General features: G+C 63.9%; 50 protein-coding genes (2 of these 50 only partly in view). 29 read left to right on the top strand and 21 right to left on the bottom strand.

The genetic code is table 11. From position 1 onward, the window contains the following. Positions 1-373 carry the 3' portion of an efflux RND transporter periplasmic adaptor subunit gene (locus O6P39_RS20465; RefSeq protein WP_275608262.1) on the top strand. Its footprint begins 731 nt before the window's first position, so only the last 373 of its 1104 coding nucleotides appear in the window; the start codon falls outside the window, past its left edge; its stop codon occupies positions 371-373. A gap of 6 nt (positions 374-379) precedes the next feature. Beyond that, entirely contained in the window at positions 380-3448 is a 3069-nt protein-coding gene (locus O6P39_RS20460) for an efflux RND transporter permease subunit (protein ID WP_275608261.1), read from the top strand. Between the two features lie 85 nt (positions 3449-3533). Here O6P39_RS20460 and O6P39_RS20455 read toward each other — a convergent pair whose 3' ends face one another. The 5 genes from O6P39_RS20455 to plsB form a co-directional block, all read right to left on the bottom strand. Then, a complete protein-coding gene (locus O6P39_RS20455; protein ID WP_275608260.1) occupies positions 3534-4211 on the bottom strand; it encodes a DUF4197 domain-containing protein in 678 nt (225 codons plus the stop codon). Positions 4212-4374: 163 nt separating this feature from the next. Next, a complete protein-coding gene (locus tag O6P39_RS20450; protein ID WP_275608259.1) occupies positions 4375-5394 on the bottom strand; it encodes an NAD(P)-dependent oxidoreductase in 1020 nt (339 codons plus the stop codon). A gap of 86 nt (positions 5395-5480) precedes the next feature. Beyond that, entirely contained in the window at positions 5481-6644 is a 1164-nt protein-coding gene (locus O6P39_RS20445) for a glycosyltransferase (RefSeq protein ID WP_275608258.1), read from the bottom strand. Positions 6645-7003: 359 nt separating this feature from the next. Next, on the bottom strand, positions 7004-7450 hold the full coding sequence (locus O6P39_RS20440) for a low molecular weight protein-tyrosine-phosphatase (protein WP_275608257.1): 447 nt from the start codon (positions 7448-7450) through the stop codon (positions 7004-7006). Between the two features lie 99 nt (positions 7451-7549). Continuing rightward, positions 7550-10060, bottom strand: coding sequence for a glycerol-3-phosphate 1-O-acyltransferase PlsB (gene plsB, locus O6P39_RS20435; protein ID WP_275608256.1), 2511 nt, complete (start codon positions 10058-10060; stop codon positions 7550-7552). A gap of 168 nt (positions 10061-10228) precedes the next feature. On the opposite strand from plsB, the gene O6P39_RS20430 reads away from it, so the two are divergent. Together O6P39_RS20430 and O6P39_RS20425 are read left to right on the top strand one after the other, a co-directional pair. Continuing rightward, complete coding sequence (locus O6P39_RS20430; RefSeq protein ID WP_275608255.1) at positions 10229-10678, top strand: YMGG-like glycine zipper-containing protein; 450 nt, start codon at positions 10229-10231, stop codon at positions 10676-10678. A gap of 463 nt (positions 10679-11141) precedes the next feature. Beyond that, on the top strand, positions 11142-11351 hold the full coding sequence (locus O6P39_RS20425) for a cold-shock protein (RefSeq protein WP_015476243.1): 210 nt from the start codon (positions 11142-11144) through the stop codon (positions 11349-11351). 66 nt (positions 11352-11417) lie between these two features. On the opposite strand, the gene O6P39_RS20420 is transcribed toward O6P39_RS20425, so the two are convergent. From O6P39_RS20420 to O6P39_RS20400, 5 genes are all read right to left on the bottom strand, one after another. Next, positions 11418-11789: a hypothetical protein gene (locus O6P39_RS20420; RefSeq protein WP_275608254.1), complete on the bottom strand. Its 372-nt coding sequence runs from the start codon at positions 11787-11789 to the stop codon at positions 11418-11420. A 31-nt stretch (positions 11790-11820) separates the two neighbouring features. Then, positions 11821-12630, bottom strand: a complete 810-nt coding sequence (locus O6P39_RS20415; RefSeq protein ID WP_275608253.1) for a putative RNA methyltransferase — start codon at positions 12628-12630, stop codon at positions 11821-11823. Next, positions 12630-12815 carry a hypothetical protein gene (locus O6P39_RS20410; protein ID WP_275608252.1) on the bottom strand — a complete coding sequence of 62 codons (186 nt, stop codon included), beginning with the start codon at positions 12813-12815 and terminating at the stop codon, positions 12630-12632. Before O6P39_RS20410 ends, O6P39_RS20415 begins: the two co-directional genes overlap by 1 nt. Then, complete coding sequence (dapE, locus tag O6P39_RS20405; RefSeq protein ID WP_275608251.1) at positions 12812-13969, bottom strand: succinyl-diaminopimelate desuccinylase; 1158 nt, start codon at positions 13967-13969, stop codon at positions 12812-12814. The genes O6P39_RS20410 and dapE overlap by 4 nt, the downstream gene beginning before the upstream one ends. Before the next feature lie 87 nt (positions 13970-14056). Next, positions 14057-16654 carry a glycosyltransferase gene (locus tag O6P39_RS20400; RefSeq protein ID WP_275608250.1) on the bottom strand — a complete coding sequence of 866 codons (2598 nt, stop codon included), beginning with the start codon at positions 16652-16654 and terminating at the stop codon, positions 14057-14059. 270 nt (positions 16655-16924) lie between these two features. Between O6P39_RS20400 and tcdA the strand changes: the two genes are divergently transcribed. Then, positions 16925-17731 (top strand): tRNA cyclic N6-threonylcarbamoyladenosine(37) synthase TcdA, encoded by an 807-nt coding sequence (gene tcdA / locus O6P39_RS20395; RefSeq protein WP_275608249.1) that lies wholly within the window; start codon positions 16925-16927, stop codon positions 17729-17731. Between the two features lie 257 nt (positions 17732-17988). Here the strand turns inward: tcdA and O6P39_RS20390 are convergent, their stop codons facing one another. The 5 genes from O6P39_RS20390 to O6P39_RS20370 all read right to left on the bottom strand — a co-directional run bounded on the left by O6P39_RS20390 (position 17989) and on the right by O6P39_RS20370 (position 21777). Beyond that, on the bottom strand, positions 17989-18405 hold the full coding sequence (locus tag O6P39_RS20390) for a SufE family protein (RefSeq protein WP_275608248.1): 417 nt from the start codon (positions 18403-18405) through the stop codon (positions 17989-17991). Then, the gene (locus tag O6P39_RS20385) at positions 18402-19607 is read right to left on the bottom strand and encodes a cysteine desulfurase (protein WP_275608247.1); all 1206 of its coding nucleotides are present in this window, start codon (positions 19605-19607) and stop codon (positions 18402-18404) included. Before O6P39_RS20385 ends, O6P39_RS20390 begins: the two co-directional genes overlap by 4 nt. Positions 19608-19701: 94 nt before the next feature. Continuing rightward, positions 19702-20736: a 2,3,4,5-tetrahydropyridine-2,6-dicarboxylate N-succinyltransferase gene (dapD, locus tag O6P39_RS20380; protein ID WP_275608246.1), complete on the bottom strand. Its 1035-nt coding sequence runs from the start codon at positions 20734-20736 to the stop codon at positions 19702-19704. A 43-nt stretch (positions 20737-20779) separates the two neighbouring features. Beyond that, positions 20780-21406 carry a LysE family translocator gene (locus O6P39_RS20375; RefSeq protein WP_275608245.1) on the bottom strand — a complete coding sequence of 209 codons (627 nt, stop codon included), beginning with the start codon at positions 21404-21406 and terminating at the stop codon, positions 20780-20782. 11 nt (positions 21407-21417) lie between these two features. Further along, a complete protein-coding gene (locus O6P39_RS20370; protein ID WP_275608244.1) occupies positions 21418-21777 on the bottom strand; it encodes an ArsC family reductase in 360 nt (119 codons plus the stop codon). 162 nt (positions 21778-21939) lie between these two features. Here O6P39_RS20370 and O6P39_RS20365 point away from each other — a divergent pair, with 162 nt between their 5' ends. Next, positions 21940-23601 carry a Na+/H+ antiporter gene (locus O6P39_RS20365; RefSeq protein ID WP_275608243.1) on the top strand — a complete coding sequence of 554 codons (1662 nt, stop codon included), beginning with the start codon at positions 21940-21942 and terminating at the stop codon, positions 23599-23601. 126 nt (positions 23602-23727) lie between these two features. Here the strand turns inward: O6P39_RS20365 and dapC are convergent, their stop codons facing one another. The 3 genes from dapC to map form a co-directional block, all read right to left on the bottom strand. Beyond that, positions 23728-24924: a succinyldiaminopimelate transaminase gene (gene dapC, locus O6P39_RS20360; protein ID WP_275608242.1), complete on the bottom strand. Its 1197-nt coding sequence runs from the start codon at positions 24922-24924 to the stop codon at positions 23728-23730. A 29-nt stretch (positions 24925-24953) separates the two neighbouring features. After that, positions 24954-27653, bottom strand: coding sequence for a [protein-PII] uridylyltransferase (locus O6P39_RS20355; RefSeq protein WP_275608241.1), 2700 nt, complete (start codon positions 27651-27653; stop codon positions 24954-24956). Positions 27654-27969: 316 nt separating this feature from the next. Then, complete coding sequence (gene map, locus O6P39_RS20350; RefSeq protein ID WP_275608240.1) at positions 27970-28752, bottom strand: type I methionyl aminopeptidase; 783 nt, start codon at positions 28750-28752, stop codon at positions 27970-27972. A gap of 285 nt (positions 28753-29037) precedes the next feature. On the opposite strand from map, the gene rpsB reads away from it, so the two are divergent. The 15 genes from rpsB (at position 29038) to rnhB (ending at position 43465) form a co-directional block, all read left to right on the top strand. Continuing rightward, positions 29038-29778, top strand: coding sequence for a 30S ribosomal protein S2 (gene rpsB / locus O6P39_RS20345; RefSeq protein ID WP_275608239.1), 741 nt, complete (start codon positions 29038-29040; stop codon positions 29776-29778). A 125-nt stretch (positions 29779-29903) separates the two neighbouring features. Further along, complete coding sequence (gene tsf / locus O6P39_RS20340; protein WP_275608238.1) at positions 29904-30773, top strand: translation elongation factor Ts; 870 nt, start codon at positions 29904-29906, stop codon at positions 30771-30773. Between the two features lie 205 nt (positions 30774-30978). Next, positions 30979-31716, top strand: a complete 738-nt coding sequence (gene pyrH / locus O6P39_RS20335) for a UMP kinase (RefSeq protein WP_207885442.1) — start codon at positions 30979-30981, stop codon at positions 31714-31716. A 1-nt stretch (position 31717) separates the two neighbouring features. Then, on the top strand, positions 31718-32275 hold the full coding sequence (frr, locus tag O6P39_RS20330) for a ribosome recycling factor (RefSeq protein WP_152225035.1): 558 nt from the start codon (positions 31718-31720) through the stop codon (positions 32273-32275). Between the two features lie 16 nt (positions 32276-32291). Then, the gene (gene uppS / locus O6P39_RS20325) at positions 32292-33047 is read left to right on the top strand and encodes a polyprenyl diphosphate synthase (RefSeq protein ID WP_275608237.1); all 756 of its coding nucleotides are present in this window, start codon (positions 32292-32294) and stop codon (positions 33045-33047) included. Next, the gene (locus O6P39_RS20320) at positions 33041-33856 is read left to right on the top strand and encodes a phosphatidate cytidylyltransferase (protein WP_275608236.1); all 816 of its coding nucleotides are present in this window, start codon (positions 33041-33043) and stop codon (positions 33854-33856) included. The genes uppS and O6P39_RS20320 overlap by 7 nt, the downstream gene beginning before the upstream one ends. Then, a complete protein-coding gene (gene ispC, locus O6P39_RS20315; RefSeq protein ID WP_275608235.1) occupies positions 33853-35043 on the top strand; it encodes a 1-deoxy-D-xylulose-5-phosphate reductoisomerase in 1191 nt (396 codons plus the stop codon). The genes O6P39_RS20320 and ispC overlap by 4 nt, the downstream gene beginning before the upstream one ends. Before the next feature lie 16 nt (positions 35044-35059). Then, positions 35060-36412 (top strand): sigma E protease regulator RseP, encoded by a 1353-nt coding sequence (rseP, locus tag O6P39_RS20310; RefSeq protein WP_275608234.1) that lies wholly within the window; start codon positions 35060-35062, stop codon positions 36410-36412. A 73-nt stretch (positions 36413-36485) separates the two neighbouring features. Beyond that, positions 36486-38840 (top strand): outer membrane protein assembly factor BamA, encoded by a 2355-nt coding sequence (bamA, locus tag O6P39_RS20305; protein WP_275608233.1) that lies wholly within the window; start codon positions 36486-36488, stop codon positions 38838-38840. A gap of 48 nt (positions 38841-38888) precedes the next feature. Next, positions 38889-39392 (top strand): OmpH family outer membrane protein, encoded by a 504-nt coding sequence (locus tag O6P39_RS20300; protein WP_207885435.1) that lies wholly within the window; start codon positions 38889-38891, stop codon positions 39390-39392. Next, on the top strand, positions 39392-40453 hold the full coding sequence (gene lpxD, locus O6P39_RS20295; RefSeq protein ID WP_275608232.1) for a UDP-3-O-(3-hydroxymyristoyl)glucosamine N-acyltransferase: 1062 nt from the start codon (positions 39392-39394) through the stop codon (positions 40451-40453). The genes O6P39_RS20300 and lpxD overlap by 1 nt, the downstream gene beginning before the upstream one ends. Before the next feature lie 48 nt (positions 40454-40501). Further along, on the top strand, positions 40502-40942 hold the full coding sequence (gene fabZ / locus O6P39_RS20290) for a 3-hydroxyacyl-ACP dehydratase FabZ (protein WP_152225019.1): 441 nt from the start codon (positions 40502-40504) through the stop codon (positions 40940-40942). Beyond that, on the top strand, positions 40939-41715 hold the full coding sequence (gene lpxA / locus O6P39_RS20285; RefSeq protein ID WP_275608231.1) for an acyl-ACP--UDP-N-acetylglucosamine O-acyltransferase: 777 nt from the start codon (positions 40939-40941) through the stop codon (positions 41713-41715). The genes fabZ and lpxA overlap by 4 nt, the downstream gene beginning before the upstream one ends. A gap of 2 nt (positions 41716-41717) precedes the next feature. Then, positions 41718-42860, top strand: coding sequence for a lipid-A-disaccharide synthase (gene lpxB, locus O6P39_RS20280; protein WP_275608230.1), 1143 nt, complete (start codon positions 41718-41720; stop codon positions 42858-42860). Beyond that, on the top strand, positions 42860-43465 hold the full coding sequence (rnhB, locus tag O6P39_RS20275; protein ID WP_275608229.1) for a ribonuclease HII: 606 nt from the start codon (positions 42860-42862) through the stop codon (positions 43463-43465). Before lpxB ends, rnhB begins: the two co-directional genes overlap by 1 nt. Here rnhB and O6P39_RS20270 read toward each other — a convergent pair. Then, complete coding sequence (locus O6P39_RS20270) at positions 43386-45461, bottom strand: hypothetical protein (RefSeq protein WP_275608228.1); 2076 nt, start codon at positions 45459-45461, stop codon at positions 43386-43388. The genes rnhB and O6P39_RS20270 overlap by 80 nt on opposite strands. Positions 45462-45681: 220 nt before the next feature. Here O6P39_RS20270 and dnaE point away from each other — a divergent pair, with 220 nt between their 5' ends. From dnaE to ispD, 8 genes are all read left to right on the top strand, one after another. Then, on the top strand, positions 45682-49212 hold the full coding sequence (dnaE, locus tag O6P39_RS20265; protein ID WP_275608227.1) for a DNA polymerase III subunit alpha: 3531 nt from the start codon (positions 45682-45684) through the stop codon (positions 49210-49212). Between the two features lie 115 nt (positions 49213-49327). Next, positions 49328-50278 (top strand): acetyl-CoA carboxylase carboxyl transferase subunit alpha, encoded by a 951-nt coding sequence (gene accA / locus O6P39_RS20260; protein ID WP_275608226.1) that lies wholly within the window; start codon positions 49328-49330, stop codon positions 50276-50278. Positions 50279-50347: 69 nt separating this feature from the next. After that, a complete protein-coding gene (gene tilS, locus O6P39_RS20255) occupies positions 50348-51676 on the top strand; it encodes a tRNA lysidine(34) synthetase TilS (RefSeq protein WP_275608225.1) in 1329 nt (442 codons plus the stop codon). A gap of 171 nt (positions 51677-51847) precedes the next feature. Further along, positions 51848-53476: a CTP synthase gene (locus O6P39_RS20250; RefSeq protein WP_275608224.1), complete on the top strand. Its 1629-nt coding sequence runs from the start codon at positions 51848-51850 to the stop codon at positions 53474-53476. A gap of 2 nt (positions 53477-53478) precedes the next feature. Further along, positions 53479-54324: a 3-deoxy-8-phosphooctulonate synthase gene (gene kdsA, locus O6P39_RS20245; RefSeq protein WP_275608223.1), complete on the top strand. Its 846-nt coding sequence runs from the start codon at positions 53479-53481 to the stop codon at positions 54322-54324. A 48-nt stretch (positions 54325-54372) separates the two neighbouring features. Beyond that, positions 54373-55662 (top strand): phosphopyruvate hydratase, encoded by a 1290-nt coding sequence (gene eno / locus O6P39_RS20240; RefSeq protein ID WP_275608222.1) that lies wholly within the window; start codon positions 54373-54375, stop codon positions 55660-55662. 61 nt (positions 55663-55723) lie between these two features. Next, positions 55724-56008 carry a cell division protein FtsB gene (gene ftsB / locus O6P39_RS20235; RefSeq protein WP_017521200.1) on the top strand — a complete coding sequence of 95 codons (285 nt, stop codon included), beginning with the start codon at positions 55724-55726 and terminating at the stop codon, positions 56006-56008. Further along, positions 56005-56703: a 2-C-methyl-D-erythritol 4-phosphate cytidylyltransferase gene (ispD, locus tag O6P39_RS20230; RefSeq protein WP_275608221.1), complete on the top strand. Its 699-nt coding sequence runs from the start codon at positions 56005-56007 to the stop codon at positions 56701-56703. Before ftsB ends, ispD begins: the two co-directional genes overlap by 4 nt. A 73-nt stretch (positions 56704-56776) precedes the next feature. On the opposite strand, the gene yedF is transcribed toward ispD, so the two are convergent. Beyond that, entirely contained in the window at positions 56777-57025 is a 249-nt protein-coding gene (gene yedF, locus O6P39_RS20225) for a sulfurtransferase-like selenium metabolism protein YedF (protein WP_275608220.1), read from the bottom strand. Next, positions 56991-57391, bottom strand: partial view of a selenium metabolism membrane protein YedE/FdhT gene (yedE, locus tag O6P39_RS20220; protein ID WP_275608219.1) — the 3' end only. It continues 826 nt past the right edge of the window; only the last 401 of its 1227 coding nucleotides appear in the window; the start codon falls outside the window, past its right edge; it ends in the stop codon at positions 56991-56993. The genes yedF and yedE overlap by 35 nt, the downstream gene beginning before the upstream one ends.

Below are 57391 nucleotides of genomic sequence, written 5' to 3'. Positions count from 1 at the left end.
GGCTGCCGATCCGCAGTCGCGCACATTTGCCGCGCGGGTCGCCTTCGATGACGCCAAGGTGCCCGCCGAGCTGGGCCAGAGCGCGCGGGTCTACATCCAGGCCGAAGGCACGGTGCCGCTGGCGGTACCGCTGGCGGCTGTGACCGCCGAGGGCGGCCAGCCGTTCGTCTGGGTGGTCGATCCGAAGAGTTCCACCCTGCACCGCCGCCCGGTGCGCATCGGCCCCTTCGCCGAGGACCGCGTGCCGGTGCTCGAAGGGCTGAACAGCGACGACTGGGTGGTGGCTGCAGGCGTGCAGGTATTGCGTGAAGGGCAGGAGGTACGGCCGGTCGATCGGGAAAACCGCTCGGTCAAGCTGGTGGCAAAGGAGTAACGCCCGATGCAATTCAACCTTTCCGCCTGGGCGCTGCAGAACCGTCAGATCGTCCTGTTCCTCATGTTGCTGCTGGGCATCGTCGGCGCGCTGTCGTACACCAAGCTGGGGCAGAGCGAGGACCCGCCGTTCACCTTCAAGGCCATGGTGGTGAAGACCAACTGGCCGGGGGCGACCGCCGAGGAAGTCTCGCGCCAGGTGACCGAGCGCATCGAGAAGAAGCTGATGGAAACCGGCGACTACGACCGCATCGTCTCCTTCTCCCGCCCCGGCGAATCCCAGGTGACCTTCATCGCCCGCGAGGATTTCCGTTCCCGCGACATCCCCGAGCTCTGGTACCAGATCCGCAAGAAGGTCAGCGACATCCGCTACACCCTGCCGCAGGGCATCCAGGGGCCGTTCTTCAACGATGAGTTCGGCACTACCTTCGGCAACATCTACGCGCTGTCGGGCAAGGGCTTCGACTACGCGGTACTCAAGGACTACGCCGACCGCCTGCAATTGCGCCTGCAGCGGATCAAGGACGTGGGCAAGGTCGAGCTGATCGGCCTGCAGGACGAGAAAATCTGGATCGACCTGTCCAACACCAAGCTCGCCACCCTGGGCCTGCCACTGGCGGCGGTACAGAAGGCACTGGAAGAACAGAACGCGGTGAGCGCCACGGGCTTCTTCGAGACCGCGAGTGATCGCGTGCAGCTGCGCGTTTCCGGCCGCTTCGATTCGGTGGAGGACATCCGCGCCTTCCCGATCCGCGTCGGCGACCGCACCTTCCGCATTGGCGACGTGGCCGAAGTGCATCGCGGCTTCAACGATCCGCCCGCGCCGCGCATGCGCTTCATGGGCGAGGACGCCATCGGCATCGCCGTGGCCATGAAGGACGGCGGCGACATCCTGGTGCTGGGCAAGAAGCTCGACGCCGAGTTCGAGCGCCTGCAGCAGACGCTGCCGGCGGGCATGGAGCTGCGCAAGGTTTCCGACCAGCCGGCGGCGGTACGCGAGGGCGTGGGCGAGTTCGTCCGCGTGCTGGCCGAGGCGCTGATCATCGTGCTGCTGGTGAGCTTCTTCTCCCTCGGCCTGCGCACTGGCCTGGTAGTGGCGCTGTCGATTCCGCTGGTGCTGGCGATGACCTTCGCCTGCATGTATTACTTCGGTATCGGCCTGCACAAGATTTCCCTCGGCGCGCTGGTGCTGGCGCTGGGGCTGCTGGTGGACGACGCGATCATCGCCGTGGAGATGATGGCGGTGAAGATGGAGCAGGGCTACGACCGCCTGAAGGCTGCCAGCTTCGCCTGGACCAGCACCGCCTTCCCGATGCTCACCGGCACCCTGGTGACTGCCGCCGGCTTCCTGCCGATTGCTACCGCGCAGTCGGGCACTGGCGAGTACACCCGTTCGCTGTTCCAGGTGGTGACCATCGCGCTGCTGGTGTCGTGGATCGCCGCCGTGGTCTTCGTGCCCTACCTGGGCGAGAAGCTGCTGCCGGACCTGGCCAAGCGCTATGCGGAAAAGCACGGCGGCACCGACAAGGGCCATGACCCGTATTCGACGGCCTTCTACCAGCGCTTCCGCCGCGTGGTGGAGTGGTGCGTGCGTTATCGCAAGACGGTGATCCTGCTCACCGTGTTGGCCTTCGTCGGCTCGATCATGCTGTTCCGCCTGGTGCCGCAGCAGTTCTTCCCGCCATCGGCGCGCCTGGAGCTGCTGGTGGACCTGAAGCTGGCCGAGGGCGACTCGCTGGCCGCCACCACCGAGCAGGTCAACCGCCTGGAGAAAATGCTCGCCGAGCATCCGGGCATCGACAACTATGTGGCCTACGTCGGTACCGGCTCGCCGCGCTTCTACTTGCCGCTGGACCAGCAATTGCCGGCGGCGAGTTTCGCCCAGTTCGTGGTGCTGGCGAAGAACCTGGAGGCCCGCGAGGAAATCCGCCAGTGGCTGATCAAGCACATGAACGAGGACTTCCCGACGCTGCGTACGCGCATCAGCCGCCTGGAGAACGGCCCGCCGGTGGGCTACCCGGTGCAGTTCCGCGTCTCCGGCGAGCACATCCCGGAAGTCCGCGCGCTGGCGCGCAAGGTCGCCGAGAAGATGCGCGAGAACCCTCACGTGGTGAACGTGCACCTGGACTGGGAGGAGCCGAGCAAGGCGGTGTTCCTCGACATCGACCAGGAGCGCGCCCGCGCCCTCGGGGTGAGCACGGCGGACATCTCGCAGTTCCTGCAGAGCTCGCTGACCGGCGCTACCGTCAGCTACTACCGCGAGGATAACGAGCTGATCGAAATCCTCCTGCGCGGCGACGAGCGCGAGCGGCATGACCTGTCGCAGTTGCCGAGCCTGTCGATGCAGACCAGCAGCGGCCGCAGCGTGGCGCTGTCGCAGGTGGCGACCCTGGAGTACGGCTTCGAGGAAGGCATCATCTGGCGGCGCAACCGCCTGCCCACCGTGACCGTGCGTGGCGACATCTACGACGACTCGCTGCCTGCCACCCTGGTGAAGCAGATCTCGCCGACCCTGGACCCGATCCGCGCCGAGCTGCCCGACGGCTACCTGCTGGACGTCGGCGGCACCGTGGAGGATTCCGCCAAGGGGCAGAACTCGGTGAACGCCGGCATCCCGCTGTTCATCGTGGTGGTGCTCAGCCTGCTGATGCTGCAGCTGCGCAGCTTCTCGCGGATGATCATGGTGTTCCTCACCGCGCCCCTGGGGCTGATCGGCGTGACCCTGTTCCTGCTGATCTTCCAGAAGCCCTTCGGCTTCGTGGCGATGCTCGGCACCATCGCGTTGGCCGGGATGATCATGCGCAACTCGGTGATCCTGGTGGACCAGATCGAGCAGGACCGCAGCCACGGCCTGGACACCTGGCACGCGATCATCGAGGCTACGGTGCGGCGCTTCCGCCCCATCGTGCTGACCGCGCTGGCGGCGGTGCTGGCGATGATCCCGCTGTCGCGCAGCGTGTTCTTCGGGCCGATGGCGGTGGCGATCATGGGCGGCCTGATCGTCGCCACGGCGCTGACCCTGTTGTTCCTGCCGGCGCTGTATGCGGCGTGGTTCAGGGTGAAGAAGGAAGCCTGAAATCCCCAGGCATGAAAAAGCCCGGCAGATGCCGGGCTTTTCTTTTTACCTCGCGAACGCTCTTTCGCTCGCGGCGCATTGTCACTCAGAGCACCCCGAACACCTTCTTCGCCATCCCGGTCGCTGCGGCGGTCGGGTTCTGGCGGATGGTCTTCTCCTGCTCGGCGATGATCTTGAACAGACCGTCCAGCGCTTCCTCGGTCACGTAGTTCTCGATGTTGGCGTTTTTCGCGTCGACCACGCCGAAGGCAGCGGCCTGGCTGGCGAAGGCGTTGTACTGCTTGGCCACGCCGACCTGGTCGGTGGCTTGCTTGATGATCGGCAGGAACTTGGCGCGCAGCTGCTCGCGGCTGCTGCGGTTCAGATAATCGGTGGCGGAGTGCTCGCCGCCCTGGAGAATGCCCTTGGCGTCGGTCACGGTCATCTTCTTCACCGCGTCCACTAGCAGCGCCTGGGCTTGCGGCATGGCAGCCTCGGCGGCCTTGTTCATGCTCGCTTCGAGCTGGTCGACCTGGGCGCCCATGCCGAACTGCTTCATGGTCTTGGCGGCCTTGCCCAGCTTGCCGGGTAGTTCGATCCGTACCTGCGGGTCATTGCTGAAACCACCGGGCTGGCTGAGCTGGCGCACGGCGACCTGGGAGCCCTGGGTCAGTGCATCCTTCAGGCCGGCGGAGGCGTCGCTCTGGCTGAGGTCGGAGAGGGACAGGGCGAAGGCATTGACCGAGAGCAGGGCGCCGGCCAGCAGAGCGGGAATTCGCAACATCGAGACTTCCTTGAACGGAGCTCGGCGGCCGGTGTGGCCGTCGAGGTGGAGAATGAGGCGGGGAGATTAACGGACTCGGGCCGTTGGGGAAAACCCGTGGGCGTGGTGAATCAGCGCACAGGATCGACGCATTGGAACGCGCCGGGAGGGGTGGGTTCCCTGGTCAGCGCCACTCTTCGGGTGCGCTGGACTTCCAGTCGCTGAAGGCTGACTTCAAGTCGAACTGATAGGGATATCCCAGCTCGACGAGGCGAGCGGGATGAATATTGTTGGAGCGTACGAGCTTGCGGATGCGTACCGGGCTGAAGGGGTGGCGAATGCGAAGCGGGCGGGCGACCAGGTCGATGCAATGGGCGGCGCCCAGCAGAAGAGGGAAGGGAATCTCCGGTACGCGCCGTTTCACGCCCGCTACCTGGCAAACGGTGTCGACATAGTCCTGGATCGATGGGCCGGGATTCATCGACATGTTGAACAGCGAGAAGTGCTCGCCCTGGGCCTTCTGCCGTTCCAGCATCCAGCAGATGGCGGAGCACAACTCCTTCACGTAGGTGCCGGCCTTTCGCGTATCACGGTTGCCCATGTAGAAGAAGTAATGGTGTATCACCGCCTTGACCAGGCGGGAGACATTGCCGCCTTCCCCGGGGCCGAACACCACACCGGGACGGACAATCACCAGATGCCGCCGCTCCTGGTCGGCCGCAAGCCAGGCCTGGTGCATCTTCTCGGCCACCAGTTTCGATCCGCCATAGGCCGTCATCGGTACCGGCAGCGAGCGCTCGTCCTTTTGTTCTTCGCTCGGCCCGTAGGGCGAGATCGAACTGGTGAAGACCATTTCATTGCAGCCCACGCGCTCGGCCCAGGCACATACGTGCTGGGCACCCTGCAGGTTGGTTTCGTAGTACTCGAAATCGTCATGTCCGGGTTCACGATGCACGGCGGCGAAGTTCGCAATGAGCGAAACCGATTCCGGAGGCACCCAGTCGATCGGCTGGCGGACATCGCCGGCAATCTCGATGATTTCGGCGGACTCCCGCACCAGTTGGGCGCGATAAGGGAAAGGCTTGTCGGAGACCTGTTCCTTGTCGAACAGATAGACTTTTTCAAAGGCTCCCGTTGAAAGCAGATGTTTGGCAAAGAAGACGCCAATGAAGCCGGAGCCCCCGAAGATGACGGCGCAGCGCATATCAGACCTGCAATAGGTGAGTGTTGAAATGGCCGATCACCCGACAGATCGCAGTCATGATGACGGGAAGAGTCATGTGTCGGTCCTCAAGTGCGCTGTCTGACTGCGTGAGAAGAATTCAAATCATGTTCTTCTTCAGAAGGCAGCGTGTTGGCGGTGGCCAGAGCTTTGTCGACGAAGGCTTTGATATTTCGCTGGAACACGGGCTTGGCGAAACCCTGTGCATGCAAGTGCATTTCCGATGGTGAGAAGTCGAACTCGCCGCGTTCAAGCCGGCCGACCGCCTCGATCAGCGCTTCGACACTCTGCTCATGGAACAGGATGCCGGTCTTGCCGTGAATGACGGTGTCCAGGGCGCCGCCCTTGCCGTAGGCCACCACGGGAGCACCCGCCGCCATGGCCTCGACCGGGACGATGCCGAAGTCCTCGATCCCTGGGAAAATCAGGCCGCGACAGCGTTGCAGAAGATCCTGGATGACGGAGAAAGGCTGGCGACCCATCAGCTTGACGTTCGGGCCCGCGATCTTTTTCAGCGGTTCGAGCAACTCGCCTTCGCCGACCACGACCAATGGCAGTCCGAGCCTGTTGAAGGCTTCGACGGCCATGTCGGCGCGCTTGTAGGCCACCAGTTGGCCCAGGCATAGGTAGAAATCGCTGCGTTCGAGCTTCGGGTTGAAGTCCGAGACGTTGACCGGGGGATAGATGATCTCCGATTCACGCCGGTAGAACTTCCGGATGCGTGAGGCAACGAAGGTCGAGTTCGCAATGAAGTAGTCGACGCGATCCGCCGAGAGCCTGTCCCAGACCCGGAGCCAATGGGCGATGAGCGGGAATAGCGTCCGAACGAAGCGTCCCGCGCCGGACAGGTACTCGTGGTACATGTCCCAGACGTAGCGCATAGGGGAATGGCAATAACAGATGTGAACGGAATCGGGACGGGTAATGACGCCCTTGGCGGGGCCTGACTCGCTACTGATGATCAGGTCGTAGTTGGTGAGGTCAAGTTGCTCGAGCGCAAGTGGCATGAGGGGCAGGTACTTCTGATAGTGCTTGCGCGCCTTCGGCAGTTTCGAGATGAACGTCCTGTATAGGTTTCCCTTGAAGTTTGCAGGTAATGCCTGACGCACGACCTGTTCATCGCAAACGTGAATGAAGATATCCGCATCGGGATAGAGCTCTGCGATTGCGGAGCAGACAGCCTCGCCGCCGCGATTGCTCATCCACCAATAGTGGATTATGGCTACCTTCATTGGGCGGGCCTCATGCGGGGTAATTAACAGTTGAAGAGGTTGTATTTGACGTACCGCGCGACAGGCTCTCAGGGAGCTCGCCCCGCGAGGTGCGCAAAGGCATCCGTGTCCAGGTGGGGTCTCCGCGCCGGGCTGCGACTTCGTCGCGCGCCTGCCGCCGCTGGTCCATGGCTACCGCAGCGTCGCCGAAGGACGTCGGTGATCCGAAGAGTCTTCATAAGCTGAGGCGGGCTCCGAGGCCGTTGAGCGACTACCTGGAGGGACCAGACTGCGGGAATAGGGTCACGCTGAAGTCAGCGTAGACTTTTTTACTCTACGCGCGAGTAAAAAATCTGACGATAGTTCTGTTATTCGTCAAATTATTGTCGATTTGGCAGCCGATTTGCCCAGCTTTCCACCGCGCGCTCGATCAGGCCATAGCTGTGCTCGAAGGCTTCCGGGCCTTGGCGATAGGGGTCGGGGATTTCCAGGTTGTGCAGCCATTTGCCGAGCAGGAATGTCTTGCCCCGCGCTTCGGGCGACAGGCGGATGACGTCCCGGATCTGGCTGTGTTCCATCACCAGCACCAGGTTGGCTTCATGGATCAGTTCGCGGTTCAGTTGGCGAGCGCGGTGGGGAGCCGGACGATGGCCGTGACCGCTGAGGATCGCCAGCGCCGTGCTGTCCATGGGGTGGCCGATCAAGGCGGAAAGCCCGGCCGAGGCTACGGCGATGCCGCTGCCTGGCAGGGACTCGCGAAGCAGGTGTTCGGCGGTGGGGCTGCGGCAGATGTTGCCGACGCAGACGAACAGAATCCTGTTGAACACGGAAGCGTCCCTGGCCGCGATCGATAGGTGATGTGTCAAAAAAACTATCGACCGCGGCAGGGGGCGTCAAGCTGGCGGCGTGGTGCGCCGACGGGCGCGCTAGGCCTGGGTGGCAGGTGGCTGCTCGTTCGCGGCGGGCTCTTCCTGGCTGGGTCGCTCCAGCGCGACCTGGCGGATCGACAGGCGGATTTCAGCCGGTAGCACCCGTTTGGCCGCGCCTTCGGCCAGCTCGCCGAGCAACTCGTGGAAGCTCAGCTTGCCGTGCTCGTCCTTGCGCAGCACGTCTTCGTCCAGCAGGGTCTGGATGAAGTGGCGGAACAGGCTCTTGTCGAAGAATTCCGGCGCGTTAAGGCCATGCAGGATCGACAGGCGCTGGGCCATGACGGTGCAGAGGTTTTCCAGTTCCTCGGCGGTGAGCTGCTTCTGCCCGGCGTTGAGCACCAGGGAGATGGCCATGTAGAAGCGCTGCAGGGTCTGGGTGATGGCGCGGGCCAGTAAGGTCAGCAGCACGTACTGGCGCGAGCTGGGCGCCGGGCGGATGAAGGTGTCGTTCTCCTGCTTGAGCAGTTCGCTGGCGACCAGCGCCTGCAGCCACTGGTCGACCACGGCGTCCAGTTCGTCCAGGTTCCAGCGGATGAACAGTTCGGCCTGCAGGTAGGGGTAGAGCGCGCGGGTGTAGCGCAGCAACTGCTCGCGGCTGATCCGTCCGCTGTTCTGGAAGAAGCTGGCGATCAGTGCGGGCAGGGCGAAGATGTGCAGCACGTTGTTGCGGTAGTAGGTCATCAGTACCGCGTTCTGCTCGTCGAGGTAGCAGATGCGGCCCAGGGCGTCCTTCTGCTCGCTGAGCAGGTTCATGCTCTTCACGTACTCGATCTGCTGCTGCCCGTCGCCCTCGGGCAAGGTTGCGCTCGGCGAGTAGGGCACCTTGCGCAGTAGTCCGAGATAGAGGTCGATCACCCGCGCCAGGGCGGTTTCGTCCAGCGCCAGGCGGGTGGTGGACAGCAGGGCCAGGGCGACCAGGTTCACCGGGTTGATCGCGGCGGCGTCGTTGAGGTGGCGGGCGACGTCGCGGGCCAGGTGGTGGGTGGTTTCCGACAGCCAGGCCGGGCGGAACTCCGGGCCCAGGTCCTGCTTGCGCCAGTCCGGCTGCTGCTGGTCGAGGAAGCGGTCAAGGTGGATCGGTTCGCCGAAGTTCACCCAGACCTGGCCGAAGCGCTGCTTCAGCGCGCCGATGACCTTGAAGATGTCGAAGATGGATTCCTTCTTCTTCGCCGCCCCGCGCAGCTCGCCCAGGTAGGTGCGGCCTTCGAGCACACGCTCGTAGCCGATGTACACGGGGACGAAGACGATCGGCCGGCGCGAGTCGCGCAGGAAGCTGCGCAGGGTGATCGCCAGCATGCCGGTACGCGGATGCAGCATGCGCCCAGTGCGCGAGCGGCCGCCTTCGACGAAGTACTCGGTGGAGAAACCGCGGCTGAACAGGGTATGCAGGTATTCGTTGAACACCGCGGTGTACAGCTGGTTGCCCTTGAAGCTGCGGCGCATGAAGAAGGCGCCGCCACGGCGCAGGATCGAGCCGACGATGGGCATGTTGAGGTTGATGCCGGCGGCGATGTGCGGCGGGGTCAGGCCGTTGCGGAACAGCAGGTAGGACAGCAGCAGGTAGTCGATGTGGCTGCGGTGGCAGGGCACGTAGACGATCTCATGGCCCTGGGCGACGTCCTGCACGCGCTCGATGTGATTGACCTTCACACCCTCGTAGAGCTTGTTCCAGAACCAGGTCAGGGTCACTTCGAGGAAGCGGATCACCGGGTAGGAGACGTCGGCGGCGATCTCGTTGGCGTAGCGCAGCGCGGTGGCCTCGGCCTTCTCCTGGGAAATCTTCTGGGTCTCGCACTCTTCCTGGATCGCCTGGCGCACCAGCGGCGCACGCAGCAGGCCCTTGACCAGGGTGCGGCGGTGGGAGAGGTCAGGGCCGATCACCGCGGTCTTCTGGTTGCGGAAGTGCACCCGCAGGATGCGCTGCACCATGCGCAGTGTACGGGCGTGGCCCTTGTCCTGCTCTACCAGTTCGCGCAGGTGGATGGGCGCGGAGAACTGCACACGGGTCTTGCGGCCGAGGATCAGGATGCGCGCCAGCTTGCGCAGGCGGCCGGTCACCGCCCAGTTGTCGGCGAAAAGCAACTTCCAGGCGCTCTTTTCGCTATCCGGCGATTGTCCCCAGAACACGCTGACGGGGACGATCTGCGCGTCGTCGATGCCGTTCTGGCCAATGGCGCCGAGCATGCGCACCAGCGCCGGCGGTGCGCCGCGCTTGTCCTGGCGGCCGAGCCAGTCGGGTTCCGGGGTCAGGTAGAAGAAGGCCGCGGGCTCGATGGACTCGCCCACCGCGACCGGCATCACCGGGCGCGGCAGGCCGGCCTTGCGGCACTCGGTGTCGACTACCGCCAGGTCGCTGACCGAGGGCTGCTGCAGGACGTAGAGGACCGGTTTGCTGCGGTCGATCTTCAGGCTGAAGGCCGACTGGTTGATGGTTTCCGAGCGCACCCAGAGGTAGAGCAGGCGGCGCAGGGCACCAAAACCGAAGCGGCGGAACGGGTAACGAGGCATACAGGCCCTATGGCTGGCAGAAATAAAACGAGCGATTGCTCAGGGGCGTTAGTTTGCCGGATCAGGGGGCGGGCGGCAAAGCCGCGGTCGCCCGCCTGGCGGCAGCGAACGCTGCGTTGGCAGGGACTATCCTGCTTGATCAGGGTTCCATTCGATGGAGGTGGAGCGATGCGTAAAGTGACTTTTGGATGCCTGTTGGCGCTGGCCTGTGTGACGCCGGCGGGGGCTCAGTCGGTGGTGCCGCTCAATGGCCAGAGTAGCCAGCAGATGCAGCAGGACATGGATTACTGCAACGGCGTTGCCGCCAACGCCGCGAGCGGTTCCAGCTCCCCGCACGTCGGCGGGAGGGTGCGCGGCGCGGCAAGGGGCGCGGCGGCTGGCGCGGTCGGCGCCGAAGTGCGCGGTCAACAGCACGATGAGATCTACGACCGAGCCAGCGACGACGCCAAGCAGCAGTACCGGCAGAACCGTGCAGGCGAAGTCGCTGCCGCCGGGGCCGTGGTGGGGGCCTCGCGCCAGCGCCAGGAGCGCCGCCAGGATCGTCGCAACCAGCAGGCCACACAGAGTTCGGCCTACGGCAGTTGCATGCAGGGGCGGGGTTACCAGGTCAGCCAGTGAAATCTCGCGGCTGCCGGCAGGTCAGCTGGATGAGGGTTTCGCTGCAGCGGAGATTCTGGCAAGGCGTACGGCTGAGTTGCAGAAGTGCAAGCCCTGATCGGAAAAGAGGTTCCGGGTGTTGCGAAAACGCCCGGAACCATCGTGCAAAGTTGTGATGAAGTCCAAGTTCGAAACACTTTCGTTACGCAGGGTAACGAGCACCAAAATGGCCCTGCAAGCCCCGTAAAATGGCACTTTGGCCTGTTTGGTCATAGGCTCGCGGAGTTGATGAAAAAGTGCTTTTCAGCTGTAACTTTTGATTTATATACTCGGGATCGCGGTCGCCTTCGGGCGTTATTCGAATTACCTTCCAACGCGCCTTGAGCCGGGTCGGATGATGAGGAAAACGTTCAGTCGGACGAACCGTTGAAGTCCTCATTTCGGGGGCCACCCAAAAATAATAGGCAAGTTGGAGAGTGTGGTAATGGCTGATCGTGAGGTCGGAACCGTCAAGTGGTTCAATGACGCCAAAGGTTATGGATTCATTCAACGCGATAGCGGTCCGGACGTTTTCGTTCACTACCGTGCCATTCGTGGCGATGGTCACCGCTCCCTGGTCGAAGGCCAGAAAGTGGAGTTCTCGGTGATCCAGGGTCAGAAAGGCCTCCAGGCGGAAGACGTCGCCAAGGTCTGAGCCCCCGAAAACAAAGGCCCGTCCAATGGACGGGCCTTTGTTTTTAAAGCCTTGCCGGTGCCGGTATCAGCCCGTGCGCCAGGTAATCTCTTCGACGCCCGCGGCGGTCACCTTCAGCCAGCGGTCCGCGTCTTCCTCGCCCTGATCCTCGCTCCAGCTGCCCGGTGCGCAGCGCACTTCGACTTCCAGTGCTGCACAGGCGTCGCGGGCGCAGGCGACATCGTCGTCCCACGGCGTGGCATCGCTGTCCAGGAACAGGCTGTTCCACTTGCCCACGGCCTTGGGCAGCCAGGTCACCGGAATGCTGCCGGCGCTGCACTTGAAGGTCTCGCCCTGGGCGCGCCATTCGGAGCAGGGGCCAAGTGCCTTTTCCAGCCAGGCGGCGACGGCGGCCTGGTCGGCATCCTTGATGTAGATCTCGATATCCGGTTGGCGCATGGCGTCCTCGTAAGCCGGTTTCAGGCCGGTGTCAGGGTTCTTGGCGTTCAAGCCAATCGTAGCGTACCGCGACCGTCACCTCGAAGGGCTCGGCCAGGATGCGCTCGCGTCGCTCGGCGTTGACCCGCCAGCCGTGGGGCGTCATCGCCAGCAGGTGCTCGCGGGCTTCGCGGGTTTCCAGTGGCAGCTTGAAGCTCAGTTGTTCGGTGTGCGCAGGCTTGAGTTCTTCGGGCAGATCGGCGAGGTGCTTGTCCTCGACGTACTCGCGCACTTCGTCGTACAGGCGCTGGCGCAGCTCCAGCAGGTGATCGCGGGCCGGGCCCAGGCGCAGCACGCCGCCGCCGGGAGTAAGCAGGCGCGTGGCTTCCTTCCAGTCGATGGGGCTGAACACGCTGGCCAGCAGTTGGCAGGATGCATCGGCCAGCGGCACGCGGGCCATGCTGGCGACCATCCAGGTCAGCTGCGGGGCGCGTTTACAAGCGCGTTTCACTGCCTCGCGGGAGATATCCAGCGCGTAGCCGTCGGCCTGGGGCAGGGCTTCGCCCAGTTGCGCGGTGTAATAGCCCTCGCCGCAACCGATATCCAGCCAACGGCCGGGGTTGCGCTCGGCGGCCAGCTCGGCCAGGCGGCGAGCCAGCGGCGCGTAGTGGCCGGCACCGAGGAAGTAGCGGCGCGCCTCGACCATGGCGGCGTTGTCGCCCGGATCGAGGCTCTTCTTGTGCTGCACCGGCAGCAGGTTCAGGTAACCCTGGCGAGCGCGGTCGAAACGATGCCCGGCCGGGCAGGCGACTCCGTTGTCGACCTCAGTCAGCGCCTCGCGGCACAGCGGGCAGATCAGCATCACTTCTTCCCCTGGGTCGGCCCCAGCGGCTGCGGCAGGTCGTTGCGCAGCACGGTCGGCAGCGAACGGCGGCGCTGGGCGATCTGGTAGACGCGCAGGGCGTAGCGGCGCTCGGCGGCCGGGGCCGGCGGCGGGGTGTCGGGGCGGGTGGCGCCGAGGCAGAAGTTCTTGTTGGTTCCACTCATGCCAGCAGTCGCACCAGGGTCTGATAGTAGATTTCGGTCAGGACATCGAGGTCGCTGGCCAGTACGCGTTCGTCCACCTGGTGGATGGTGGCGTTCACCGGGCCGAGCTCGACCACCTGGGTGCCCATGGTGGCGATGAAGCGCCCGTCGGAGGTGCCTCCGGAGGTAGAGGGGGTGGTCTCGCGGCCGGTGACGGCAAGAATCGCGGCGGCGACGCCATCGAGCAGCTCACCCGGTTGGGTGAGGAACGGCAGGCCGGACAGCGCCCAGTCGATGTGCCAGTCCAGACCGTGCTTGTCGAGGATGGCGGCGACGCGCTGCTGCAGGCCTTCCACGGTGGATTCGGTGGAGAAGCGGAAGTTGAAGATCACCTTCAGCTCGCCCGGGATCACGTTGGTGGCGCCGGTGCCGCCATTGATGTTGGAGATCTGGAAGCTGGTTGGCGGGAAGTAGTCGTTGCCGTTGTCCCAGTGCTCGGCGGCGAGTTCCGCCAGGGCCGGGGCGGCGAGGTGGATCGGGTTCTTCGCCAGGTGCGGGTAGGCCACGTGGCCCTGCTTGCCGCGCACGGTGAGGGTGGCGCCCAGCGATCCACGGCGGCCGTTCTTGACGATGTCACCCACAAGGGTGGTGCTGGACGGCTCGCCGACGATGCACCAGTCCAGGCGCTCGTTGCGTGCCTTCAGGCGCTCGACCACGGCCTTGGTGCCGTGATGGGCCGGGCCTTCCTCGTCGCTGGTGATCAGGTAGGCGATGCTGCCGCGATGGTCCGGGTAGTCGGCGACGAAGCGTTCGGTGGCGATGATCATCGACGCCAGGCTGCCTTTCATGTCTGCCGCGCCACGGCCGCAGAGCATGCCGTCGGCGTCGATCAGCGCGTCGAAGGGCTGGTGCTGCCAGGCCTGCTCGGGGCCGGTGGGGACCACGTCGGTATGGCCGGCGAAGCACAGCACCGGGCCATTGGCGCCGTCGCGGCCCTGGCGCAGGGCCCAGAAGTTATCCACCTCTTCGATGCGCATGGGTTCCAGGGCGAAACCGCAGGCACCCAGGCGCTGCATCATCAGCTGCTGGCAGTCGGCATCGACCGGCGTGACGGAGGGACGGCGAATCAGCTCGCAGGCGAGGGCCAGTGTCGGCGAGAGGGACATTGAGGGCATCCTGGGGGTGGAACGGAAAAAGGCGCCCATCTTAAAGCAAAAACGCCGGCGATTGGCCGGCGTTCTTGGGAGTAGACAAGTGGTGCCTCAGCTCGCCTGTGCGGCATCCGCTGCCGGCGCCTCCTGCGGACCCGGCGCCGAGGACAGCAGCGCCATCACCAGGGCTGCCAGGTAGGGCAGGGACTGCACCAGCAGCATGGCCACCCAGAACATCATGTCCCGGCTCGGCACGCCCTGCACCAGCACGATACCCAGCGCGGCGCCCCACAGCAGCAGCATGATGAACACCTCCTCACGCGCCTCGGCGAGTGCCACGAGGATGCCGTGGTTGGAGGCCATCTTCGGCGTGCGGAAGAACGGGATGGTCTTGGTGAACGCCCCGTAGAGCACCGCCTTGGCGATGGTGTGCGATAGCGCCAGGCCCGCCACGGCCGCCTGGAACGAACGCAGCAGGTTCACGCCCACGGCGCGGCGGTAGAGGAACATGATCTTGCCGAACTTGAAGAAGAACAGCGCCAGCGGCGGGATGGCGAAGATCAGCAGCGGCGGGTCGACCCGCTTGGGTACGATGATCATCGCCGAGGACCAGAGCAGCGCACCGACGGTGAAGAAGATGTTCATGCCATCGGCGATCCACGGCAGCCAACCGGCGATGAAGTGGTAGCGCTGGCCGAGGGTGAGCTTGCTGTCCTTGCCCTGGAACAGGGCGCGGGCGTGGCCCTTCATGATCTGGATGGCGCCGTAGGCCCAGCGGAAGCGCTGCTTCTTGTAGTCGATGAAGGTGTCCGGCATCAGGCCTTTGCCGAAGCTCTGGTGCGAATAGGCGGCCGAATAGCCTTTCTCGAACACTCGCAGGCCCAGCTCGGCGTCCTCGCAGATGGTCCAGTCGGCCCACTTCAACTCGTCCATCACGCTGCGGCGGATCATGGTCATGGTGCCGTGCTGGATGATCGCGTCGCGGTCGTTGCGGGTGACCATGCCGATGTGGAAGAAGCCCTTGTACTCGGCGTAGCAGAGCTTCTTGAAGACGTTCTCCTCGCCGTCGCGGTAGTCCTGCGGCGATTGCACCACGGCGATCTTGGGATCACTGAAGTGCGGCACCATCTGCTTGAGCCAGTTTGGTTCGACGCAGTAGTCGGCATCGATCACCGCGACCACTTCGGCGTCCGGCGCGGTGTGCGGCAGGATGTAGTTCAGCGCGCCGCCCTTGAAGCCGGCCAGCGGCGCAACATGGAAGAAGCGGAAGCGCGGGCCGAGCACTTCGCAGTAGTCGCGCACGGGCTCCCAGACGGCCGGGTCCTTGGTGTTGTTGTCGATGATCAGGACTTCGTAGTCCGGGTAATCGAGCTTGGCCAGGGCATCCAGGGTCTTCTTCAGCATCTCCGGCGGTTCGTTGTAGCAGGGCACATGTACCGACACCTTGGGGCGATAGCTGGTGTCGGTCAGCACCGGGTCGAACGGCCGGCGGCGCTTGCGCACCCAGACGGTCTCGGCCAGTTCATGGGCCTCGGTGAGCAGCACGATGAACACGCCCAGCGCGCCGATACCCAGCAGGCCACCAACGGTCATGCTGAACCAGGTGCTGTATTGCTGGCTGTAGTCGTACGCGATCCACACCAGCACCGAGCCGCCGGCGAAGGCGACCACGGTGAGGAAGGTGCGGCCGCGCTGGCGCAGGGCGCTGCCGTCGATCATCAGCAGGGTCAGGGCGAGCAGCGCCATCACCACCGAGGCCACCGCCAGGGCGCGCCACTGCGGGATGTTCACTACCGGCCCGTCGAAGTTGAACTTCGGCTGGCGCTGGGCGTTGTAGACGCCCCAGTAGGCGCCTACCGAGCCTTCGTCACCGACCTTCCACGGCTGGTCGAAGGCTTCGACGACGAAGTAGTTGTAGCCCTTCTTGTTCAGCGCGTTGGTCAGCCGGCGCAGGTAGATGGCCTGGTCCGCCTGGGTGGCGTCGGCGCCGCCGCGCATGCGGCCGTTGCTCGGCCAGCCGACTTCGGCCAGCAGCAGCGGCTTGCGCGGGAACTTGGCGCGCAGTTCGCGGGCGCGGTCGAGGACGAACTGCACCGAGTTGTCCATCGGGGTGAATTCCCAGTAGGGCAGCACGTGGGCGGCGATCAGGTCGACGTGCTTGGCCATCTCCGGGTACTTCTCGTAGATGTGCCACTGCTCGGCGGTGGTGACGGGCACCTTCACCGCCTTGCGCACGCGGTCCAGGTAGCCGGTCAGTTGCTCGACCGTGACCTCGCGGCGGAACAGCGCTTCGTTGCCGACGATCACCCGCACCACACTGCGCGAGTTGTTGGCGATCTCGATGCCGCGTTCGATCTCGGCCTCGTTCTCGGCTTCGTCCGGGCCGATCCAGATCCCCAGGCTGACGCGCATGCCGACCTCCTCGGCCAGGCGCGGGATGTCGGCCAGCGAGCCCTTCACCGAGTAGGTGCGGATGTTGTCGGTCTGCTTCGATACCAGTTCCAGGTCAGAACGGATCTCGTCGTCGCTGGGGAACTGGTTCTTCTGCGGATTCTGGTTCAGGCGGAAGGGCGAGAAGGAGAATCCGGAAATGCTCTCCGGCCAGTCGGGAACGCTGACGGGACGGTTGTACAGGGCCCAGAAGCCGGTGAAGAGCGCCGCGAGGGCGACGAAGACCACCAGGTTGAGGCCGAACTTGCGTGCAGGCATGGTGCGATCGGGTTCCAAAGGGTGGAACGGGGAGGGGCCGGAACGGCGTCCGGTCGGGGCGCATCCTACCCCGCACTCCAGGTGCTGTACAGGTTGCCGGCGGTCCGCCGCAGCAGGGCGTCGGACGCTGGCTTCCGACAGTTTAGAATGGGCTGTAGGCGCGTGTATGAGACTGCCAAAAATCAGCTTTGTTGCATGCTGGCCGAGGGTGGCGCCAAAACGGCAACAGACCCTATAGAATGCCGGCCGTTTCGATGCGAGGTGTGGTGAATGGAACTGGATGAACAGCGTTTCGGCGGTATCGCACGGCTGTACGGCCGCGAGGGCCTGGAACGGCTGGCGGCCAGCCATGTGGCGGTGGTCGGGATTGGTGGCGTCGGCTCCTGGGCGGCCGAGGCGCTGGCGCGCAGCGGGGTAGGTGAGATTTCGCTGTTCGACCTCGACGACGTCTGCGTCACCAACACCAATCGCCAGATCCATGCGTTGCAGGGCGCCGTGGGCAAAGCCAAGGTCGAGGTGATGGCTGAGCGTCTGAAGGCGATCAATCCGGGCATCGTCGTGCATGCCGTTGCTGATTTCGTCACCCGCGAGACCATGGCGGACTACATCACCCCTGAGCTGGACTGCGTGATCGACTGCATCGACAGCGTCGCCGCCAAGGCCGCGCTGATCGCCTGGTGCAAGCGCCGCAAGCTGCAGATCATCACCACCGGCGGCGCAGGCGGGCAGGTCGATCCGACACAGATCCAGGTCGCCGACCTCAACAAGACCTTCAATGACCCGCTGGCCGCCAAGGTCCGCTCCATGCTGCGTCGCGACTACAACTTCTCGCGCACTCCGGGCCGCCATTACAGCGTGCAATGCGTGTTCTCCACCGAGCAACTGCGCTACCCCAAGCCGGACGGCACCGTGTGCCAGTCCAAGAGCTTCGTCGGCGAAGGGGTGAAGCTGGACTGCGCCGGCGGCTTCGGCGCGGTGATGATGGTCACCGCGACCTTCGGCATGGTGGCGGCGGCACGGGCGGTGGACAAGATCGTGGCCGGGGCGCGGCGGCCGTCGGAGCGCACTGCGGGCTGAATGCTCTTGTAGGAGCGAGCTTGCTCGCGAACCGCTTAACGCTATTGCCGCCGGGTAGTCCAATTCGCGAGCAAGCTCGCTCCTACGAAAAGCGCTGGCTTCGGAGGCGTAGGGCGTACAACCGTTCGCGGTTGTACGCCGTTACACCGCGGTTGCCGGCTGGAGTCCCGATGGAGTTCGAAGTGCTCCGCGGCAGGTTTCCAGGTTGGAATCCGAGCGGTCGGGGGGCAAGTTCAAGCGGCGTATAAGGTCGGACGTTATACGCCCGATGCCTCGATCAACTCCTGCATGCGCTTCAGAACTGCATTCAACCCATTGCTGCGCGATGGCGACAGTTGCCGACCGAGGCCGAGCTGATTGAACCAGTCCGGGAGGTCGATGTTGGCCAGCTCATCGGCCGGCAGACCTTCCACCCGCACCAGCAGCAACGCCAGCAGCCCACGCAGCAGCCGCGCATCGCTATAGGCGCGGAAGTGCCAGAGGCCGCCGCGCGGGTCGGCGACCAGCCAGACATTGCTCTCGCAGCCATGTACGCGGTGTTCGTCGCTGCGTTCGGCGTCGCTTAGTGGCTCCAGGCGTTCGCCCCATTGCATCAGCAGGCGTGCGCGCTGGTCCCAACCCTGCTGCGCGGTGAAGGCCTGCAGCGCTTCGTTAGCGGCGGCGGGCAGGCTCATCGCAGCAGCTCCAGGGCACTGTCCAGGGCGTGGAAGAAGCGCTCCAGATCGGCGCCGTCGTTGTACAGGCCGAGGGAGACGCGTAGGGCGCCGGCGACGTCGAGGGTCTTCATCAATGGCATGGCACAGTGGTGCCCCGCGCGTACGGCGATGCCCTGTTCGGTGAGCAGGTGGCCGAGGTCGGCAACGTGCACGCCCTCGACCACGAAGCTGGCCAGCGCCACGTCCGGTTCGCCCAGCACGCGCACGCCGTCGCGGGCGCGCAGGCCGGCCAGCAGGCGGGCATGGAGGAAGTCTTCGTGGGCACTGGCTTCGGCGCTGTCCTGGCGGGTCAGCCATTCAAGCGTGGCGCCGAGGGCGATCACGGAGCCGATGGGTGGGGTTCCGGCCTCGAAGCCGATCGGGGCGCTGTGGAACTGCGCATCGAAGTAGTCCGCCACGCGCACCATCTCGCCGCCGAACTGCCAGTGGGCCAGGCGCTCCAGGGCTTCCGCGCGGCCCCAGAGCAGGCCGAGACCTTCCGGGCCGTAGAGCTTGTGGCTGGAGCAGACGTAGTAGTCGCAGCCCAGCGCGGACAGGTTGTGCCGGCCGTGGACCACGCCCTGTGCGCCGTCGACTACGGTCATCGCACCGTGCTGCCGAGCCATCTGCAGCAGTTCCGGCAGCGGTTGCCAGGTGCCGAGCACGTTGGACAGCTGGCTGACGGCGAGCAGTCGCGTGCGCGGACCTATCAGGCTCGCGGCACGCTCCAGGTCGATGCGCCCGCTGCGATCCAGCGGCAGGACTACCAGTTTCAGCCCGCGCCTGAGCGCCAGTTGTTGCCAGGGCAGCAGGTTGGCATGGTGCTCCAGGGCGCTGATCACGATCTCGTCGCCGACCTGGAACTGGCTTTCCAGGCCATAGGCCAGCAGGTTCAGCGCTTCGGTGGCGCCGCCGGTGAAGATGATCTGCGCCGGGCTGCCGCCGTTCAGCCAGTTGGCCGCCAGGGTGCGGGTGGCCTCGAAGGCGCGGGTGGCGCGTTCGCCGGGCAGGTGCTGGGCGCGGTGCACGTTGGCGGCGCCGCTGGCGTAGTAGCCGGCCAGGGCATCGATCATGGCCTGGGGCTTCTGGGCGGTGGCGGCGCTGTCGAGGTAGGTCTGGCCTTCGGCCTCGAAGGCGGCGAGGGCCGGGAAGTCGGAGCGCCAGGGCGAGGGAATGGACATGGGCGTGTGGCCGGTTGCGGAAAATGGAAAACGGGGGCCGCAGCCCCCGTTTTTCAAGCTTAGTGCGAACCCCGCGCGAGCGGGGTGCACAAGCTTAGTTGTGCGCGTGCAGCGCTTCGTTCAGTTCGATCGCGGTCTTGTTGGTCTTGCACTCGACCGCGCCGGTCTGGGAGTTGCGGCGGAACAGCAGGTCCGGCTGGCCAGCCAGGTCGCGGCCCTTGACCACTTTCACCAGGTTGTTCTGGTCGTCCAGCACGGCGATCTTGGTGCCGGCGGTGACGTACAGGCCGGCTTCGACGATGTTGCGGTCGCCCAGCGGGATGCCGATGCCAGCGTTGGCGCCGATCAGGCAGCCTTCGCCGACGCTGATGACGATGTTGCCGCCGCCCGACAGGGTGCCCATGGTGGAGCAGCCGCCGCCCAGGTCCGAGCCCTTGCCGACGAACACGCCAGCGGAGACGCGGCCTTCGATCATGCCCGGGCCTTCGGTGCCGGCGTTGAAGTTGACGAAGCCTTCGTGCATCACGGTGGTGCCTTCACCGATGTAGGCGCCCAGGCGTACGCGGGCGGTGTCGGCGATGCGCACGCCGGCCGGGACCACGTAGTCGGTCATCTTCGGGAATTTGTCGACGGAGAAGACGTCCAGCAGCTTGCCCTTCAGGCGCGCTTCGAGCTGCAGCTCTGCCAGTTCGGTCAGGTCGATGGCGCCCTGGTTGGTCCAGGCCACGTTCGGCAGCAGCGGGAAGATGCCGGTCAGGTTCAGGCCGTGCGGCTTGACCAGGCGGTGGGACAGCAGGTGCAGCTTGAGGTACGCCTCCGGGGTGGAGCTGGGGGCGGCGTCTTCGGCCAGCAGGGTGGCGACCAGCGGCTTCTGGCTTTCGGCCAGGCGGTTGAGCAGGGCGGCCTGGGCGTTGTCGATGCCCTTCAGGGCGTCGGCCAGTTGGTAGGCCTGGTGGGCGCTGAAGGCGATCGCCTGGTTGCCGCCCTCGTAGGCCAGCAGCGGGGTGATCGCGGCGACCAGTTCGGCGTTGGGCTTGAGCAGTGGCTGCGCGTAGAAGACTTCCAGCCAGTTGCCCTGGCGGTTCTGGGTGCCGACACCGAAGGCCAGGCTGAACAGGGATTTCGACATGTGGGTGCTTCCTTAAAAAGAAAATCTCGAAGAAAGTAACAGGTCAGGCCGGACGGCGGCTGAGCAGCAGGCCCAGCCCGGCGCTGCCCAGCAGCGCGGCACAACCACGGTTGAACAGGCGCCGGGCGCGAGCGCCGGCGAGCAGCTTGCCGAGGTGGACCCCGGCGAGCCCGTAAAGGGCGATGGCCAGCCATTCCAGGAGCAGGAAGGCTGCGCCAAGCTGGGCGAACTGGGCGCCCACGGCCTGGTTCGGATCGACGAACTGCGGCAGGAAGGCGGTGAAGATCAGGATTGCCTTGGGATTGCCGGCGGCGACCCAGAATTCCTGGCGCGTCAGGCGCCAGAGGCTGCTGGCGGGCGTCGGCGCGCCGTCGATGCCGAGGTCGGCGGTCGGTGCGCGCCAGAGCTGGATAGCCAGCCACAGCAGGTAGGTGGCGCCTACTACCTTGATCACCAGGAACAGCCAGGCCGAAGCCTGCAGCACCAATGCCAGGCCGGAGGCGGCCAGGGCCAGCATGCCGGCGAATGCCAGCAGGCGCCCGCTGCCCGCCAGCGTCGCGCGCAGCAGGCCGAAACGGGCGGCGTTGTTCAGTGACAGCAGGTTGTTCGGTCCCGGCGCCAGGTTCAGGGCGAAGCAGGCGGGGAGGAACAGGGCCCAGGCGATGCTCATGGTGGGACGACTCAGGCCAGCGCAGCGGCGTAGTTGTCGGGCTTGAAGCCGACCAGGGTGCGGCCGCCCAGGTCGAGCACCGGGCGCTTGATCATCGACGGCTGGGCGAGCATCAGGTCGATCGCCTTGGCCTGGTCGAGATTGGCTTTCTGCACGTCGTCGAGCTTGCGGAAGGTGGTGCCGGCGCGGTTCAGGATGGTTTCCCAGCCATGCTCGCCGCACCATTGCTCCAGGTGCGCGCGGTCTATTCCGCTAGTCTTGTAGTCGTGAAAGGCGTAGTCGACGCCATGCTCGTCCAGCCAGGTGCGGGCTTTCTTCATGGTGTCGCAGGCCTTGATGCCGTACAGCGTCCGCTGACTCACGGGGCGCATCTCCTTTTCATGCTTTTCTTCAGGCGCGGGATTATGCCATTTCCCGATGCCTTGGGGGATGCCGGTGGGAATCCGGTGGTGTGCAACAGTCTGTTGCCGATCCGGTGGCTGATCCGCCGCTACGCCGATGGTTCAATGGAGCGCTGTGCCGGGAGTTCGTCGATGCAAACCGTTTACACCGTGCTGATCCTGCTGCTGACCGTAGGGGGGACGCGGCTCGCCGCGCAGCTGATCCCGCTGCCGTTGCCATTGATCCAGATCGCCGCCGGCGCAGCGCTGGCCTGGCCGAGCCTGGGCCTGCACGTGGCACTGGACCCCGAGCTCTTCATGTTCCTGTTCATCCCGCCGCTGCTGTTCGTCGACGGCTGGCGCATGCCCAAGGGCGAGTTCTGGAAGATGCGCGGGCCGATCCTGGCCCTGGCGTTCGCCCTGGTGTTGATCACGGTGGTGGTCGGTGGCGCCTTCATCCATCTGCTGATCCCGGAGATTCCCTGGGCCGCGGCCTTCGCCCTGGCGGCGGTGCTGTCGCCCACCGACGCGCTGGCGGTTTCGGCCATCGCCCAGAATCGCCTGCCCAGACGCCTGATGCATGTCCTCCAGGGCGAGGCGCTGATGAATGACGCCTCGGGTCTGGTGGCCTTCAAGTTCGCCATCGCCGCGGCAATGACGGGAACCTTCTCGCTGATGGACGCCAGCCTGTCGTTCCTGTTGGTGGCGTTGGGCGGCCTGGCCTGCGGGGTGCTGCTGAGCTGGCTGCTGGGGCGCATCCGTGGCTGGATGATCCGACGTGGCTGGGATGATCCTGCGACCCATGTGGTGCTGATGCTGCTGTTGCCGTTCGCTTCCTACATGGTCGCCGAGGAGGTGGGCGTCTCCGGCATCCTTGCCGCGGTGGCGGCCGGCATGATGCAGAGCTGGGTCGATCTGCTGCCACGGCAGACCAACACCCGGCTGCTCAACCGCAGCGTGTGGTCGATGCTGGAATTCGCCTTCAACGGCGTCGTGTTCCTTCTGCTCGGCCTGCAGTTGCCCGACATCCTCAAGTCGGTGGCGCACCACTCCGACGACATGCTCTGGCGCTCGTCGCTGCTGCTGTTCTATGTGCTGGCGGTCTTCGCGGCGTTGCTGGTGCTGCGTTTCGCCTGGGTCTGGTGCTACTGGAAGGTTTCGGTGCGTTTCGAACGCTGGTGGGGTGTCGAACTGGGCGGGCGGCCGGGTGAGCCGACCTTGCGCCTGTCGGCGATTTCCGCACTGGGCGGGGTGCGCGGGGCGGTAACCCTGGCGGGGGTGCTCTCGGTGCCCTTGCTGCTGGGGGACGGTTCGCCGTTTCCGCAGCGTGACCTGATCATTTTCATTGCCGCCGGGGTGATCCTGATTTCACTGCTGGCGGCGACCATCGGCCTGCCGATCCTGCTGCGCGGACTGCCTGCGGCGAGCAATGACCGGCGTGAGCTGGAAGTGCAGCAGGTGTGGCGCAAGACCGCCGCGGCGGCGATCCACATGCTGGAAAACGAGGAGTTGCCGGTCAAGGAAAGCACCGACGCCGAAGAGACAGCGCGGCTGGCGGAGGTGAAGGCGAAGCTCATGGCCGAGTACCGACACGAGCTGGATCCGGCCCCGGACAGCCTGGAAGCCCGCGAGCGCGCCCGTGCCCTGGAGCTGGCCGATCAGGCGCTGCGCATCAAGGCGCTGCGGGCCCAGCGCCTGGAGCTGTACCGGATGCGCCGGGAGCATGAGATCGACGATGAAATCCTGCGCGGAGTGCTGGGGGAGCTGGATAACCAGGAGGCCTGGGTGACCAGCAAGGCGGGGCGCTGGGTGTAGCGCGTATAACGCACCGCGTCATACGCCGTTTGACCCTGGTTTCAGCGCGCTCCGAACTCGGCCTTGGAGCCGGCAAAGCGTCACGGTCTATCGGCGTACAACCGCGAACGGTTGTACGCCCTGCGATCAGAGGCCTTGCACGTAGCGCTTGATGCGCTCGGCCGCTTCCACGCATTCCGCCAGCGGAGCCACCAGTGCCATGCGCACACGGTTGGCGCCGGGGTTCTCGCCGTTCACTTCGCGGGACAGGTACGAACCCGGCACCACGGTGACGTGCTGCGCATCGAACAGGCCACGGCAGAACTCGGTGTCGGCGATCGGCGTCTTCGCCCACAGGTAGAAGCTGCCGTCCGGGCGCTGCACGTCGAGCACACCGGAGAGGATGTCCAGCACGGCGTCGAATTTCTCGCGGTACATGTCGCGGTTGGCCCGCACGTGGTCCTCATCCTTCCAGGCGGCGACGCTGGCGAGCTGGGTCTGCACCGGCATGGCGCAGCCGTGGTAGGTGCGGTACAGCAGGAATTTCTTCAGCACTTCGGCGTCGCCGGCAACGAAGCCCGAGCGCAGGCCCGGCAGGTTCGAACGCTTGGACAGGCTGTGGAACACCACGCAGCGCTTGAAGTCCGAGCGGCCGAGTTCGGCACAGGCGGTCAGCAGGCCGGCCGGCGGGTTCTGTTCGTCGAAGTACAGCTCGCTGTAGCACTCGTCGGCGGCGATCACGAAGTCGTGCTCGTCGGCCAGGGCGATCAGCTTCTTCAGGGTTTCCAACGGCACCAGCGCGCCAGTGGGATTGCCCGGCGAGCAGAGGAAGAGAATCTGGCAGCGTGCCCAGACCTCGGCCGGCACGGCGTCGAAGTCCGGGTTGAAGCCATTGGCTTCCCGGCAGGGCAGGTAGTGCGGTTCGGCGCCGGCGAGCAGGGCTGCGCCTTCGTAGATCTGGTAGAACGGGTTCGGGCTGATCACCAGGCCCTTGGCGTTGCGGTCAACCACGGTCTGGGTGAAGGCGAACAGCGCTTCACGGGTGCCGTTCACCGGCAGCACATGGCGCGCGGCGTCCAGCCAGCCGGCCGGCACCTTGAAGCGGCGCTCGCACCAGGCGGCGATGGCTTCGCGCAGGGCGGGGATACCCAGGGTGGTCGGGTAGACGGCCAACTGGTCGAGGCTCTCGGCCAAGGCCTTGGCGACGAAGTCCGGCGAGCGGTGCTTGGGTTCGCCAATGGACAGCGCGATCGGCTTGAGATCCGCCGGCGGCTGGGCACCGGCCAGCAGGGCGCGGAGCTTCTCGAAGGGGTAGGGCTGGAGCGAGTCGAGGGCAGGATTCATGGGCAAGGCTCTTTCTTTCTAAATGCTGACTAAATGCTGATGCGCACCGGCATGGTCTGCTGGCCGCCGTCGGAGAGGATGTCGACCAGGGCGGTCTGGATGCGCTTGCACAGCTCGGGGTCGGAAAGCGGCTGGTTATTCGCATCGGTGACGAAGAACACGTCTTCCACGCGTTCGCCCAGGGTGGCGATCTTTGCGTTCTGCACCGACAGGTCGAAGTCGAGGAACAGACCGCCGATGCGCGCCAGCAGACCGGGGCGGTCCGGCGCGATGACTTCCAGCACGCTGACCTGGCGGGCGGCGTCGGTGGATATGGTCACCTGCGGGGCGAAGGCAAAGTGCTTGAGCTGGCGCGGTACTCGGCGCTGGATGATGGTCGGGTATTCGTCCGGGTCCTTCAGTGCATAGACGAGGCCTTCGCGAATTTCCGCGACACGGGCGGGATTGTCGCCAATCGAGCCGCCATCGGCGTCGAGCACAATGTAGGTGTCGAGGGTGAACAGGCTGGTGGAGGTGATGATCCGCGCATCCTGAATGTTCAGGTTGAGCTGGTCCATCGCCGCCACGGTCACCGCGAAGAAGTCGTGCTGGTCGGCGGCGTAGATGAAGATCTGGGTGCCGCCCTCGAACTCGCGCTGGGCGGTTTCCTTGATCAGCACCAGCGGTGTGCCGTCGTCCGGGTGCTGGAGGATGGCCTCGGTATGCCAGGCCACATCGGCGGCGGTGTGGCGCAGGAAGTAGTCGTCGCCCAGCTGGCTCCAGAGCTGCTCGGCGTCGTCCTGGTCGATGCCGCCGCGTACCAGGATGTCGATCGCCGCGCTCTGCGTCTGGCGAATCTGCTCCTCGCGGTCCACCGGGTTCTCCAGGCCGCGGCGCAGCGCGCGCTTGGTCTCGGTGTAGAGCTGGCGCAGCAGGCTGGCGCGCCAGGAGTTCCACAGCGTCGGGTTGGTGGCGTTGATGTCGGCCACGGTGAGCACGTAGAGGTAGTCCAGGTACGTCTGGTTGCCCATCAGCTGGGCGAAGTCGTAGATCACCTGCGGGTCCGACAGGTCCTTGCGCTGGGCCGTGGTGGACATGATCAGGTGGTTCTGCACCAGCCAGGACACCAGGCTGGTGTCCCACGGCGGCAGCTGGTGGCGCTGGCAGAAGTGCTCGGCATCCACCGCACCCAGTTCCGAGTGGTCGCCGCCGCGACCCTTGGCGATGTCGTGGTAGAGGCCGGCAATGTAGATCAGCTCGGGCTTGGGCAGGCGTTCCATGATCTTGCTGGCCAGCGGGTACTTCTCCGCCATGTCCGGGCGGCGCAGCTTGCGCAGGTGCTTGATCAGGTTGAGGGTGTGGGCGTCCACCGTATAGATGTGGAACAGGTCGTGCTGCATCTGCCCGACGATCAGGCCGAACTCCGGCAGGTAGCGGCCGAGGATGCCGTAGCGGTTCATCCGCCGCAGGTTGCGGTGGATGCCTTCCTTGCACTTGAACAGTTCGATGAACAGGCTGGTGTTGCGGATGTCGTGGCGGAAGTCGTCGTCGATCAGGTGCCGGCTGTCGCGCAGCAGGCGGATGGTGTCGGCGCGCACGCCCTTGATCTCCGGATGCTGGGCCAGTAGCACGAAGATTTCCAGCAGGGCGAAGGGCGTGCGCTTGAAGACGTTGGCGTGGGTGACTTCCAGGTAGCCGTCGCGTAGTTGGAAGCGGCTGTTGAGCGGCTGGATCTGGCCGTTCTCGCCGGCGCGCAGGATCACTTCCTCGAAGTGCTGCATGATCAGGTCGTTCAGCTCGGAAACCGCCATCACTACGCGGTAGTACTTCTGCATGAAGCGTTCGACCGCCAGTTTGGCGTCGTTGCCTTCATAGCCGAGCATCCCGGCAATGCGCCGCTGGTGGTCGAACAGCAGGCGGTCCTCGGCGCGGCCGGCGAGCATGTGCAGGGCGTAGCGGACCTTCCAGAGGAATTCCTGGCTGGAGGCGAGCACGCTGCATTCGCTTTCCACCAGGAAGCCTTCGCGCACCAGGGCGTGCAGGTTGAGGCTGCCGAAATGGCGGCGGGCGACCCAGAGCAGGGTCTGAATGTCGCGCAGGCCGCCGGGCGAGCCCTTCACGTTGGGCTCGAGGTTGTATTCGGTGTCGTTGTATTTGGTGTGGCGGTGAATCTGTTCCTTGCGCTTGGCCAGGTAAAACTGCCCGCTCGGCCACATCTGCTTCGCGCTGGTGGCCTCGAGCATGCGCTGGCGCAGGGCGTCCGGACCGGAAATGGTCCGGCACTCCATCAGGTTGGTGACTATCGTCAGGTCGGCGCGGGCCTCGTCGGCACATTCGGCCACCGAGCGCACGCTCTGGCCGACTTCCAGGCCGATGTCCCAGAGCAGGGTGAGGAAGCCTTCGATGGCTTCGCGGAAGCTTTCCTGGTCCTCGCTATTGAGCAGGATCAGCAGGTCGATGTCCGAGTGCGGGTGCAGTTCGCCGCGCCCATAGCCGCCCACGGCGACCAGCGCGATATCGGCGGCGTCGCCCCAACTGAAGCGGCTCCAGGCCTGCTGCAGGATCTGGTCGACGAACCAGGCGCGGTCTTCGATCAGTCGGCGGATGTCGCGGCCGCCGTTGAAGCGGGCGTCGAGTACCTCGTTGGCCTGACGAATGGCCTTCTTGAACGCAGCAATAGGGCTGGATTTGAGGGCCAGTTCCGCCTGGAACTGCCCACGGTCGAACAACTCGGGGTCCACCTGCGGCATGGCGGCCTTCCTGATTCAGGGATTGAGGGAGGGCAGGGGCAAGATGTGCGACGGGCCTGGCGCGTGGCGCCGGGCCCGGACATGCCGGGCCGGGATTTGTATGTTCTACCCAGCCGTCGGCAAGATTGCAAACCGCACAAAATCAGCTGCGCGTCGGCATAACTGCGTTAAAAACAGGCTCGGACTGCTCATTTACCCTCCGCGTCCTCGCCTGTTTGATTCGCTGGCGCTTACCCTTCGGGCCAGCCTGCGGCTGTTACTCCCATTGGTCGTTGCGCCTTGTTCTGCTCTAGCTCGCAAGATTTTGAACAGCCATTCAGGCCGGGGTGCGCGGGAAGCTTTCGTCGTTACGCAGGGTCAGGATCTCATAGCCATCGGCGGTGACCAGCACGGTGTGCTCCCACTGCGCGGACAGCTTGCGGTCCTTGGTGATGGCGGTCCAGCCGTCGCCCAGCAGGCGGGTTTCCGGGCGGCCCTGGTTGATCATCGGCTCGATGGTGAAGATCATGCCTTCCTTGAGCTCCAGGCCAGTGCCGGCGCGGCCGTAGTGCAGCACCTGGGGCTCTTCGTGGAAGACCTTGCCGATGCCATGGCCGCAGTACTCGCGCACCACGGAGAAGCCGTTCTTCTCGGCGTACTTCTGGATCACCTCGCCGATGTCGCCCAGGCGCGCGCCCGGCTTGACCACGGCGATGCCCTTGTACATGCATTCCTGGGTGATCTGGCAGAGACGATCAGCCCATTCCGGGGTCTTGCCGACCAGGAACATCTTGCTGGTGTCGCCGTGGTAGCCGTCCTTGATCACGGTGATATCGAGGTTGACGATATCGCCTTCCTTGAGCGGCTTGTCGTTGGGAATGCCGTGGCACACCACGTGGTTGATCGAGGTGCAGATCGACTTGGGGAAGCCTTTGTAGTTCAGCGGCGCCGGAATGGCCTTCTGCACGTTGACGATGTAGTCGTGGCAGATGCGGTCCAGTTCGTCGGTGGTGACCCCGGGCTTGACGTGCTCGCCGATCATTTCCAGCACTTCGGCGGCCAGACGGCCGGCGACGCGCATTTTCTCGATGTCTTCGGGCGTCTTGATGGTGACGGTCATGCGAATTCTCTTGAGGCGCTGCGATCGCGCGGATAATGAGATGAATGCGCAAGTCTACCAGACCTTGGGCCTTCCTTTTAAGGGCGGGACGGGATGCCGGATATCTGTTCGGGTTTCGCTGGGGCCGAGGTTGTGGTATAAAGCGCCCCGCTTCGAAGGCTACGGCCGTTTCGAGGCATAAACCCACACATGCATCGACACGATGGCCTGGGTGCCTTTCGACTGGTTCGGAGGGTTGGCCGTTGGGATGCATGGAGGCCTAACCCGACTTATCGAGGAACTATCATGTCCCAAGTCAATATGCGCGATATGCTGAAGGCCGGTGTGCACTTCGGCCACCAGACCCGTTACTGGAACCCGAAAATGGGCAAGTTCATTTTCGGCGCGCGTAACAAGATCCACATCATCAACCTCGAAAAAACCCTGCCGATGTTCAACGAGGCCCTGACCTTCGTTGAGCGCCTGGCCCAGGGCAAGAACAAGATCCTGTTCGTCGGCACCAAGCGTTCCGCCGGCAAGATCGTTCGCGAAGAAGCTGCCCGTTGCGGCATGCCGTACGTCGACCACCGTTGGCTGGGCGGCATGCTCACCAACTACAAGACCATCCGTCAGTCGATCAAGCGCCTGCGCGAGCTGGAAACCCAGTCCCAGGACGGCACCTTCGCCAAGCTGACCAAGAAAGAAGCCCTGATGCGCACCCGTGATCTGGAAAAACTGGATCGCAGCCTGGGTGGTATCAAGGACATGGGCGGCCTGCCGGACGCTCTGTTCGTGATCGACGTCGACCACGAGCGCATCGCCATCACCGAAGCCAACAAGCTGGGCATCCCGGTCATCGGCATCGTCGATACCAACAGCAGCCCGGAAGGCGTTGACTATGTTATCCCGGGCAACGACGACGCCATCCGCGCCGTTCAGCTGTACCTGGGTTCCATGGCCGAAGCCGTTCTGCGTGGTAAGCAGAACGCCACTGGCGGTGCTGACGAGTTCGTAGAAGAAGCGCCGGCCGAATCCGCCGAAGGCTGATTCCAGGACGTCCAGACGTCCTACGGTGCGCAGGAAGGGGGCTAGGCCCCCTTTTTGCCACCCTGTAAATTCCGCCCGGGCAGCCGGGCGATCTGGTTTTGAGAGCAACTCAAGAGGATTTCGAAATGGCAGAAATTACTGCAGCACTGGTCAAGGAACTGCGTGAGCGTACCGGCCAGGGCATGATGGAGTGCAAGAAGGCCCTGGTAGCCGCCGAAGGCGATATCGAGAAGGCCATCGACGACATGCGCGCTTCCGGCGCCATCAAGGCTGCCAAGAAGGCTGGCAACATCGCCGCCGAAGGCTCCATCGCCGTTAAAGTGGCTGATGACGCCAAATCCGCCACCATCATCGAAGTCAACTCGCAGACCGACTTCCTGGCCCTGCAGGACGACTTCAAAGGCTTCGTGGCTGCCAGCCTGGACAAGGCTGTTGCCCAGAAGCTGACCGACGCCGCTCCGCTGATCGCTGAACAAGAGCCGGCCCGTGAAGCTCTGGTCGCCAAGTGCGGCGAAAACGTCAACATCCGTCGTCTGGCTCGCGCCGAAGGTGACGTGGTTGGCGCCTACCTGCACGGCCATCGCATCGGCGTTCTGGTCACCCTGAAGGGTGGCAACGCTGACCTGGCTCGCGACATCGCCATGCACATCGCTGCCAGCAACCCGCAGTTCCTGGATCCGTCGCAGGTTTCCGAAGAAGCCGTTGCCAAAGAGAAGGAAATTTTCCTCGCTCTGAACGCCGACAAGATCGCCGGCAAGCCGGAAAACATCGTCGAGAACATGGTCAAAGGCCGTATCTCGAAGTTCCTGGCCGAAGCTAGCCTGGTCGAGCAAGCGTTCGTCAAGGATCCGGAAGTCAAGGTCGGTGATCTGGCCAAGAAAGCCGGCGCCGAAATCGTTTCCTTCATTCGTTATGAAGTAGGCGAAGGCATCGAGAAAGTCGAAGCTGACTTCGCTGCCGAGGTTGCTGCTCAAGTAGCCGCTTCCAAGCAGTAATAGACGGTCTCACGACTGTCGCCCCGCAAGAGGCTGCCCGCTAACGCGCGCGGCCTCTTTGCCAAACTGGGGAAGCCAAATGGGGCGGTTTCCGCGGCGCAGGCCCACTCGGTGGGTTAACGGCGTCGTAAGCGTGGCGGGTCCATGCTTCCACACTAAGGCGCCGTGGGCGCCAAGCATTCAATCGCCGCAGGAGAAATAGGTCATGGCTCAGCAGCTGAGCGCTCGTCAACCTCGCTATAAACGCATTCTTCTAAAACTGAGCGGCGAAGCCCTGATGGGGTCCGAGGAATTCGGTATCGACCCCAAGGTGCTCGATCGGATGGCCCTGGAAATCGGCCAGCTTGTGGGTATCGGTGTCCAGGTCGGCCTGGTCATCGGCGGTGGCAACCTGTTCCGTGGCGCGGCGCTGTCCGCGGCCGGCATGGATCGCGTCACCGGCGACCACATGGGCATGCTGGCTACCGTGATGAACGGCCTGGCCATGCGTGATGCGCTGGAGCGCTCCAACATCACCGCCATCGTCATGTCGGCCATTTCCATGGTGGGTGTCACCGATCATTACGACCGCCGCAAGGCCATGCGCCATCTGAACAGCGGTGAGGTCGTGATTTTCTCCGCCGGTACCGGCAACCCGTTCTTCACCACTGACTCCGCCGCCTGCCTGCGCGCCATTGAAATAGATGCTGACGTAGTGCTGAAGGCGACCAAGGTGGACGGCGTGTACACTGCCGACCCGTTCAAGGACCCGAATGCCGAGAAATTCGAACGTCTGACGTACGATGAAGTGCTCGATCGCAAGCTGGGTGTGATGGACCTTACCGCCATCTGCCTGTGCCGGGACCAGAAAATGCCGCTGCGTGTGTTCAACATGAACAAGCCCGGCGCGCTGCTGAATATTGTTGTAGGTGGTGCTGAAGGCACCCTGATCGAGGAGGATTGAGATGATCAACGAGATCAAGAAGGAAGCTCAGGATCGCATGGGCAAAACCCTGGAAGCCCTGGGGCATGCCTTCGCCAAGATTCGTACCGGCCGTGCTCACCCGAGCATCCTGGATAGCGTCATGGTGTCCTACTACGGTTCCGACACCCCGCTGCGCCAGGTCGCCAACATCACCGTGGAAGACTCCCGCACCCTGGCCTTGAGCGTGTTCGACAAGAGCATGATTCAGGCGGTCGAGAAGGCCATCATGACCTCCGACCTGGGCCTGAACCCGGCGACCGCCGGCACCACCATCCGTGTGCCGATGCCGGCCCTGACCGAAGAAACCCGCAAGGGCTTCACCAAGCAGGCTCGCGCCGAGGCCGAGCAGGCTCGTGTATCCGTGCGTAACATCCGCCGCGATGCCCTGGCTCAGCTCAAGGACCTGCAGAAAGAGAAGGAAATCAGCGAGGACGACGAGCGTCGCGCCGGTGATGACATCCAGAAGATCACCGACAAGTTCGTCGCCGATATCGAAAAGGCCCTCGAGGCCAAGGAAGCGGATCTGATGGCCGTCTGACGGCCGGGCTCTCGTCATGGAAAAGACCAAGCAGGTGACGCCTGTGCCCCGGCACGTGGCAATCATCATGGACGGCAACAACCGCTGGGCGAAAAAGCGCCTGATGCCCGGTGTCGCCGGGCATAAAGCGGGTGTGGATGCCGTCCGCGCGGTGATCAAGACCTGCGCCGAAGCGGGCGTCGAAGTACTGACCCTGTTCGCCTTCTCCAGCGAGAACTGGCAGCGCCCGGCCGATGAGGTCGGTGCGCTGATGGAGCTGTTCCTCATGGCCCTGCGCCGTGAGGTGCGCAAGCTCAGCGCCAATGGCATCCGCCTGCGCATCATCGGGGACCGCAGCCGTTTTGCCCCTGAGTTGCAGACGGCGATGCGCGAGGCGGAAAGCCTGACGGCCAATGGCACCACCATGCTGTTGCAGGTGGCGGCCAACTATGGTGGCCAGTGGGACATTACCCAGGCCGCCCAGCGCCTCGCTCGGGAAGTGCAGGCCGGTCACCTGGCGCCGGACGAGATCACCCCGGAGCTGATCCAGGGCTGTCTGTCCACGGGCGACCAGCCGTTGCCGGACCTGTGCATCCGCACCGGCGGCGAGCACCGCATCAGCAACTTCCTTCTCTGGCAGCTGGCGTATGCCGAGCTGTATTTCTCCGATCTCTACTGGCCCGACTTCAAGCGCGAGGCCATGCAGGCCGCGCTGGTCGACTACGCATCTCGTCAGCGTCGCTTCGGCAAGACCAGCGAGCAGGTCGAGGCCGAGGCTCCCCCGACATGTTGAAACAACGAATCATCACGGCGCTGATCCTGTTGCCGGTCGCGCTGGGTGGTTTCTTCCTCCTCGATGGTGCGGCGTTCTCGCTGTTCATCGGTCTGGTGGTCAGTGTCGGCGCCTGGGAATGGGCGCGTCTGGCTGGATACAACGAGCAGTCCGCGCGGTTTGGCTACGCCGCCGTAGTGGCTGCGCTGATGCTCATCCTGTCCTGGCTGCCGCAGTTGGCCGGGGCGGTGCTGGTACTGGCGCTGCTCTGGTGGTTGCTGGCGACCGTCATGGTGCTGACCTACCCCGATAGCGCGTCGAGCTGGGGTGGCCGCTGGCGGCGCCTGCTGATCGGCCTGTTGATCCTGGTGCCGGCTTGGCAGGGGCTGGTGCTGCTCAAGCAGTGGCCGCTGGCCAACTGGCTGATCGTCGCCGTGATGGTGCTGGTCTGGGCCGCTGATATTGGCGCCTATTTCTCCGGCAAGGCCTTTGGCAAGCGCAAGCTGGCGCCACGGGTCAGTCCGGGCAAGAGCTGGGAAGGTTTCTATGGCGGCCTGGCGCTGAGCCTGGCGATCACCGTCGCCGTGGCGATCTATCGCGACTGGACGGTGCGTGAACTGCTGCTGGCGCTGCCCTGCGCCGCGATCGTGGTGGCGCTGTCGGTAGTGGGCGACCTCACCGAGAGCATGTTCAAGCGCCAGTCGGGCCTGAAGGATAGTAGCAACCTGCTACCGGGGCACGGTGGCGTGCTCGATCGCATCGACAGCCTGACAGCGGCGATTCCGGTATTCACCGCGCTGCTGTGGCTTGTGGGTTGGGGGACGCCGTGAGCAGTCCGCAGTGGATCAGCGTGCTGGGAGCGACGGGATCGATCGGTCTCAGCACCCTCGATGTCATCGCGCGTCACCCTGGCCGTTACCGTGTCTTCGCCCTGAGCGGCTTCTCCCGGCTTGCCGAGCTGGAAGCGCTCTGCCTGCAGCATCGTCCGCGTTTCGCCGTTGTGCCGGAGGCTGATCAGGCCCGACATCTGCAAAGCGGGTTGCTGGCGGCGGGGCTGGATACCCGAGTGCTCGTCGGCGAGGCGGGGCTGTGTGAGATCGCCAGTCATCCCGAGGTGGATGCGGTCATGGCGGCCATCGTCGGTGCCGCAGGGCTGAAGCCCACGCTGGCCGCTGTCGAGGCCGGCAAGCGAGTGCTGCTGGCCAACAAGGAGGCGCTGGTGATGTCCGGCGCCCTGTTTATGGATGCCGTTCGCGCCAGTGGCGCGGTGCTGTTGCCGATCGACAGCGAGCACAATGCGATTTTCCAGTGCATGCCCTCGGACTACTCGCGCGGTCTCGGTGAAGTCGGTGTGCGTCGGATTCTGTTGACGGCCTCTGGCGGTCCGTTCCGTGAGACGCCGCTGGAAGTGCTGTCGGACGTTTCCCCTGAGCAAGCCTGCGCCCATCCCAACTGGTCGATGGGGCGGAAGATTTCCGTCGATTCCGCCAGCATGATGAACAAGGGGCTGGAGCTGATCGAGGCCTGCTGGTTGTTCGACGCGCCGCCCTCGAAGGTCGAGGTGGTGATTCATCCGCAGAGCGTCATCCATTCCCTGGTGGATTATGTGGATGGCTCGGTGCTTGCGCAGCTCGGCAACCCGGACATGCGTACGCCCATTGCTCATGCGCTGGCCTGGCCGCAGCGGATCGACTCCGGTGTCTCGCCGCTGGACCTGTTTGCCATTGCCCGGCTGGATTTCTGTCCGCCTGACGAGCAGCGTTTCCCTTGCCTGCGCCTGGCCCGACAAGCGGCTGAAGTCGGCGGCAGCGTCCCGGCAATGCTCAATGCGGCCAACGAAGTCGCGGTGGCGGCCTTCCTTGAGCGGCGCATCCGCTTTACCGAGATCGCGGTTATCATCGAAGAGGTGCTGAACCGCGAGGCGCATGCCCCGGTCGAATCCCTCGAAACGGTGCTGGCAGCCGACCGGCTCGCACGCGGAGCCGCGCAGGCGTGGTTGCAGGAACGCGGGCGTTGACGCCCAGGAGGTAGCGATGAGCGCCCTATATATGATCGTCGGCCTGGTGGTCGCACTGGGTGTGCTGGTTACCTTCCACGAGTTCGGGCACTTCTGGGTGGCGCGCCGCTGTGGCGTGAAAGTGCTGCGTTTTTCCGTAGGTTTTGGCACCCCGCTGGTGCGCTGGCATGATCGCCAGGGCACCGAGTTCGTCGTGGCGGCTATTCCGCTGGGTGGCTACGTGAAGATGCTCGACGAGCGCGAGGGTGATGTCCCGCCGGAACTGCTCGACCAGGCCTTCAATCGCAAGTCGGTCTTCCAGCGCATCGCCATCGTCGCCGCTGGGCCCGTAGCCAATTTCCTCCTGGCGATCCTGTTCTTCTGGGTGCTGGCCATGTTGGGTAGCCAGCAGATCAAGCCCATCATCGGCTCCATCATCGCTGACAGTCCGGCTGCCTTGGGTGGCCTGGCCGCGGGGCAGGAAGTGGTGGCGGTCGACGGCAAGGCTGTGGAAGGCTGGAATGGGGTCAATCTGCAGCTGGTGCGCCGTCTCGGCGAAACCGGCGAACTGAGCGTTTCCGTGCTCGACCCGGGCTCCTCTGTTCCGGTCATTCACCAGTTGCAGCTCAAGGCCTGGCTGAAGAGCGCTGATAACCCCGATCCCATCGCCGGGTTGGGGATTCAGCCCTGGCGTCCGGCCATCGCACCGGTCCTGGCGGAGCTGGATGAGAAGGGGCCGGCCAAGGCGGCCGGGCTCAAGGTCGGGGATCGTCTGCTGAGCGTCGATGGGCAGGCGGTGGATGACTGGCAGCAGGTGGTGGACAAGGTCCGGGCGCGTCCCGAAACGCGCGTCGTGCTGGGCATCGAGCGTGACGGCCAGCGACAGGATATCGCGCTGACGTTGGCGGCGAAAGGCGAGGGCAAGGCCCGTGCCGGATACCTGGGGGCGGGTGTCTCGGGTGGTCAGTGGCCGGCGGACATGCTTCGCAAAATCAGCTACGGACCGGTGGACGCAGTCGGGGAGGCGCTCTCCCGAACCTGGTCGATGAGCCTGCTAACTCTGGATTCTCTAAAGAAAATGGTGCTCGGGCAGCTCTCGGTAAAAAACTTGAGCGGGCCGATAACCATTGCTAAAGTGGCGGGCGCTTCAGCCCAGTCGGGTGTAGGGGATTTTCTGCATTTCCTTGCCTACCTGAGCATCAGTTTGGGGGTTCTCAACCTGTTGCCGATTCCCGTCCTCGACGGCGGGCATCTGCTGTTCTACGTGGTCGAGTGGGTGCGAGGTCGCCCACTGTCGGAGCGGGTCCAGGCGTGGGGGATGCAAATTGGCATCAGCCTGGTGGTCGGGGTCATGTTGTTGGCCCTGGTCAACGATCTGAGTCGACTGTAACCCGCCATTGAATTCCGGATCTGCCGCCACCTGCGGCAGATTCTTTATTTGTCAGTTGGAATAAAAGGACTCCATGAAACGCTTTCTGCTAACCGCGGCCTTTTCCGCGCTGATGATCGCCCAGGTTCACGCCGAGTCCTTCACTGTTTCTGATATCCGGGTCAACGGCCTGCAGCGCGTGTCGGCCGGCAGCGTGTTCGCGGCACTGCCGCTGAACGTCGGCGAGCAGATCGACGATCGCCGCCTGGTCGAGGCGACCCGGTCCTTGTTCAAGACTGGATTCTTCCAGGACATCCAACTCAGCCGTGATGGCAATGTGCTGATCGTCAACGTGGTCGAGCGTCCGTCGATCTCCAGCATCGAGATCGAGGGCAACAAGGCCATCACCACCGAAGACCTGATGAAAGGTCTGAAACAGTCCGGTCTGGCCGAAGGCGAGATCTTCCAGCGTGCGACCCTCGAAGGCGTCCGTAACGAACTGCAGCGCCAGTATGTGGCCCAGGGCCGCTACTCCGCCGAGATCGAGACCGAGGTGGTGCCGCAGCCGCGCAACCGCGTCGCCCTGAAGATCACCATCAACGAAGGCACCGTGGCGGCCATCGCCCATGTCAACGTGGTGGGCAATACCGTCTTCTCCGAGGAAGACCTGACCGACCTGTTCGAACTGAAGACCACCAACTGGCTGTCCTTCTTCAAGAATGACGACAAGTATTCCCGTGAGAAGCTCTCCGGTGACCTGGAGCGCCTGCGTTCCTACTACCTGGACCGTGGCTACATCCACATGGATATCGCCTCGACCCAGGTTTCCATCACTCCGGACAAGAAGCACGTCTACATCACCGTCAACGTCAACGAAGGCGAGAAGTACACCGTTCGTGACGTGAAGCTCTCCGGCGACCTGAAAGTGCCGGAAGACGAAATCAAGAAGCTGCTGCTGGTGAAGAAAGGCCAGGTCTTCTCGCGCAAGGTGATGACCACTACCTCCGACCTGATCACCCGTCGTCTGGGTAACGAAGGCTATACCTTCGCCAACGTCAACGGCGTGCCGGAGCCCCATGACGACGACAAGACCGTCTCGATCACCTATGTGGTCGACCCGGGCAAGCGTGCCTACGTCAATCGCATCAACTTCCGTGGCAACACCAAGACCGAGGACGAAGTGCTCCGTCGCGAAATGCGCCAGATGGAAGGCGGCTGGGCTTCGACCTACCTGATCGACCAGTCCAAGCAGCGCCTGGAGCGCCTGGGCTACTTCAAGGAAGTCAACGTCGAGACCCCGGCTGTGCCCGGCACCGACGACCAGGTCGACGTGAACTACAGCGTTGAAGAGCAACCGTCCGGCTCCATCACCGCCAGTATCGGTTTCGCCCAGAGCGCCGGTCTTATCCTTGGTGGCTCGATCAGCCAGAACAACTTCCTGGGTACCGGTAACAAGGTCAGCCTCGGCCTGACCAAGTCCGACTACCAGACCCGCTACAACTTCGGCTTCGTCGACCCCTACTGGACCGTCGACGGCGTGAGCCTGGGCTACAACGCCTTCTACCGCAAGACCGACTACAGCGACCTGGATGTTGACGTTTCCAGCTACTCCGTCAACAGCTACGGCGCCGGCGTCAGCATCGGCTACCCGATCAGCGAAACCTCGCGTCTGACCTACGGCCTGACCGCGCAGAAGGACGAGATCGATACCGGCGTCTACACCGTCGACGAGATCTTCAACTTCATCCAGCAGGAAGGCGACAGCTTCACCAACTTCAAGGCGTCCATCGGCTGGTCCGAGTCGACCCTGAACAAGGGCGTGCTGGCCAACCGTGGCCACTCGCAGAGCCTGGTGCTGGAATCCACCGTTCCGGGCAGCGACCTGTCATTCTACAAGCTCGACTACCGCGGCCAGATCTTCGCTCCGCTCACCGAGAACTACACCATGCGCTTCCACACCGAGCTCGGCTACGGTGATGGCTATGGTTCCACCGACCGCCTGCCGTTCTACGAGAACTACTACGCGGGTGGCTTCAACTCGGTGCGTGGTTTCAAGGACAGCACCCTCGGTCCGCGCAGTACGCCTAGCAAGGGCACCAATCCGGGGACGGAGTACGACCCGGACCAGGACCCGCAAGCCTTTGGTGGTAGCATCCTGATCACCGGCGGCGCCGAAGTCCTGTTCCCGCTGCCGTTCGTGAAGGACCAGCGTCAGTTGCGCAGCGTGGTGTTCTGGGACGTGGGTAACGTGTTCGATGCCGACTGCCCGACTTCCACTACCCAGGGTTGCGACGGCGTCAAATTCAATGACATGGCCATGTCCGCCGGTGTGGGCCTGACCTGGATCACCGCGCTGGGCCCGCTGAGCTTCGCCCTGGCGACCCCGATCAAGAAGCCGGACAACGCCGAAACCCAGATCTTCCAGTTCTCTCTGGGGCAGACCTTCTAATTGGCCGTATCGTTGTAAAGACAACCATGCTTTGTGCAGGAGTGCATTGTGCGTAAGTTGACCCAGTTCGTTCTGATCACCGCTGCCCTTATGGCGAGCCCAGCGTTCGCCGACATGAAGATCGCGGTGCTCAACTATCAGATGGCACTCCTCGAGTCGGATGCGGCCAAGCAGTACGCCGTGGACGCGGAGAAGAAATTCGGCCCCCAGCTGAACAAGCTCAAGGCGCTGGAAAGCGACGCCAAGGCGCTGCAGGACAAGCTGGTCAGCGGTGGCAGCAAGATGTCCCAGTCCGAGCGTGAAAAGGCCGAGAACGACTTCAAGCAGAAGGCCCGTGACTTCCAGTTCCAGTCCAAGGAGCTGAACGAAGCCAAGGCTGTCGCCGACCGCGACATGCTGAAGAAGCTCAAGCCGAAGCTGGACCAGGCTGTCGAGGAAACCATCAAGAAGGGTGGCTATGACCTCGTGGTCGAGCGTGGTGCCGTGGTGGACGTGAAGCCGCAGTACGACATCACCCGTCAAGTCATCGAGCGCATGAACCAGCTGCGCTGATGATGACCGAGCTGTCCTTTACCCTCGCTGAACTGGCTGCGCAGCTCAATGCCGAGCTGCGCGGCGATCCTGCTCAAGTCATTCGCGGCCTGGCAACCCTCCAGGAAGCTGGCGCGGACCAACTGAGCTTCCTGGCCAACCCGCAGTACCGCAAGTTCCTGCCTGAGAGCAAGGCGGGTGCGGTGCTGCTGACGGCAGCCGATGCCGAAGGTTTCACCGGCAACGCGCTGGTGGTGGCCAACCCCTATCTGGCGTATGCCGGTCTTTCGCATCAGTTCGATCGCAAGCCCAAGGCGCCTGCCGGTATCCATCCCACTGCAGTGGTCGATGAAGGTGCCCAGGTCGACCCGACTGCCAGCATCGGTCCCTACGCGGTGATTGAGGCTGGCGCGCAGATTGGCGCCGGCGTAACCATCGGTGCCCATTGCTTCGTCGGCGCGCGCAGCGTGATTGGCGAAGGCGGCTGGCTGGCCCCGAGAGTGACCCTTTACCACGACGTGCGCATCGGCAAGCGCGTGGTGATCCAATCCGGCGCCGTGCTGGGTGGCGAGGGCTTCGGCTTCGCCAACCAGAAGGGCGTCTGGCAGAAGATCGCGCAGATTGGTGGCGTGACCGTGGGCGATGACGTCGAGATCGGCGCCAATACCACGATCGACCGCGGTGCGCTGTCCGATACCCTGGTGGGCAATGGCGTGAAGCTGGACAACCAGATCATGATCGCCCACAACGTGCAGATCGGTGATCACACCGCGATGGCGGGCTGCTGCGGGATTTCCGGCAGCGCCAAGATCGGCAAGCATTGCATGCTCGCCGGTGGCGTCGGCCTGGTCGGCCACATCGAAATCTGCGACAACGTCTTCGTCACCGGGATGACTATGGTGACCCGTTCGATTACCGAACCGGGTTCCTATTCCTCCGGTACTGCCATGCAGCCGGCCGGCGAATGGAAGAAGAGCGCCGCGCGTATTCGCCAGCTGGATGACATGGCCCGTCGTCTGCAGCAGCTGGAAAAGCGCGTGGCTGCCGTGACCCCGAGTGGAGACGCTCCATCTGATGCGTGATCAGCGCATTTTTTGGCGTTTCCCTTTTCTGAACAGGCTTCCCTGAACATGATGGACATCAACGAGATTCGCGAATACCTGCCTCATCGCTACCCCTTCCTGCTGGTGGATCGGGTGGTGGAGCTGGACATTGAAGGCAAGCGCATTCGCGCCTACAAGAATGTCAGCATCAACGAGCCGTTCTTCAATGGCCATTTCCCGCAGCACCCGATCATGCCGGGCGTGCTGATCATCGAGGCCATGGCCCAGGCGGCCGGTATCCTCGGCTTCAAGATGCTCGACGTGAAGCCAGCCGACGGCACCCTGTACTACTTCGTCGGCTCCGACAAGCTGCGCTTCCGTCAGCCGGTACTGCCGGGCGACCAGCTGCAGCTGCATGCCCAGTTCATCAGCGTCAAGCGCGGCATCTGGAAGTTCGATTGCCACGCCACCGTCGATGACAAGCCGGTATGCTCGGCCGAAATCATCTGTGCGGAACGCAAACTATGAGTTTGATCGATCCTCGCGCCATCATCGACCCGCGCGCAAAGCTGGCTGACGACGTAGAGGTGGGCCCCTGGTCCATCGTCGGGCCGGATGTGGAGATCGGCGAAGGTACGGTGATCGGTCCGCACGTGGTGCTCAAGGGCCCCACGAAGATCGGCAAGCACAATCGCATCTTTCAGTTCTCCAGCGTCGGCGAGGACACTCCCGACCTGAAGTACAAGGGCGAGCCGACTCGCCTGGTGATCGGTGACCACAACGTGATCCGCGAGGGTGTCACCATCCATCGCGGCACCATCCAGGATCGTTCGGAAACCACCATCGGCGACCACAACCTGCTCATGGCCTACGTGCACATCGGCCATGACAGTGTGATCGGCAACCATTGCATTCTGGTGAACAACACGGCGCTGGCTGGCCATGTTCACGTGGATGACTGGGCGATCCTCTCCGGTTACACCCTGGTGCATCAGTTCTGCCGCATCGGCGCGCACAGCTTCTCCGGCATGGGCAGTGCGATCGGCAAGGACGTTCCTGCCTATGTGACCGTCTTCGGCAACCCCGCCGAAGCTCGCAGCATGAACTTCGAAGGCTTGCGTCGGCGTGGTTTCAGCGCCGAAGCCATCCAGGCGCTGCGTCGGGCCTACAAGGTGGTTTACCGCCAGGGGCTGACCGTGGACGAAGCGCTCGCCGAGCTCGTCGAGGTTTCGGAGCAGTTCCCGGAGGTAGCGGTATTCCGCGACTCCATCCAGAGCTCCACCCGCGGCATCACCCGCTGACCATGCAGCCGACCGTACGCAAGCTGCGCGTCGCCCTGGTCGCGGGCGAGGCGTCCGGCGATATCCTTGGCTCCGGCCTGATGCAGGCGCTCAAGCAGCGTCACCCCGACATCGAGTTCATCGGTGTCGGTGGTCCGCGCATGCAGGCCGAAGGACTGCAGTCGCATTTCCCGATGGAACGCCTCGCGGTCATGGGCTTGGTCGAGGTGCTCGGCCGCCTGCGCGAGCTGCTACGCCGGCGCAAGGACCTCGTCCAGATGCTGATCGCGGCCAAGCCGGACGTGTTCATTGGCATTGATGCGCCGGACTTCAACCTGAACATCGAGCTCAAGTTGCGCCGCGCGGGCATCCGCACGGTGCACTATGTCAGTCCGTCGGTCTGGGCCTGGCGGCAGAAGCGCGTGCTGAAGATCAAGGAAGCCTGCGACCTGATGCTCGCGCTGTTTCCCTTTGAGGCGCGCTTCTACGAAGAACATGCGGTGCCGGTTCGTTTCGTCGGCCATCCGCTGGCCAACACCATTCCACTGGAAGCCGACCGTGCTGGCGCGCGCGAGCGCCTGGGCCTGCCGCAGGATGCCAGTGTCGTTGCGTTGCTGCCGGGTAGTCGGGGAGGGGAGGTCGGTAAGCTCGGCGCGCTGTTCCTCGATACCGCTCAACGCCTGCTTCAGGAGCGTCCGGGCCTGCGTTTCGTGCTGCCTTGCGCCAGCCCCGAGCGCCGCGTACAGATCGAGGAAATGCTGGCCGGCCGTAATCTGCCAGTGCAGTTGCTCGACGGTGCGTCCCATGAAGCCCTCGCTGCCTGCGACGCCGTGCTGATCGCCTCTGGCACCGCCACCCTCGAAGCGCTGCTGTACAAGCGGCCGATGGTTGTCGCCTACAAGGTGGCGCCGATGACCTACCGCATTCTCAAGCGGCTGGTGAAGAGTCCGTACATCTCGCTGCCGAACCTGCTGGCCAACCGACTGCTAGTGCCGGAGTTGATCCAGGATACGGCGACGCCCGAGGCGCTGGCCACTACCTTGCTGCCACTGCTGGATGACGGCAGTGTGCAGACCGAATCCTTCGACGCCATCCACCGCGCCCTGCGCCAGGATGCGTCCGCGCAGGCCGCCGAAGCGGTGCTCGCCCTGGTGGAGAAACACTGATGCAGATGGGCCTGGATTTCGCCCTGGTGGAAGAGCTGGTCGCAGGCGTCGATGAAGTCGGCCGTGGTCCGCTGTGCGGCCCCGTGGTTACCGCAGCTGTCATCCTTGATCCGGCACGCCCGATCAGTGGGCTGAACGACTCCAAGAAGCTCACCGAAGCCAAGCGTGAAAAGCTCTTTGACGAAATCCGCGAGAAGGCATTGGCCTGGTGCATCGCCCGTGCGGATGTGCATGAGATCGACCAGTTGAACATTCTCCACGCCACCATGCTCGCCATGCAGCGCGCGGTGGAGGGCCTGAGCGTGACGCCGAAACTGGCGCTCATCGACGGTAATCGGTGTCCGAAATTGAAGGTGCCCTCCGCCCCGGTGGTGCAGGGTGATGCCAAGGTCCCGGCGATCGCCGCCGCCTCGATCCTGGCCAAGGTCAGCCGTGACCGCGAGATGCAGGAAATGGAAGCGCTGTACCCCGGCTACGGCATCGGCGTGCATAAGGGCTATCCGACTCCGGTGCACCTGGAAGCGCTCAAGCGCCTGGGGCCGACGCCGATTCATCGGCGTTCTTTCGGGCCGGTTCGGGAGTTGCTGGAGCAGCAAGTCTTCTGATCGACCCTCCCAGCCTACTGCAGAGCCACGCCACTGATAGCCCGTCTAGCAGGTAGAGTGGAAGGAAGGTCGGCGAGGAAAGTCGCCAGCCGTATCCCCAGGGAAATATCAGCGTCAAGGGTGCGCTGAGTGCGGCGATCCAGAGGACGATCAACAATACCTCTCGCCGCTGGGCCGGGTAATTGCCACGCCAGAGCGGGGCAGCGCTTGCGGCGGCAAGCAGCCAGGGCACCAGGATTCGCAGGTTGATCTCTGTTTCCACTCTCGTGTCGATGCCCAATATGAAGAGCAGCTTTTGCCAGCTTCGAGCAATGAATGCCATTGGGTCGCTCAGTACATAACGCAGTACTTCCTTGGCAATTTCCGGCGCGGGTGGGATGTAGGTGGGCAGGAAGAAGCTCGGGCCGTCGTATTGAGGCGGGTGATTGCCAAACCAGAGGTTGATCGGTCCGTTCTCTGGCAACCAGCGGAATTCGCCTGCGATCCAGAGATTTCTCCAGCCGAGTAGGCTCAAAAGAGCCACTGCAAGTATGCAGGTCAGCAAGGGGAGTCCCCAGCGCTGTAGTGGCCTGAGCTGTGCGCCAGTCCAAAGCATCCAGATGCAGGCTATGGCGATGAATGGAATGAAGTTGGGCCGGATCAGGGTTGCGAGTCCCAGCAGTAGGCCCATGCCAATAGCTTTGCTCAGGGTGGGGCAGCGTGCCTGATCCAGTAGCATGAAGAGCAGAAGCGCACTCAGCACGATCCCCCAAGTGGTGTCGAGCAGTGGCTCGGCGAGCAGGAGCAGTTGCTGGCAGAAGATCATCGCAGTCGCCATCGCCAACGCGCTGAGCCAGCCGAACAGGCGTTGTGTCCAGGCGCAGCACGCGACCATGAGCGCAGCCATAACCCCCATCTGGACTATTGCCACATCTGCAGGAGCCTCCCCGGCAAGGACGTGTAGCAACGCAAGCAGATAGCGGTAGCCGAAGTTGAAGTAGACAAAGGGGCTTTCGGCTCGCGAACCCAGGTCCCCATTCAAAATGTCGCGCGCGAAGGTTTCATACATCAGGTAGTCGTTGCCCGGCACCATTATCTGATAGCCGAAGCGTTGTCCTTCGCTGAGGATCAGTTGCAAGCCCAGGGCAAAGAGTCCGTAGAAACCACCTAGCCAGAGCACTCCAGACGGCCGAGGCGCTGCTGGGCGGGCGCCTAGGATCAGTATGCCAAGGGCGATCAGCCAACTGCACAATCCGATCCAGCGCCAGGGCCTGTGATCCATCGTGCCATTGAAGGGGCTCATCGCTGTAGGCGGGACGGCTTTGAAGCCAGCGCCAAGATCCCATTCCAGTGACAGCGCGGGTGCTTCGGGGAGATTTCTTGCGAAGTTGAGGTTGATCCGATGACGGCCGGGAGAAACATTCTCCAGAGGCTGTGCGTCGACGCCGTCGAGCTGCCAGTGGGCTGTCCCACCCGCGCTTGTGACTCGCAGGGGGCGCTTCGTCGGGCCGGGTACATTTATGTATCCGGCCCAGTGTGCGCTGAAGCGGTAGTCATCCACAGAGGGAAGCTGCTCGCTCCAAGGGCGTTCACGGTAGTCATTGGCGAAGTAGAGCGGGAAGTTCGCCGTAAAAAGTGAGAATCCATATGGGGCGAAGGCGATGCGACGATCGATGTGCTCGCAGAGGGATTTGGACGCATTAAGGGAGCGCTGCGCCGGTTCGCCGTATGTTTCGTTACTGGAGTAACAGGCGCTCAGGCCCTGTCGTGCGACTTGGCTGATTTCCATCTGAGCGGGAAGTATCGGCAGCATCAGAAGGAATGCAGCGTAAGTCGGAGGCGTGTTGCGCCATGGCAGGCTGAAACAAAGCCAGGCGCAGAATGCGATCGCGACGATACTGAGAGCGTTCAGCATGGCAAAGGGCATATTGCCAAGGCCCAGATGTCCGGGCGTTAGCCAGTAGAGGCAGGTGCAGCAGAAGAGGACTGCGCGCGTCGTGAAGGAGGGAGCGGCCATTGTGCGTTCCTGGGCAGGCTTGAGGTGGCGCTGAATTCTGCCGTTCGTCGCCCTTCACGCTGTCCGAGTCTGCTGGCGATATTTCCGTATCTCGGCTGCTGGTTTGTCATGTTTGTCTATCCGCCAGCTATCCGACAGCGACTGCGGGATGTCTGTAGCTTTAACCCGGAGGTGGGTACAATTCCGGGCTTGCCGTTTTTCGCGTTTGCCAAGGACCACCATGACCGCCACCTTCGTTCACCTGCGTCTGCACACCGAATTCTCCCTGGTCGACGGCCTGGTACGGGTCAAGCCGCTGATCAAGGCGGTGGCGGGTTCGGGGATGCCGGCGGTGGCGGTGACCGACCTGAGCAACATGTGCTCGCTGGTGAAGTTCTACAAGACGGCCATGGGCGGCGGTATCAAGCCGATCTGCGGTGCCGACATCTGGCTGGCGAACCGCGATGACGACGGTCCGCTCACCCGTCTGACCCTGCTGGCCATGAACGCCAAGGGCTACCGCAACCTGACCGAGCTGATCTCCCGTGGCTGGCAGGAAGGCCAGCGCAACGGCGAGATCATCATCGAGCGGGAGTGGGTGAAGGAAGCGGCCGAAGGCCTGATCGCGCTGTCGGGCTCGAAGGAAGGCGAGATCGGCATGGCGCTGCTGGAGGGCGACAATGCCCTGGCGGACGCACTGCTCGCCGAGTGGCTGGAAGTCTTCCCGGACCGCTTCTACCTGGATATCCAGCGCACCAACCGGGTCAACGACGAAGAGCACGTGCACGCCGCCGTGGCCCTGGCCGAGCGCAGTGGTGCACCACTGGTGGCGACCAACGACGTGCGCTTCATCAAGCAGGACGACTTCGAGGCCCACGAAACCCGCGTGTGCATCGGCGAAGGCCGGGCGCTGGATGATCCGCGCCGCTCGCGCAACTATTCCGATCAGCAGTATCTGAAGAGCCCGGCGGAAATGGCCGAGCTGTTCAGCGATATTCCCGAAGCGCTGGAAAACTCCGTCGAGATTGCCAAGCGCTGCAACATCGAGGTGCAACTGGGCAAGTACTTCCTGCCCAACTTCCCGATCCCCTACGACGACATGGACATCAACCAGTACCTGCGCCATGTCTCCTACGAGGGCCTGGAAGAGCGCCTGGCCGTGCTCTGGCCGAAGGAAACCACGCCGAACTACGAAGAGAAGCGGCAGATCTACGTCGACCGCCTGGAGTTCGAGCTGGGCACCATCATCCAGATGGGCTTCCCCGGCTACTTCCTGATCGTGATGGACTTCATCAAGTGGGCCAAGAACAACGGCGTGCCGGTAGGCCCCGGCCGGGGTTCGGGCGCCGGCTCACTGGTCGCCTACGTGCTGAAAATCACCGACCTCGATCCGCTGGCCTATGACCTGCTGTTCGAGCGCTTCCTCAACCCCGAACGTATTTCCATGCCCGACTTCGACGTCGACTTCTGCATGGAAGGCCGCGACCGGGTGATCGACTACGTGGCCGGTGCGTACGGCCGTAACGCCGTGAGCCAGATCATCACCTTCGGCTCCATGGCCGCGAAGGCGGTGGTGCGCGACGTGGCGCGGGTGCAGGGCAAGTCCTACGGCCTGGCCGACAAGCTGTCGAAGATGATTCCCTTCGAAGTGGGCATGACCCTGGAAAAGGCCTACGAGCAGGAAGAGATGCTCCGCGACTTCCTCAAGTCTGACGAGGAAGCCCAGGAAATCTGGGACATGGCGCTCAAGCTCGAAGGTGTAACCCGCGGTACCGGCAAGCACGCCGGTGGTGTGGTGATCGCGCCGACCAAGCTGACCGACTTCGCCCCCATCGCCTGTGACGAAGAGGGCGCGGGCCTGGTGACCCAGTTCGACAAGGACGATGTGGAAGCCGCGGGCCTGGTGAAGTTCGACTTCCTCGGCCTGCGTACCTTGACCATCATCAAGTGGGCGATGGAGATCATTCATCGCAAACAGCAGAAAGCCGGCGAGACCGAGTTGGTCGACATTGACCGCATCCCGCTGGACGACAAGAAAACCTACGACTTGCTGCAGAAGGCGGAAACCACTGCGGTCTTCCAGCTTGAATCGCGCGGCATGAAGGAGCTGATCAAGAAGCTCAAGCCGGACTGCCTGGAAGACCTCATCGCACTGGTGGCGCTGTTCCGTCCCGGTCCGCTGCAGTCGGGCATGGTGGACGACTTCATCAATCGTAAGCACGGCCGCGAGGAAATCTCCTACCCGCACCCGGATTACCAGTACGCTGGCCTCGAACCGGTGCTCAAGCCCACCTACGGCATCATCCTGTACCAGGAGCAGGTGATGCAGATCGCCCAGGTGATGGCGGGCTACACCCTCGGCGGCGCGGACATGCTGCGTCGCGCCATGGGTAAGAAAAAGCCCGAGGAGATGGCCAAACAGCGCGGCGGCTTCATCGAGGGCTGCGCGAATAACGGTATCGATGCGAACCTCGCGGGCAACATCTTTGACCTGGTGGAAAAGTTCGCCGGCTACGGCTTCAACAAGTCGCACTCCGCCGCCTACGGCCTGGTGTCGTACCAGACCGCCTGGTTGAAGACCCACTGGAAAGCCCCGTTCATGGCTGCGGTACTCACCGCGGATATGCAGAACACCGACAAGGTGGTGACGCTCATCGAAGAGTGCCGCCACATGAAGCTGCGCATCCTTGCTCCGGACGTGAACAACTCCGAATTCCGCTTCACCGTGGATGACGATGATCAGATCGTCTACGGCCTGGGTGCGATCAAGGGCGTCGGCGAAGGTCCGGTGGAAGCTATCACCGAGTGCCGCAACGAAGGCGGTCCGTTCAAGACCCTGTTCGACTTCTGCGACCGCATCGACCTCAAGCGCGTCAACAAACGCACCCTGGAAGCGTTGATCCGTGCCGGTGCGCTGGACCGCCTCGGCCCGCATTTCCATGAGGAACAGAAGGCCTACCACGCCCACGTAGACATCAACCGTGCCGTGCTGCTGGCCTCCATGGAGGAGGCAGTGAAAGCTGCAGAGCAGACCTCGCGCAGCCATGACAGCGGCCACATGGACCTGTTCGGCGGCGTCTTCGCCGAGCCCGAGGCCGATGTCTACGCCAACCACCGCAAGGTCAAGGCGCTCAACCTCAAGGAGCGCCTGAAGGGCGAGAAGGACACCCTCGGCCTGTACCTGACCGGTCACCCGATCGACGAGTACGAAGGTGAAGTGCGGCGTTTCGCCCGCCAGCGCATCGTCGAGCTCAAGCCCGCGCGCGATACCCAGACCGTCGCCGGGCTGATCGTCAACCTGCGGGTAATGAAGAACAAGCGTGGCGACAAGATGGGCTTCGTGACCCTGGACGACCGCTCCGGGCGTATCGAGGCCTCGTTGTTCGCCGAAGCCTTCGCCGCCAACCAGGCGCTGTTGCAGACCGATGCGCTGGTGGTGATCGAAGGCGAAGTCAGCCAGGACGATTTCTCCGGCGGCTTGCGCCTGCGCGCCAAGCGCGTGATGGGCCTGGAAGAGGCGCGCACCTCGCTGGCGGAGAGCTTGCGGGTGAAAGTGCACGCGGACGCGCTCAAAGGTGACCGCCTGCGCTGGCTGGCTGACCTCTGCACCCGTCATCGCGGCAGTTGCCCGGTCACTGTCGACTACAGTGGCGAGCAGGCGCGCGCCTTGCTGCAGTTCGGCGAACAGTGGCGGATCGACCCCGCGGACAACCTGATTCAAGCGTTGCGTGACCAGTTCGGCCGCGACAACGTCTTCCTGAACTACCGCTAGTGAGGTCGGTGGCCATAGGCCGCCCGCCCGCCAGTCTCGACCCTTGGCGCCCGATACCGTAAGGTAGGGCGCCTAACGGACCAGGCCCTGCCGCCAACAGAACGACGGATAGCCCATGAACCCGAATTTTCTCGATTTCGAACAGCCCATTGCCGACCTGCACGCCAAGATCGAAGAGCTGCGCCTGGTCGGTAACGACAACGCCCTGAACATCACCGACGAAATCTCCCGTCTGCAGGAGAAGAGCAAGGCGCTGACCGAGAACATCTTCGGTAACCTGTCCAGCTGGCAGATCGCCCAGCTCGCGCGTCATCCGCGTCGCCCCTACACCCTCGATTACATCGAACACATCTTCACCGAGTTCGAAGAGCTGCACGGCGACCGTCATTTCGCCGATGACGCGGCTATCGTCGGTGGCGTTGCCCGTCTGGAAGACCAGCCGGTGATGATCATCGGTCACCAGAAGGGCCGCGAAGTGCGCGAGAAGGTACGCCGCAACTTCGGCATGCCGCGTCCGGAAGGCTACCGCAAGGCCTGCCGCCTGATGGAAATGGCCGAGCGCTTCAAGATGCCGATCCTGACCTTTATCGACACCCCGGGCGCCTATCCGGGCATCGATGCCGAAGAGCGCGGCCAGAGCGAGGCTATCGCCTGGAACCTGCGTGTCATGGCGCGCCTGAAGACCCCGATCATCGCCACCGTGATTGGCGAAGGCGGTTCCGGCGGCGCACTGGCTATTGGCGTGTGCGACCAGTTGAACATGCTGCAGTACTCCACCTACGCGGTGATCTCGCCCGAGGGTTGCGCCTCGATCCTCTGGCGTACCGCCGAGAAGGCGCCGGAAGCCGCTGAGGCCATGGGCATCACCGCCAGCCGCCTGAAGGACCTGGGCATCGTCGACAACATCATCCCCGAGCCGCTGGGCAGCGCCCACCGCGACCCGGCCGCGATGTCCCAGTCGATCCGCAAGGCCCTGCTCGGCCAGTTGGATGTTCTCAAGCAACTGAGCACCGAAGAGCTGCTGGCGCGCCGCTACGAGCGCCTGATGAGCTACGGCGTCGCCTGATCGACGCCTTCGGCGCAGCGCGGATGACGAGGTATCCTTGCCTCGTCATCCGTCCCGTCTTCCTGCGCCATGTCCCTTGACTCCTTGTCTCTGGAAAACCGACTTCTAGCTGCGCTTGCACCCTGGCGCTGCGCGCCGGCGTGGCGCGTGGCATTGTCTGGTGGGCTTGATTCCACCGTTCTCCTGCATCTGTTGGTACAACTCGCTCGTCGCGAGCCGTTGCCGCCGATTTCTGCCATTCATGTCCATCACGGCCTGCAGGCTGTCGCCGACGCCTGGCCGGAGCACTGTCAGCGGTTTTGCGATGTGCTGGGTGTGCCGTTGCGCGTCGAATATGTGCGGGTGGACGACGGCGCCAGTCTGGAGCGGGCCGCTCGGGAGGCTCGCTATGCTGCATTCACGGCGATGCTGGGAGCAGGGGAGTGCCTGCTGACCGGGCAGCACCGTGACGACCAGGTGGAGACCGTACTGTTCCGCCTGTTCCGTGGCTCTGGTGTGCGCGGTCTGGCGGGGATGTCTGCCTGCCGTCCACTGGGAGCCGGGCTCCTGCTGCGCCCGCTGTTGGGCGTCTCCCGCGACGAGATTGAGCGCTATGCCCGCAGCCACGGTCTGGCCTGGGTGGAGGACCCCTCCAATGCCTGCGACGATTACGACCGCAATTACCTGCGCAACCAGGTGCTACCGGTTATTGCGCGCCGCTGGCCAGCGGCGAGTGAAACTATCGCCCGCAGTGCCGAACATCTGGCGGAGGCCGACGATCTGCTGGCGGAGTTGGCGCAATCCGACCTGATAGCGGCGGACCAACAGAGGCATTACCGGGGGATGCCACTACCTTCCCTGGCGATCGCGCCGCTGTCCTCCCTGAGCGAGTCGCGCCAGCGCAATGCCCTGCGCCATTGGTTCGCCTCTCTCGCGCGCTTGCCCGACAGCGCGCACTGGGCCGGCTGGCGGGATCTGCGTGATGCCCGGGCGGACGCAGAACCGGTCTGGCGCCTCGCCGACGGTGAGCTGCGCCGCGCCAATGGCCGGCTCTGGTGGCTCTCGCATGCTTGGCTGGCCTTCGCACCGCAAGCGCAGCCCTGGGTGGATGCTTCTCAATCATTGGCGCTGCCCGGAAATGGCTCGTTGCACTTCGAGGGCGAGCCGCCGCTCGGGCTGCTGGAGGTCCGTTACCGGCAGGGCGGGGAGGTCCTGGCATTACCCAGCCGTGGCCGCCGCGATCTCAAGCGCCTGCTCAACGAGGCCGGCATTCCGGCCTTTCTCCGTGGCCGCCTGCCGCTGCTCTGGCGAGCCGACGAACTGCTGGGAGTGGCGCTGTTGCCGGAGCTGCGAGCCGAGGAATGCCCGTCATGGACCCTGTGCTGGGTACCTCCGACGAATGACTCGGGTTTGAGCTGATAGCCGCTTTCCGGTAGACTACGCTCCCGTCTTATATCGCTCCTGCCGATCCCCTGTGGAATCAGCGGGAGTTCGCTATTTTCACGACGAAGTCGTGAGCCGGGTCCCAGACCCGACACCTTCGCTTCCCCGGCGGCCGAGCCGCCTAAACGCTGACATTCAGGGCTTTTCATGACGCGCTACATCTTCGTCACGGGTGGTGTTGTTTCTTCATTGGGGAAAGGCATCGCCTCGGCTTCCTTGGCTGCCATTCTGGAAGCGCGTGGCTTGAAGATCACGATGCTCAAGCTGGACCCCTATATCAACGTCGATCCGGGCACCATGAGCCCGTTCCAGCACGGTGAGGTGTTCGTCACCCACGACGGCGCTGAGACCGACCTCGACCTGGGCCACTACGAGCGTTTCGTGCGCACCACGATGACCCAGAACAACAACTTCACTACCGGCCGCGTCTACATGGACGTGCTGCGCAAGGAGCGCCGCGGCGACTACCTGGGCGCCACCGTGCAGGTGATCCCGCACATCACCGACGAGATCAAGCGTCGCATCATCAAGGGCGCCGGCGATGCCGACGTGGCCCTGGTGGAAGTCGGTGGCACCGTGGGTGACATCGAGTCGCAACCCTTCCTCGAGGCCATCCGCCAGCTGCGCGTGGAAATCGGTTCGCGCCGCGCCATGCTGATGCACCTCACGCTGGTCCCGTACATCGCCACCGCCGGCGAAACCAAGACCAAGCCGACCCAGCACTCGGTCAAGGAGCTGCGCTCCATCGGCCTGCAGCCGGACATCCTGGTCTGCCGCTCCGATCATCCGGTGGACGTGTCCTCCCGCCGCAAGATCGCCCTCTTCACCAACGTGGAAGAGCGCGCGGTCATCTCGCTGGAAGACGTCGACACCATCTACCGCATTCCGTCCGTACTGCACGCCCAGGGCGTCGATGACTTCGTCGTCGAGCGCTTCGGCCTGGAGTGCGGCCCGGCCGACCTGTCCGAATGGGACCGCGTGGTCGACGCCAAGCTCAACCCCGAGCGTGAAGTCACCATCGCCATGGTCGGCAAGTACATGGAACTGCTCGATGCGTACAAGTCGCTGATCGAAGCCATGACCCACGCCGGCATCCAGAGCCGCACCAAGGTCAACCTGCGCTACATCGACTCCGAAGACATCGAGCAGCAGGGCACCAGCCTGCTCGAAGGCGCCGACGCCATCCTGGTTCCGGGCGGCTTCGGCCTGCGCGGCGTGGAAGGCAAGATCACCGCCGTGCAGTACGCCCGTGAGAACAAGGTTCCGTACCTGGGCATCTGCCTGGGCATGCAGGTGGCCGTCATCGAGTACGCCCGCAACGTGCTGGGCTGGACCGATGCCAACTCCACCGAGTTCGACAAGTCCAGCGGCCACCCGGTCGTCGGCCTGATCACCGAATGGCAGGACGCCACCGGCGCCACCGAAGTGCGCACCGAGGCTTCCGACCTGGGCGGCACCATGCGCCTGGGCGCCCAGGAATGCCTGCTGCAGGCCGGCACTCTGGTGCACGACTGCTACGGCAAGGACGTGATCGTCGAGCGTCACCGCCACCGTTACGAAGTGAACAACAACCTGCGTCCGCAACTGGAAGCCGCCGGCCTGAAGATTTCCGGCCGCTCCGGTGACGGCGCGCTGGTCGAAGTGGTCGAGGCTCCGGATCATCCGTGGTTCGTTGCCTGCCAGTTCCACCCGGAATTCACTTCCACCCCGCGTGATGGTCACCCGCTGTTCAGCGGCTTCGTCAACGCTGCGCTGAAGCAAGCCGGGAAGGCCTGAGCATGACCCAGAAGATCATCCGCGTCGGTGATATCCAGATCGGCAACGACCTGCCGTTCGTGCTGTTCGGCGGCATGAACGTGCTGGAGTCGCGCGACCTGGCGATGCAGGTCTGCGAAGAGTACGTGACGGTTACCCAGAAACTGGGCATCCCCTACGTATTCAAGGCCAGCTTCGACAAGGCCAACCGTTCCTCGATCACCTCGTTCCGTGGTCCAGGCATGGAAGAGGGGCTGAAGATCTTCGAAGAGATCAAGAAGACCTTCAACGTACCGGTCATCACCGATGTGCATGAGCCCTACCAGGCCGCTCCGGTGGCCGAGGTCTGCGACATCATCCAGCTGCCGGCCTTCCTGTCCCGGCAGACCGACCTGGTCGTGGCCATGGCCAAGACCAACGCGGTGATCAACATCAAGAAGGCCCAGTTCCTCGCGCCGCAGGAGATGAAGCACATCCTGCGCAAGTGCGAGGAGGCGGGTAACGACCAGCTGATCCTCTGCGAGCGTGGCTCCTCCTTCGGGTACAACAACCTGGTGGTGGACATGCTCGGCTTCGGCATCATGAAGCAGTTCGAGTACCCGGTGTTCTTCGACGTGACCCACGCCCTGCAGATGCCGGGCGGTCGCGCCGATTCCGCCGGCGGCCGCCGCGCCCAGGTCACCGACCTGGCCAAGGCCGGCATGAGCCAAGGTCTGGCCGGCCTGTTCCTGGAGGCCCACCCGGACCCTGAGAACGCGAAATGCGACGGCCCGTGCGCCCTGCGCCTGAACAAGCTCGAGCCTTTCCTGTCCCAGCTCAAGCAGCTGGACGACCTGGTCAAGAGTTTCCCCACCATCGAGACCGCCTGAGTCTCACCAGCCGCCCCGTTTATCTCTATCTTCGGAGTGTTATCAAGAATGGCAAAGATCGTCGACATCAAGGGCCGTGAGGTCCTGGACTCCCGCGGCAACCCGACCGTTGAAGCGGACGTGATCCTGGACAACGGCATCGTCGGCAGCGCCTGCGCCCCGTCCGGTGCATCCACCGGTTCCCGTGAGGCTCTCGAACTGCGCGATGGCGACAAGAGCCGTTACCTGGGCAAGGGCGTGCTGAAGGCCGTGGCCAACATCAACGGCCCGATCCGCGACTTGCTGCTGGGCAAGGACGCGGCTGACCAGAAAGGTCTGGATCACGCGATGATCGATCTCGACGGCACCGAGAACAAAGGCAAGCTGGGCGCCAACGCCATCCTGGCCGTGTCCCTGGCTGCCGCCAAGGCTGCCGCTCAGGCCAAGGGCGTGCCGCTGTACGCGCACATCGCTGATCTGAACGGCACCCCGGGCCAGTACTCCATGCCGGTTCCGATGATGAACATCATCAACGGCGGCGAGCACGCCGATAACAACGTCGACATCCAGGAGTTCATGGTTCAGCCGGTTGGCGCCAAGAACTTCGCCGACGCGCTGCGCATGGGCGCCGAAATCTTCCATCACCTCAAAGCCGTGCTGAAGGCCCGTGGCCTGAACACCGCCGTGGGTGACGAAGGTGGCTTCGCGCCGAACCTGGCTTCCAACGAAGATGCCCTGGCCGCCATCGCCGAAGCCGTCGCCAACGCTGGCTACAAGCTGGGCGAAGACGTGACCCTGGCCCTGGACTGCGCCTCCTCCGAGTTCTTCAAGGACGGCCAGTACGACCTCGAAGGCGAAGGCAAGGTGTTCAGCGCCGAAGGTTTCGCCGACTACCTGGCCGGCCTGACCCAGCGCTACCCGATCATCTCCATCGAAGACGGCATGGACGAGTCCGACTGGGCTGGCTGGAAAGTCCTGACCGACAAGATCGGTGAGAAGGTGCAACTGGTCGGTGACGACCTGTTCGTGACCAACACCAAGATCCTCAAGCGCGGCATCGAAGAGAAAATCGGCAACTCGATCCTGATCAAGTTCAACCAGATCGGCTCGCTGACCGAGACCCTGGAAGCCATCCAGATGGCCAAGGCCGCCGGCTTCACCGCGGTGATCTCGCACCGTTCGGGCGAAACCGAGGACAGCACCATCGCTGACCTGGCCGTCGGCACCGCCGCTGGTCAGATCAAGACTGGCTCCCTGTGCCGCTCCGACCGCGTTTCCAAGTACAACCAGCTGCTGCGCATCGAAGAGCAACTGGGCGCCAAGGCGCCGTACCGTGGTCGCGCGGAATTCCGCGGCTGATCCTAGTCTGGTACGGTGAAGGGGTGGCAGGAGCCACCCCTTTGCATATGGAGCTGATGGTTTGAGGTTACGTAGCCCTTATTGGCTGTTCGTCGTGCTGATTCTGGCGCTGGCCGGCTTGCAGTATCGCCTGTGGGTAGGTGATGGCAGCCTGGCGCAGGTGCGCGACCTGCAAAAGCAGATCGCCGACCAGCAGGGCGAGAACGAGCGCCTGCTCGAACGTAACCGCATCCTCGAGGCCGAAGTGGCCGAGCTCAAGAAAGGCACCGAGACGGTCGAGGAACGTGCCCGCCACGAGCTCGGCATGGTCAAGGACAAGGAAACCCTCTACCAGCTCGCGCAATGACCACTCCCGCCTTCTGGGCCGTGATCCCGGCCGCTGGCATCGGTTCGCGGATGCGCGCCGACCGCCCCAAGCAATACCTCGACCTTGCCGGTCGCAGCATTCTCGAACGTACCCTCGACTGTTTCCTTGGCCATCCCCGGCTCAAGGGCCTGGTGGTGTGCCTGGCCGCTGACGATCCCTGGTGGCCGACCCTGCCCAGCGCCTCCAATGAGCTGATCCAGCGTGCTGAAGGCGGCCGCGAGCGCGCCGATTCCGTGCTCAATGGCTTGCTGCGCCTGACTGAACTCGGCGCTGCTTCCGACGATTGGGTGCTGGTGCATGACGCCGCCCGACCGAACCTGGCGCGTACCGATCTCGACCGCCTGCTGGATGAGCTGGGCAATGACGCGGTAGGTGGCCTGCTCGGCGTGCCCGCGCGGGATACTCTGAAGCGCGTCGGCGCCGACGGCCGCGTGCTCGAAACCATCGACCGTAGCGTGGTCTGGCAGGCCTACACCCCGCAGATGTTCCGCCTGGGCGCGCTGCACCGCGCGCTTGCCGACGCGCTGGTGGCCGACGCGGCCATCACCGACGAAGCCTCGGCCATGGAGTGGGCGGGCTATGCGCCGCGCATGGTGGAAGGACGGGTGGACAACATCAAGGTCACCACTCCGGAAGACCTGCAGCGCTTGCAGCGTAACTTCGCCAAGCACTGATCCCGTATCCCTGTAGGAGCGAGCTTGCTCGTGAATGCCGTTCGCGAGCAAGCTCGCTCCTACAAAGAGCCGTTCAGCCCAGCAGCGGGACCTCGATCAGGAAGCGGAACAGCGCTCCGTGCTGCTCCACCGCCAGGCAATGGTAGCCATGGCGCTGGGTGTCTTCCGGAATGCCATGCACCGACTGCGAACAGTCGGTGATCACCTCCAGCAGATCACCCGGCTTGAGCGTCTCCAGGGTTTCCAGGGTGGCGATGGCGTTGTACGGGCAGTGTTCGCCGCGCAGATCAAGCGACAGCGTCGGCGTCTTGGTTTTGGGCATTGGAGACTTTCCGTTTTCGGGTAAATCGTTGGGCGTTGAGCTGCACCAGCAGCATGCACAGGGCAAGGCCTGCGAAGGTAACCAGCAAGCCGCCACCGGGACCGAACGCCTGCAGCAGGTTGAGCTTGGGATAAGGCAGGGCGAGGCTGGTGCCCAACTGGTCCCAGAACACCGCGACCAGCGTACCGCCGATCACGTTGCCGACGCCGACCACCCAGAAGTGCACTTGGCCTTCCATCGAGCGATACATCCAGCCGGTCTCGCAGCCGCCGGCCAGCACGATGCCGATGCCGAACAGCACGCCACCGATCACGGCGTTCGGGCCCATCCAGAAGATCTTCGGCGGCAGGCCATTGTGGATCGCGG

Source organism: Pseudomonas sp. PSE14 (assembly GCF_029203285.1).
In the GTDB taxonomy this organism is placed as follows: Bacteria; Pseudomonadota; Gammaproteobacteria; order Pseudomonadales; family Pseudomonadaceae; genus Pseudomonas.
The sequence above is the reverse complement of the archived record's forward strand: the minus strand, read 5'-3'. Positions and strand labels throughout refer to the sequence as shown.

Coding starts and splice junctions, on each gene's coding strand:
- O6P39_RS20460 (WP_275608261.1), top strand. CDS start 380: ATGCAATTCAACCTTTCCGCCTGGGCGCTGCAGAACCGTCAGATCGTC.
- O6P39_RS20455 (WP_275608260.1), bottom strand. CDS start 4,211: ATGTTGCGAATTCCCGCTCTGCTGGCCGGCGCCCTGCTCTCGGTCAAT.
- O6P39_RS20450 (WP_275608259.1), bottom strand. CDS start 5,394: ATGCGCTGCGCCGTCATCTTCGGGGGCTCCGGCTTCATTGGCGTCTTC.
- O6P39_RS20445 (WP_275608258.1), bottom strand. CDS start 6,644: ATGAAGGTAGCCATAATCCACTATTGGTGGATGAGCAATCGCGGCGGC.
- plsB (WP_275608256.1), bottom strand. CDS start 10,060: ATGCCTCGTTACCCGTTCCGCCGCTTCGGTTTTGGTGCCCTGCGCCGC.
- O6P39_RS20430 (WP_275608255.1), top strand. CDS start 10,229: ATGCGTAAAGTGACTTTTGGATGCCTGTTGGCGCTGGCCTGTGTGACG.
- O6P39_RS20425 (WP_015476243.1), top strand. CDS start 11,142: ATGGCTGATCGTGAGGTCGGAACCGTCAAGTGGTTCAATGACGCCAAA.
- O6P39_RS20420 (WP_275608254.1), bottom strand. CDS start 11,789: ATGCGCCAACCGGATATCGAGATCTACATCAAGGATGCCGACCAGGCC.
- O6P39_RS20415 (WP_275608253.1), bottom strand. CDS start 12,630: ATGCTGATCTGCCCGCTGTGCCGCGAGGCGCTGACTGAGGTCGACAAC.
- O6P39_RS20410 (WP_275608252.1), bottom strand. CDS start 12,815: ATGAGTGGAACCAACAAGAACTTCTGCCTCGGCGCCACCCGCCCCGAC.
- dapE (WP_275608251.1), bottom strand. CDS start 13,969: ATGCCCTCAATGTCCCTCTCGCCGACACTGGCCCTCGCCTGCGAGCTG.
- O6P39_RS20400 (WP_275608250.1), bottom strand. CDS start 16,654: ATGCCTGCACGCAAGTTCGGCCTCAACCTGGTGGTCTTCGTCGCCCTC.
- tcdA (WP_275608249.1), top strand. CDS start 16,925: ATGGAACTGGATGAACAGCGTTTCGGCGGTATCGCACGGCTGTACGGC.
- O6P39_RS20390 (WP_275608248.1), bottom strand. CDS start 18,405: ATGAGCCTGCCCGCCGCCGCTAACGAAGCGCTGCAGGCCTTCACCGCG.
- O6P39_RS20385 (WP_275608247.1), bottom strand. CDS start 19,607: ATGTCCATTCCCTCGCCCTGGCGCTCCGACTTCCCGGCCCTCGCCGCC.
- dapD (WP_275608246.1), bottom strand. CDS start 20,736: ATGTCGAAATCCCTGTTCAGCCTGGCCTTCGGTGTCGGCACCCAGAAC.
- O6P39_RS20375 (WP_275608245.1), bottom strand. CDS start 21,406: ATGAGCATCGCCTGGGCCCTGTTCCTCCCCGCCTGCTTCGCCCTGAAC.
- O6P39_RS20370 (WP_275608244.1), bottom strand. CDS start 21,777: ATGCGCCCCGTGAGTCAGCGGACGCTGTACGGCATCAAGGCCTGCGAC.
- O6P39_RS20365 (WP_275608243.1), top strand. CDS start 21,940: ATGCAAACCGTTTACACCGTGCTGATCCTGCTGCTGACCGTAGGGGGG.
- dapC (WP_275608242.1), bottom strand. CDS start 24,924: ATGAATCCTGCCCTCGACTCGCTCCAGCCCTACCCCTTCGAGAAGCTC.
- O6P39_RS20355 (WP_275608241.1), bottom strand. CDS start 27,653: ATGCCGCAGGTGGACCCCGAGTTGTTCGACCGTGGGCAGTTCCAGGCG.
- map (WP_275608240.1), bottom strand. CDS start 28,752: ATGACCGTCACCATCAAGACGCCCGAAGACATCGAGAAAATGCGCGTC.
- rpsB (WP_275608239.1), top strand. CDS start 29,038: ATGTCCCAAGTCAATATGCGCGATATGCTGAAGGCCGGTGTGCACTTC.
- tsf (WP_275608238.1), top strand. CDS start 29,904: ATGGCAGAAATTACTGCAGCACTGGTCAAGGAACTGCGTGAGCGTACC.
- pyrH (WP_207885442.1), top strand. CDS start 30,979: ATGGCTCAGCAGCTGAGCGCTCGTCAACCTCGCTATAAACGCATTCTT.
- frr (WP_152225035.1), top strand. CDS start 31,718: ATGATCAACGAGATCAAGAAGGAAGCTCAGGATCGCATGGGCAAAACC.
- uppS (WP_275608237.1), top strand. CDS start 32,292: ATGGAAAAGACCAAGCAGGTGACGCCTGTGCCCCGGCACGTGGCAATC.
- O6P39_RS20320 (WP_275608236.1), top strand. CDS start 33,041: ATGTTGAAACAACGAATCATCACGGCGCTGATCCTGTTGCCGGTCGCG.
- rseP (WP_275608234.1), top strand. CDS start 35,060: ATGAGCGCCCTATATATGATCGTCGGCCTGGTGGTCGCACTGGGTGTG.
- bamA (WP_275608233.1), top strand. CDS start 36,486: ATGAAACGCTTTCTGCTAACCGCGGCCTTTTCCGCGCTGATGATCGCC.
- lpxD (WP_275608232.1), top strand. CDS start 39,392: ATGATGACCGAGCTGTCCTTTACCCTCGCTGAACTGGCTGCGCAGCTC.
- fabZ (WP_152225019.1), top strand. CDS start 40,502: ATGATGGACATCAACGAGATTCGCGAATACCTGCCTCATCGCTACCCC.
- lpxA (WP_275608231.1), top strand. CDS start 40,939: ATGAGTTTGATCGATCCTCGCGCCATCATCGACCCGCGCGCAAAGCTG.
- lpxB (WP_275608230.1), top strand. CDS start 41,718: ATGCAGCCGACCGTACGCAAGCTGCGCGTCGCCCTGGTCGCGGGCGAG.
- rnhB (WP_275608229.1), top strand. CDS start 42,860: ATGCAGATGGGCCTGGATTTCGCCCTGGTGGAAGAGCTGGTCGCAGGC.
- O6P39_RS20270 (WP_275608228.1), bottom strand. CDS start 45,461: ATGGCCGCTCCCTCCTTCACGACGCGCGCAGTCCTCTTCTGCTGCACC.
- dnaE (WP_275608227.1), top strand. CDS start 45,682: ATGACCGCCACCTTCGTTCACCTGCGTCTGCACACCGAATTCTCCCTG.
- accA (WP_275608226.1), top strand. CDS start 49,328: ATGAACCCGAATTTTCTCGATTTCGAACAGCCCATTGCCGACCTGCAC.
- tilS (WP_275608225.1), top strand. CDS start 50,348: ATGTCCCTTGACTCCTTGTCTCTGGAAAACCGACTTCTAGCTGCGCTT.
- O6P39_RS20250 (WP_275608224.1), top strand. CDS start 51,848: ATGACGCGCTACATCTTCGTCACGGGTGGTGTTGTTTCTTCATTGGGG.
- kdsA (WP_275608223.1), top strand. CDS start 53,479: ATGACCCAGAAGATCATCCGCGTCGGTGATATCCAGATCGGCAACGAC.
- eno (WP_275608222.1), top strand. CDS start 54,373: ATGGCAAAGATCGTCGACATCAAGGGCCGTGAGGTCCTGGACTCCCGC.
- ispD (WP_275608221.1), top strand. CDS start 56,005: ATGACCACTCCCGCCTTCTGGGCCGTGATCCCGGCCGCTGGCATCGGT.
- yedF (WP_275608220.1), bottom strand. CDS start 57,025: ATGCCCAAAACCAAGACGCCGACGCTGTCGCTTGATCTGCGCGGCGAA.